This window comes from Paraburkholderia sp. CNPSo 3272, from assembly GCF_024206495.1.
Lineage (GTDB): Bacteria > Pseudomonadota > Gammaproteobacteria > Burkholderiales > Burkholderiaceae > Paraburkholderia.
Map to the genome: position 1 here is coordinate 1 of NZ_JAMBPQ010000005.1, position 57,671 is coordinate 57,671.

Consider the following 57,671-nt stretch of genomic DNA (forward strand, 5'->3'; position numbering starts at 1 on the left):
ACCAGCCGGCGAATCTGCCGGGTCGTCAGCCCGAGCCGCTGCGCTGCGCGCAGCGGCTTGAGCCGTGCGTCCACCACGTCCTGAATGAGCTTCAATCTGTCCAGCTCGCGCATCGTCATTGTTATCCGTTCTGTTGCCGCCATTAAAGCTCCCAAACACTGGATTCCCAGCGATCTGTTAGCTTACGATCGTCCAAAAAGCGGACATCTGAACTTGGCTAAAAGCGGACACTACAACTTAGCCCGTACACCCCAAAAGATTGATAATTTGCATTATGTTAAATAAAGGATAGCCACGTTTCCAGCACCACTCTCCGCGCGATCCGACTCTCTCAGCGCCTTTCATCCATTTGCTGGTCAACGACACCTGCCTGGGCCGGCGCTTGCAGTCGCCAGCACCCACAAGCCCCCGAGGATCACTGCGGCACCTGCGCAACGGGTTCCGGCGTAGCGGGCTGCGCCGGAGGTGTTCCGCTCGCCGGTTGCGGCACGCTCATCTGCTCGGCCTGCACGACCCAGCCGCCGCCCATCGCCATGTAGAGGTTGACGAGGTTCGTCAGCGTCGCGGCCCGGGTCTGCGTTTGCTGCAACTCCGCGCTGAACAGATTGCGCTCGGCGTCGAGCACCTCCAGGTAGCTCGTATAGCCGCCCTCGTAACGCAGCCGCGCGAGCCGCAGGTACTTGCGCAGCGAGTCGACCTGCTGGCTCTGGATCTCGAACTGCTCGCGTGACTTCTGCACCGAGACCAGCGCGTCGTCGACCTGCTGGAACGCCACCTTGATCGCATTTTCGTAGGCGAACAACGCCTCTTGCTGACGCGCCTCGGCCTGCTTGTTCTGACCGTAGATATTGCCGCCCGCGAAGATCGGCATCATGGCCGAGCCAGCAAACGACCACACCCGCGCAGGTCCGGTGAAGAGACTGGAGAACTGCGTGCTGGCCGAGCCGAACAGCCCCGTGAGCGAGATCTGCGGGAAATACAGCGCGCGTGCCGCGCCAATCAGCGCATTTTGCGCAACCAGATTCTGCTCGGCCTGCAGCAGGTCCGGGCGGCGTTCGAGCAGGTCTGACGGCATGCCCTCAGGCACGGCGGGCGTAGAAAGCTCCACCAGCGCGCGGCCGCGCAGGATCGGCTCCGGATTGCTGCCGAGCAGCACCGAGAGCGCGTCTTCCTGCTGTGCGATCTGCTGCTCGAATTGCGGGATGGTCGCCTTCGTCGCCGCATAGTCGGACTGGCTCTGGGCAAGTTCCATATCCGAGGTCTGCCCGAACTGCTGGCGCAGCGTGAACACATGCACGGAATCGGCGCGACTCTCCGTTGTGCTCTTCGCGATTTCGAGCTGCGCGTCGAGGCTGCGCAGCGTGATATAGGACGTCGCGACCGATGCGACGAGCGTCAGGATCGTCGCGCGGCGGCCCTGTTCGGCCACGTTCACGTTGGCACGCGCGGCCTCCGTCTCGCGGCGTACCTGGCCAAACAGGTCGATGGTCCAGAAGGCCGATATGCTCGCCTGGTACTCGTTGAAGACCGGCGAGACGCCGGCCGGTATCGGCGTCGGGCCATTCTGCGATGCGCGCTCGCGCGCCGCGCTGAAACCTGCGCTCGCCTGCGGAAACAGCGCCGAACGCGTGCTCACGAACTGGCCCATGAACTCGCCGACACGCGCGGCCGCCTGTTTCACGTTGAGGTTGTTCTCGAGCGCGGTCTTCACCAGGTCGTTCAGCACCGGGTCGTCGAACTGCTCCCACCACGTGGTGTTGGCGACGTCGGCCACGTCCGGGTACGCAAACCGGTACGTTGCCGGCACGTCCACTTTCGGCCGCTCGTAGTTGGGCCCGAGCAGACAGCCGTTGAGCAAGCCGATGAGCAGGACTGGCGCAGCGACGCGCGTGAAGGCTGCGGCACGCATGTCAGTCGTCCTCATGACGGGCAGACGGCGTGACGGTCGGCGACCCGGGACCGCCCGAAGCCGGTGGCGGCGTTTCGCTATCCGGCTTGGGAGTTTCCTTGCCGCCGCCCTTACGCGAGCCAAGCGACTCGATCCCCCAGTAGAACATTGGAATGAAGAACACAGCGATCGCGGTGGCACCCAGCATCCCGCCGATCACACCGGTACCGATCGAATGACGGCTGTTTTGCGAGGCGCCGAGCGCGATGGCGAGCGGCACACAGCCGAGGATGAACGCAAGCGACGTCATCACGATCGGCCGCAGGCGCTCTTCCGCGGCGACGAGCGCGGCGTCGTACGGCGTCTTGCCCGTCTCCCGGTTCAGGACCGCGAACTCGAAGATCAGGATCGCGTTCTTCGCGGCGAGCGCGATCAGCATGGTCAGCCCGATCTGGAAGTACACGTCGTTGTTCAGGCCTCGCAGCAGGATCGCGAGCAGCGCACCGAACAGCGCGAATGGCACCGCCATGAGCACGCCGAGCGGCAGCGACCACTTCTCGTATTGCGCGGCGAGGATCAGGAACACCATGACGATCCCGAACACGAACACGAGCCCCCCGGCCGAACCCGACTTGATCTCCTCGAACGCCTCCCCGCTCCACCCGACGGCGTAGCCCGGCGGCATCTGCGCCGCGAGTTCCTTCAAGGTGCCGATTACCTGGCCCGAGCTGTAGCCCGGCGCCGCGTTGGCCGTAATCTTCACCGCCGGGAAGTTGTTGAAGCGCGTGATCAGATCGGGGCCCGTGACGTACTTGTAAGTCATCACCGCCTTGATCGGCACCATGTTGTTCGAGCGGCTGCGCACGTAGATCTGGTCGAGGTCGGCGGGCGTGAGCCGGTAGCGCGGATCGGCCTGAATTATCACCTGCCAGAGCCGTGCGTCCTTGTTGAACTGCGAGACGTAGAGCGAGCCGAACATCGTCTGCATCGCGCTGTACACCTCTTCGACCGGCACGCCGAGCGTCTCCGCCTGGTCGCGGTCGACGTTCACGAGCAGCTGCTGCGAACTCGCGTTGAACGTCGACGTCACGCCGGTCAGCTCGGGGCGCGCCCTCGCCTTCGCCATGAAGTCCTGCACGACGCCCGCAAGCTGCTGAATCGAGCCGTCCCCGTGACTTTCGATCCACATCTCGCTGCCGCCCGTCGTACCGAGACCCGGAATGGACGGCGGATTCACCGGGATGACGAGGCCCTCCTGAATTTTCGAGAGCGTTTCGTATGCCTTGATCAGCACCGCACGCGCATTTTGCTCCCTGATGTTCGAGAACTTGTACCGTTCGTCGAAACCCCTTAGGCCTACGAAGAACGTGCCCGCGTTGTTCTTGTTCTGGCTGTCCAGCAAGCTGAAGCCGTTCACGATCGTGATACTGCTGACTGCGGGCTGCTTCATGAAATAGTCGGTGACCTTGTCGCCCACGTCCGCGGTCCGGTCGAGGCTCGCGGCGTCGGGCATGACGATCGCGCCAAGCAGATAGCCCTGGTCCTCGGGCGGCAGGAAAGCGCCTGGAATCGACTTCCCCATCATGACGGCGAGCACGATGACGGCCCCGAAAACAAGAAGGCCCAACACGTAGCGCCGGATCATGAACTGCACGGCGCGCCCGTAGCCGGCCGTCATCCGCTCGAACTGATGGTCGAACCACCGGAAGAAGCCCTTTTTCTCATGGTGCGTGGGCTTGAGCAGGATGGCGGCAAGCGCAGGCGACAGCGTGAGCGCCACGATGCCCGAGAACACCACCGAGATCGCAATCGTGATCGCGAACTGCTTGTACAACTGTCCGGTGATGCCGCCAAGGAACGCTACCGGCACGAACACGGCGCACATGACGAGCACGATGGCGATGACCGGGCCCGACACCTCGTCCATCGCCCGCTTGGCCGCATCTTTCGGGCTGAGCTTGAAGACGGTCATGTTGCGCTCGACGTTTTCGATCACGACGATCGCGTCGTCCACGACGATGCCGATGGCGAGCACCATCCCGAACAACGTCAGCATGTTGATCGAAAAGCCCAGCGCCGCCATCCCCATCGCCGTGCCGACGATCGACACCGGCACGGCCAGCACCGGAATGAGCGTCGCGCGCAGGCTCTGCAGAAACACGTACACGACGATCACCACCAGCACGAGCGCTTCGAAGAACGTATGGACCACGTCGGCGATCGACGCACGCGTGAATTCCGTCGTGTCCATCGCGACCTGATAGTCGAGCCCTTCGGGAAATGAAGTCTTGAGCTCCGCGAGCGTCTCGCGCACCTGCTTCGAGACGTCGAGCGCATTCGCGCCCGGCTGCTGGTAGACCGCGATGATCGTTGCCGGCTTGCCCTGGTAGGTGGTGCGGTTCGAATAGCTCTTCTGTCCCAGCTCGGCCCGGCCGATGTCTTTCAGGCGGACGATCGCCGCGCCGTTGCTCGCTGCGCGGATGATGATGTTGTCGAACTCGGCGGCCGTCGCGAGCCGCCCGGTGGTCGTCACCGCGAACGACTGCTCGACCGGGTCGCCGGTCGGCGCCTGGCCGACGGTGCCGACCGCGAATTGCTGGTTCTGGCCGCGTACGGCGTTCTGCACGTCGCCTGCGGTGATGCCGAGCTGCGCCATGCGATCGGGTTTCAACCAGATCCGCATTGCATAGTCCGGAGTGCCAAAGATCGACGACTGGTTCGCGCCCGGAATCCGCTTGATCGTGTCGAGCACGTAGACGTTCGCGTAATTCGCGATATAAGTTGGATCGAAGCGCTCGTCCGGCGAATAGATCGCGATCACCATCATGAAGGCGTTCGACTTCTTCTGGACCTGCACGCCCTGCGACTGAACCTGCTGGGGCAGCTGCGGCAGCGCGAGGTTCACGCGGTTCTGCACGTCGACCTGGGCGAGCTCCGGATTGGTGCCGATCCCGAAGAACACGTTGAGCGTGTAGTTGCCGGTCGACGAACCGGACGAATACATGTAGATCATGTTGTCCGAACCGTTGACCTGTTGCTCGATCGGCGCGGCCACATTGTTCGCCACGACGTCAGCGCTGGCCCCCGGGTAGGTCGCGGAGACCGTGATTTGCGGCGGTGTGACGTCCGGATACTGCGCGATGGGCAGCGCGAGCATCGTCAACGCGCCGCCGAGCGTGATCACGATCGAGATGACGGAAGCGAAGATCGGCCGGTCGATGCAGAAGTGCGAGATGTTCATCGAGTCGCCCCTTACTGCGACGCGGCACCGGTTTTGGCCGGCGCCGCCGCTCGCTCGCCCCCGCTCACCTGTGGCGCCGATGCGCCGCCCTTCTCCACGACCGTCTTGCCGCCGGTCTGCGTCGAGGGGAGCGTTCCGGCGACCTTGAGCGGCACGTCGGCCACGACGCGGATCGCGCCGTCCACCACGATGCGCTCGCCGGCTTTCAGACCGTCGTTGATGAACCAGTTGTCGCCGCTCCAGTCGCCGACCTCGACGACTCGCTGTTTTGCCTTCGACTCGTTGTCCACGACCCAGACGAAGTGGCTCTTCGCGCCTTGCAGCACCGAGCGTTGCGGCACGAGGATGGCATTCGGCCGCGTGGCGCCCGACACGCGCGCGCGCACGAACTGCCCGGGCCGCAGCGTACCCTTCGGGTTCGCGAGCGAGGCCCGCACGAGGAACGTGCCCGTGTCGGTGCTGAACGCCGGGTTCGCGAAGCTGATGGTGCCGTGCTGCGGAAATTCCGTGCCGTCGGCGAGGATCACGGCCACCACGAATTCGCTATGCGGCGGGAACAGCAGCTTGCCCGCCGCAATCTCGTCCTGAAAGTGCAGCATTTCGTTCTCGGAAATGCTGAAGTTCACCCAGATCGGATCGAGCTGATAGACGAAAGTAAGGAGACCAGATGAATTGGCGATCAGATAGCTGCCGTCCTGCTGTCTTGCATAGCTCGCGAGGCCATCCAGCGGCGATTTGATCGTCGTGTAGCCGAGGTTGAGTTCCGCGGTCTCCACCTGCCCTTGCGCGGAAATCACCGCGGCCTGGGCCTGCTTCTCGTTGCCGACCGCATCGTCGAGATCCTTCTGGCTCAATGCCTGTTGCGCGGCGAGCGGCTTGACGCGGGCAAGATTCTGCTGCGCTACCGTGAGCCGCGCCTGCTGCTGCGCAAGCTCGCCCCGCGCCGTCTGCAGCACGGCCTGAAACGGCTTCGGATCCATCAGGAACATCGTCTGGCCGGCCTTCACCTTGTCGCCTTCGGAGTAGGTCCGCCGGTCGAGAAAGCCGTCCACGCGCGCACGAATTTCGACTTCGCGCGAACTCTGCGTTTGCGCGGTGAACTCGAGCTGGACCGGGGTGTCCTGAGCCGTGACCGTCATCACCGTGACTTCCGGTGCGCCGAGCGCCGGCGGCCCCGATGCCTTCTTGCAGCCGGCGAAGAGCATCAGCGCAATGGCGACGAAGATTAGCGGCAGGCGGTCCCGGCGCGCCGCAAGCGGGAGTAACGGTCGATGCTCGGGAAAAAACGGTCCGCTCATGAATGGCCTCCCGCAACGCGCCGGACCCGCGCATCGCCCCGGTCCGTGCGCGCCATGGTCACCTCTTCGTTGCCCGCTTACTGTTCGCGATCCGGATCATCAAGGATCCACACACTACGCTGGACGCGGCGCCGGTTGAGGCAGGACGGGGCCACCCCGACTTGCCGCTCCCGGACAATTGCCCACGCCGGTTATGACTTCCTCGATACAACGCGTCCCGATGAATTGCGCGAACACCGGAATGATTTTTTATTCTCTGGTTGAGGGCCGCGCGGCGCTTGTAGTCGTCAAGTTTGGTAGCCGTCCAGAGCAAAAACAATGGGACTTTGGTCCGATATCCCGCCAAGCACGCCTTTTGTCTGTTCACGGCGAGGACGCAGCGGTTGTCAGGGCAACCGCCACGCGGCAAGCCCAGCTCAGAAGGCCGGCGCAAACCGGCTAAGGGACTTCGCTCAACCGTTGAAGTTGAAAGCCACGCGGGGAGCGTGGCCCGATGCTGTCAATTGCAACCGTGACTATTCGCTGTGCGATAACAGGTGGTGCCCCCGGGCCCTCGCGCGACGCCCTTTCCGTTCGCCGTTTTCGCTTCGCCACCACGATTGTTTTGGGTCGTCCGGACACCATTCTGATTCGTCTGGGATGTCCAGGCGGTGCCGGTATTCCGGTTATAACCGCCCGCGGAAGACCCATTGCCACACACTGTTCGTCCTCGGTTGTTGGTCGCGCATTCCGCAAATGCGCTTGAACTGATCATTAAGCAAGCCACTAGCAACAGGATCTTCATGGCGGTCTCCCGAAGGTTCTGCCAAAACGCGACTGGCGCATGATCGACGAAGCCTTGATCACCATCCCGTCGCCGTCTCAAAGAGTGTAGGTCGCATGCCAACCTAAGGCCACCGACCCGATACCACTGCCCCTCGTTAGGGGAAACCCCTCTTCCGGAATAACGATATAAAGATCAATTATTTGGAAAACGCATTCTTACAGCGTCAGAATGTGATTTACGAATTCTTGTGCATCCCAATATCGACCGGAAGATGGAACTACGCCAGCTCGAAGCCTTCGCCGCAGTGGTCACGACCGGCAGCGTCACCGCCGCCGGCCGCCTGCTCGGGCGCTCGCAGCCAGCGATCACGCGGTTGATCCAGGAGCTCGAAACCGAGGTCGGCTATGCGCTGTTCACGCGCAACGGCCCGCGCGTCACCCCGACCGAGCAAGGCATCCTGCTCTATGAGGACGTCGAGCACGTGCTGACGGGCGTGCAACAGATACGCAAGCGCGCCGGACAAATCGGCCGCGGAGAAGGCAGGCCGCTGCGCATTGCCGCGACGTCCGCCCTCGCCGCCGGGCTCGTGCCCGTCGCGCTCGCGCGCACCGATCTCGCTGCGACTGCGCAGACGATCCAGCTGCGCAGCATCCCTCCCGAACAGGTCGTGCACGATGTCCTCACCGGCGCGGCCGACATTGGCGTGGCGAGCCTGCCGCTTGAACATCGCGGCGTGGTCGTGCACTGGATCGGGCAATCCGCGTGCGTTGCGGCGCTGCGCGACGACGATCCGCTAGCGCGCTGCGAGCGGCTGCCGATAACGGCCTGCGAGGGCCGGCGCATCGTCACGATGCAGAACCCGTATCGCCTGCGCCGCCGGCTCGATCATGCGTTCGCGCAGGCGGATGTTTCGCCGGCGGGACTGATCGAGACGAATTCGTCGATGAACGCGCTGACCGCGGTTCGCGCCGGTCTCGGCATCTCGGTGCTCGAACCGGTCACGGCGTACGGCATGCCGCTGGCCGGCGTCGCGATCCGCCCGATCGACGCCGACATTCCGTATTTCTTCGGCGTGATCTCGCGCGACGCCATCGCGCTGCCCCCCTCGGCCGTGACGCTCATCGACGCGCTCGCCGAAGCAGCCCGCACCGTGCTGCCCGATTTCGCGCTGCGCGCGAGCGCCGAGCACGCCCAAGTCCTGCAGTCGCTGTACGGCGATCTGCCCGCCACCAAGGAATCGTTGCCGTAATGAATCCGACCACCCCATCGTCCGCAGGTCTCGCCGCGCTCGAAGCCCGTCTGCGCGAGGATCTCGCGTGGCTCGAACTGCCCGCGAAGCGCTGGATCCCCGAACGCACCCTCGACGGCCGGCCCTTGATCGACGTGGCGATCGTGGGAGGCGGCATGGCCGGGCTTGCGCTGGCCGCCGCGCTCGGCCATCTCGGCATCGACGCCGTGATTTTCGATCAGTCGCCGCGCGGCTTCGAAGGCCCATGGGCCACCACCGCGCGCATGGAAACATTACGCTCTCCGAAACAGCTGACCGGCCCCGCGCTCGGCCTGCCCTCGCTCACGTTCCGCGCATGGTTCGAAGCGCAGTTCGGCGGGCAGGCGTGGGACGCGCTCGACAAGATTCCGCGCCTGCAATGGATGGACTATCTGCGCTGGTATCGCGATGTGCTCGACATCGACGTGCGCAACGAACACCGCGTGACCGCCATTACGCCATGCGAGAACGGCAGTGTCGCGCTGTCCGTCACGAGCGCCGCCGGCAGCGAGACCGTCCATGCGCGCCACGTCGTCCTCGCGACGGGCCGCGACGGCCTGGGCGGCCCTGCCGTGCCGGCCTTCGTGCGCGATCTGCCGCGCCGCTTCTACGCCCACTCTTCCGATGTCATGGGCTATGGCACGCTGCGCGGCAAGCGCGTCGGCGTAATCGGCGCGGGTGCATCGGCGATGGACAGCGCGGCCACCGCGCTCGAAGCCGGTGCGGCCTCGGTCGACCTCCTGATCCGCCGCACGGACATCCCGCGCATCAACAAAGGCAAGGGTGCCGGCAATCCGGGCCTCACGCACGGCCATGTCGCGCTGCCCGATGACTGGAAGTGGCGCATCCGCCACTACATCAACGTGCAGCAGGTGCCGCCGCCGCGCGGCAGTACGCTGCGCGTGTCGCGCCACGCCAACGCCCGCTTCAACCTCGGTGCGCCGATCACCGCTATCGAACGGGTGGACGACGAACTGCACGTCAGCACGCCCAAAGGCGACTTCGCACTGGACTTCCTGGTGTTCGCAACGGGCTTTCGTATCGATCTGGCGAGCCGCCCCGAATTCGCACCGTTTGCCCGCCACGTCCGTGCGTGGAAAGACCGCTACGCGGCGCCTGCCGGCGACGACGACGTCGAGCTCGCCGATTCGCCCGACCTCGGACCGGTGTTCGAGTTCCAGGAAAAGACGCCCGGCGCGTGTCCCGGACTCCAACGCATCCACTGCTTTTGCGCGCCCGCGACGCTCTCGCACGGCGCACTGTCGGGCGATATTCCGGCTGTCAGCGATGGTGCGAAGCGGCTCGCACAAGGGCTTGCCGCGACCTTCTATCGAGAGGATGTCGAATTGCATTACGCCAATATGGAGGCCTTCGCCGAGCCGGAAATCGAAGGCGACGAATGGACGCCCGCGCCACCGCCTTCGGCCCTCGCCGAGCGCGAAGCGAAATGAGCGCGTGAATCTGCAGTTTTCCGGAGTTGACCATGACATACGACACTGACGACATCGTCGATCGCGTTGCCGGGCTGGCGCCCGACTCGGGCACGCATGCGTTGCGGCACCAGCGCGCCAAGGTAGTGGAAGCGACGCAGGGCAGCTACGACGCGCTGTTCGACCCCACGCTGGAAGGCCTCACGCTGGTCGAGCGGCTGCTCGTCGCGCTCTACGCGAGCCGCCTCGCGCCCTCACCGGCGCTCGCGGCCCACTACCGCGCGGAACTGGCCGCGCACGAAGTCGATGCAGCGACGCTCGCCGCCGTGGAAACGGGCGCGCCCGAGGATCTCCCTGCGCCGCGCCTCCGCGCGATCCTCACGTTCACGCGCACGCTGATCGAAAATCCGGTCGCCGGCGACAAGGCCGCGCTGCAGACGCTGCCCGCCGCCGGCCTGACGACGCCGGCTGTCGTCGCGCTCGCACAGCTGATCGCCTTTCTGTCGTACCAGACGCGCCTCGTCGCGGGTCTGCAAGCCCTCAAACAGCTGGAGCGCGCATCATGAGCGACGTTATCCGATCGCACGGCTTCACGAACGAATCGCTCGAATGGGAGGCGTGGCTCGACGTTGTCGACCTCGACCAGGCCACCACAGGTCAGATCGCCGTTCTCGAGGAAAGCCATCCCAAGGCCAAAGCCTCGGACTACTACCGGTTTCTCGTCCATCAGCCCGAAATCCTCCGGCAGCGCTCCGCGGCGTTCAACGCAATCATGTACGCGCCCGGCGGCTTGCCCCGCGCGGAACGTGAACTCTCGACCACCGTGGTTTCGCGGCTCAACGGCTGCGTGTATTGCGCGTCGGTGCACGCCCAGCGTTTCGAGCAGCTTGCCAGGCGCAACGACGTGATCAGGCAGGTGTTCGCCGATCCTCACAGCGCCGGCACGACAAAGCGCGAAGAGGCGATCGCCCGCTTCTCGGCCGCGTTGACCGAGCACCCGAACGAGATAGAGGCGCCCCAGTTGCAGGCATTGCGCGAGGCCGGTCTAACGGACGTTGAAATTCTCGACCTGATCCATTCGATTGCCATTTTCGCGTGGGCGAACCGCCTGATGCTCAATCTCGGCGAACCCGTGTTTCCCGAGCCGATACCCGCCTCCTGACCGACCAACGCTGGACCGTCCTTCAACCAATACCCGGGGATCGCCGATGGGCACTCAATCTGGCATCAAGCCTGTCATCGTGGCCGCCGTGCTGGCCAATGCGATGGAGTGGTTCGACTTCACCATCTTCGCCGCGATGACGCCGATCATCAGCAAGCTGTTCTTTCCGGCCTCGCACGGCGCGGCGGGCGGGGATCTGAACGCGATCCTGCTGACCACGGCCCTGTTCGGCGCGGGCTTTTTCATGCGGCCCGTGGGCGGCGTGCTGCTCGGTCTCTACGGGGACACGTATGGCCGCAAGGCGGCCATGACGCTCGGCATGGGCATCATGGCGCTGGCCGCCGCGATCATGACCTTCGCGCCGACGTATGCCACGGCCGGTCTCGCCGCGCCGCTCCTGATGCTCGCGGCCCGGTTGCTGCAAGGGTTTTCGATAGGCGGCGAATTCGGCACGTCGACCGCGTTCCTGATCGAACTGGCGCCGCCGAATCGCACGGGCTTCTACGGCTCGTGGCAGATGAGCGGGCAACTCATGTCGACGATGCTTGGCGCCGCGCTCGGCATGGTGGTCACGCAGGTGTTCACGCCCGAGCAGCAACTCGCCGGCGCGTGGCGCATCCCGTTCGCGGTGGGCCTGCTCATCGCGCCGCTGACCATCTACCTGCGCCGCCACGCAACCGAAACCTATGCGCGCATCCACGCAACGCCGCACACCCGCGCAACCGAAGCGGCCGCCGTCAAGCGCGGACTCTCCGACTATCTGATCGGGATGGGCATGGTGGTCGCGAGCACCGTCACGTTCTACGTCACGTTCGGCTACACGGTCACCTATGCGAAGCAGGTGCTCAAGCTGCCCGTTTCGGAAAGCTTCATGGTGCAAATGATCGCGGCCATCGTCATGCTGATCGTCACGCCGATCGCGGGCGCGCTCTCCGACCGCTACGACCGCAAGACGCTGCTGATCGGCTCGCTGGGCGCCTACCTCCTGGCGATCTATCCGCTCTATGCGTGGATCGTGGCGGCGCCGTCCGTCTCCCGGCTCCTCGTCGCTCAGATCGTGATTGGCGTGTTGAGTGCGACCTTCCTCGGCGTCTACTGCACGACGCTCGCCGAGATGTTCCCCAAGCGCACGCGCGCGACCTCGCTCGCGGTGGTCAATAACGTCGTCGTCCTGATCTTTGGCGGCTTTGCGCAGACCTTCGTGACCTGGCTCATCATGCTGACGGGCTCGCCGCTGGCACCGGTGCTCTACGTGATGATCGGCATCGCGCTCAGCCTCGTGGCCGTTGTGGCGCTGAAGCCCGGTCATTTCAGGCAGGGCAGCGCAAACGCCGCTCAAACCATCGGGTGAGGCAGCGCGCTTTTCCGGGTTGAAGGGGGGCGAGGATGCGGCGACTGGAGCATGCCGTGACGCGGCCCCTCACGTCACCTTCCGGTCGTCAGGATTCCGTCGCCGTCCGAGGCCGTCTGTGCGTTCGACGTGTTCCCTACACGCTCGATCTGCACTTGCATCGACCGTGCGTCGGTGAGTCCCAGCGCCTTCGCCGCGGCATACGACAGATCGATGATCCGGCCTTTGACGTAGGGGCCGCGATCGTTGATGCGCACCACGACCGACTTTCCGGTTGCCACCGATCTGACGCGCACATAGCTGCCGAGCGGCAGGGTTCGATGGGCAGCAGTGAATTCGCCGGTGTTGAAGCGTTCTCCGTTTGCGGTCTCATGGCCCTGGAACTTCTCCGCGTACCAGGATGCCTCGCCGGACTGAATCACCTCGTGCCGCATATGACAGGCCTCATCCCTGCACGCGGCTTGCCGGGACGCCATCTGTCCGCACGCTGTGAATAACGCACAGATTGCGAAAACACTCAAATAGCGCAGTGATGGCGTGATGGACCACATGTCAGTCGAATGAGCGATGGCTCAACGTTCTCGAAGAGGCAGAGCATACCGCATGCCCGGTCGACATAAAATCCTGGCAATTTTGCAGGTTTCATGCAACGGGCTCGTAAGTGCGGCCCTCATTTCGCGGCAGATCCCCGAAAAGAGCCCCTCGATGCTGAGGAAGGGGCTCGTCACCACCGGGACTTATTGGCCGAAGTAAATCGGCTTCATGCCGTCACCGGCGGTGGGCGCACCGGAAGACGAGGCACTGCCTGCCATCCCCCCATAACCGCTCGCGCCGTTCTGCGCGGCCACGCGCGCTTCGGCAGCCTGAATGTCGGCTGGATAGTTGGTGTTGTCGCCGTCGCCTGGGCGGTAGCCCGCCTGTTCGAGCTGGATAAGCTCGGCGCGGACCTGCTCAGGCGTCACGGCGCTGTTCGATTGTGCAAACGAGACAGCCGGAGCAGCCATGATGGTAAGGATAACGAAGGTTTTACCAAGAGATTTCATGATGAGGTTCCTCTAACGATTGCCACGTAGGGTGCGACAAGCTTGAACCGATGCGCAGGTTCAGTACGCTCCCGCTAATTTTCCCGCGCCCCCGCTGGCCTCCATTACTCGATGGAGGCTTGATTCCCCGTTCGTTGTGTCCGCCATGTTCTTGTTTGCGCTGCCCAGCGGCCTGTATCGAATCCCCCCGAAGCGCAGGCCGCTCCGTGGGTCCGCTGCCACCATGCGTGGTGATCGAAATTGCGCAGAAAATCGGCGCGGCGGCGCTCACGGAGGTAGTGCGCCGTCACGCCGGCAACAGCGATCGCAAGCGCCACCGTGCCGGCAGCCATACCCAGCCAGGTTGGGTCCACGTCAGCCTCCCGATTGCATCCGCAGCGCTCGCGCGCTCCATGTGTCCTTGGGCGCTCAGCGTTGGTAGCAACCGTCGCCGACGGGGTTTCCCTGAGCAGGACGGATGCCGGAACGGTCAAGCGCCAAGCCGCCTGCAGCACGTTATGCAGATGTCATGCCATCCGGGAGCGATCCGCGCGGCGCCCTTCCCCACGTGCATCGCGGCGATGCGAGTCTGGGCGCGACCATCACCTGGCCGGTCGATGTTGGGCAATCGCCAACAGGCCCGCCGCGGCGCGCGGCAGTCGGCCAGGTACGGTCATTCTTGGGCAGCCTCGCGCGCGGCGATCCGCGCATCGAGCGCCGTGCGCAATGCGCTCACCACGTCGGCCCATTCGCCGCGGCGCGTTTGGCGGAACAGACGCGCATCGGCGTACCACGGGCTGTCGTCGCGATTCAGCTGCCAGCGCCAGTCCGGTGTGAACGGCAGCGCAATCCATACGGGCTTGCCGAGGGCGCCCGCCAGATGCGCGACCGCCGTATCGACGGCGAGCACGAGATCGAGCTGCGCGACAAGCGACGCCGTCGCCGAAAACGTCGTGAGGCGCGCGCCGACGTCGATCAGCCGGCCGCGCTGCACGAGGTCGTCCATGCACGCGCGGTCGCGCTCGCGCAGTTCTTTTTGCAGGGAAACGAAGCGCACATCGGCGTCGAACAGGGGCAGGAGTTCCGCAAGCGGCATCGAGCGATTGCGATCGTTCACGTGCGTCGTACTGCCCGACCAGACCAGGCCCACGCGCAGCCGGCGATCGTCATTCTGTTCCTCGCCGATCACTTCGGACCACGACGCGCGTGCTGCGGCGTCGGCGCGCGCATCGAGATACGCGCCCGAAGTCGCGAAATCCGCTTCGCGCAGCGCGAGTACGTGGGGCAGGCTCAACATCGGCACGTGATAGTCGAATGCTGGCAGCGCGGACGAATCGCCGATGACGCTGGCCGCGCCCGCCACGTTCTGCAGCAGCGGCAGCAGGGCGTCCTGCACGCGCACGATCACGTTCGCGCCCTTCGCACGCAGGCGGTCGACGAAGCGCACGAACTGCAAGGTGTCGCCGAGACCTTGTTCCGCGTGCACGAGCACAGTCTTGCCCGCAAGCGGCTGGCCCTGCCACTGCGTCGCGCCTGGGAAATCGTGCGTCATCGTGCCGTCGCGCCAGCGCCATTCGTATTCGCGCCAGCCGTGCTCGAATTCGCCGAGCAGCAGATTGGTCTGCGCGCGATTCGTGCGCGCCCCGGCGTCGTTCGTGTCGATCGACAAGGCCTTCTTGAACTGGCGCAGCGCGTCGTCGAAGCGATGCAGGTCGCGCAACGCAACGCCGAGATTCACGTAGGCGGCGACGAAATTCGGCTTGAGTTCGATTGCCCGCCGATACGCGTCGAGTTCCTCGTCGTAACGGCCCAGCTCGCCAAGCAGCGTGCCACGGTTGTAGTGCACTTCCGCCGAACGCGGATACCGGCGCGCCAGGCGCGCGAGATGCACGAGCGCGGCCTCGGCCTCCTCCAGCTGGATAAGCGACATGGCGGCCCCATGCAGCGCTTCGACGTGATCGGGCGCGAGCGCCAGCAGGCGTTCGTAAAGCGCGACGGCCTGGGTGTGACGCCGCGCGAGCTGGCAAATGCGTGCGGCCTGCTGCAACTGATCCGGAAGCGTTGCGGCCGGTTGGGCCGCGCGCCACGCGTATTCGGCGGCGCCCGCGTAATCCTCGCGCGTGGCGTAGACAAAGGACATCGCTTCTAGTGCTCCCGCGTGATCGGGATGCGCTTGCAGGATCGCTTGCAGGTCGTGCTCCGCGGCGTCGATGCGGCCGGCGGTGAAATGCTGCTTCGCCTGGGCGAGCAGCGCGACGATGGTGTCAGTCATGGGAACGCGGGGGCTCGCGCCCGAATGCATGGAAGAGGACTCAAGGCCGCATTTTAACTCAGCCGCGCCCGCGGAGTTCTTCGCACCTCGTCGCCGGGAATCATGATAGCGAACGGCGCAGTCGATTTGAAACGCGGAACAACGTGTATTTCTTCGCGTTATTCATTAACGGTAATAATCAGGAATATGGATCACAAAATGTTTCCAGAAATTACGGTAAAAATGCGATAAATGGCGCGTTTGTACCAGTGCATGGTCGGTGCGGAAAGCCCCTGTTTTACTTGCCATTTCGATCGATCTGGCTGCCGACGTAATAGTCTGGAACAGGTAAGGAAATGTTAGCCAATAATCGTGGCAGCCATGCCACAATTTCTGAAAATCATTCCGGATATCGCGTTATGCTCCGCGCTCGCTCGCTTCCGAGTGAATAACAAAGCAATGGAGTTACGATGAAAAAGTACGCCCTTTCCGCCCTCGCAGTTGCCGCGGTCTCTTTCGCCAGCGCCGCACACGCGCAAAGCTCGGTCACGCTCTACGGTTTGATTGACGCGGGCGTCCTGTACACGAGCAACCAGTCGGGCAGCTCGAACGTGCAACAGTCGAGCGGAGCGCTCAACGGCAGCCGTTGGGGCCTGCGCGGTAGCGAAGACCTGGGCGGCGGCCTCAAGACGATTTTTGTGCTCGAGAACGGCTTCAGCATTTCGACCGGCGCGGCGAAGCAAGGCAGCCGCATGTTTGGCCGCCAGGCCTTTATCGGCCTATCGAGCGACCGCGCCGGCGCGGTCACGCTGGGTCGTCAGTACGACAGCGTGGTGGACAACCTCGGCGGACTGTCGCTCAACGGCACGCAGTACGGCGGCACGCTCGCCGCGCACCCGTACGACAACGACAATCTCAACAACTCGTTTCGCGTGAGCAATTCGCTCAAGTACCAGAGCGTGAACTACGGCGGCCTCAAGTTCAATGCGCTGTACGGCTTCTCGAACGCCGCAGGCGGCTTCGCGAACAACCGCGCATACAGCGTCGGCGCCACGTACTCGTTCGGCGGCCTAAAGGCGGGTGCGGGCTATCTTCAGTTGAACAACTCGGGTTCGACGATCAACAGCAGCGGCGCGGTCAGCGACGACGCGACCTTCACCGCATCGCGTCAGCGCACCTATGGCGCCGGCCTGAACTATGCCTTCGGCGCGGCCAACGCGGGCTTCGTGTTCACGCAAACGCAGTTGAGCAACCTCACGGCCATCAACTCGTCGAACGCGGGTGCGACGACTTCGTTCGCCGGCAACAGCGCGCGCTTCAGCAACTTTGAAATCAATGGCCGTTATGCGTTCACGCCTGCAATCACCGTGTCGGGCGCTTATACGTACACGGACGCGAGCCTGGACGGCGTGAATCCGAAGTTCCATCAGTTCACGCTGCAAGGCGACTACGCGCTTTCGAAGCGCACCGACCTGTACGCCGAAGCCGCGTATCAGCGTGTCGTGGATGGCGAAGGCAAGATTCACGCGGACATCATGGGTGTTTCCGCGTCCGATTCGAACTCGCAAGCCGTGGCGACCGTGGGTATCCGCCATCGCTTCTAATGCGGCGATCGCTCGCAACGTGAGCGCCGCGCCAGCGGCGATCTGAACACGGGCAGGCAGACGCTTCGGTGTCTGCCTGCCCGTCTGCTTTGGCAATTCCCTTTAAAAGCTCAATCTATCGCGGCATCAAGCTGACTCGCAAGCTCGTTGAGATCGTCCACCACGAAATCCCATGCCTGCTCCGCCTTCAGGTCGGTTTTCTGATCGGGACCGTGCTCGGTCGGCCGCACGACGAAAGCGGTCGAAAGGCCCAGCCGGCGCGCAGCGGCCAGGTCGCCGTTATGCGCCGCGACGAGGCACAGTTCGGCGGGCGTGAGACCCAGGATGTCCGCCGTCTCGGTGTACACCTGCGGCGATGGCTTGTAAGCGCGCACCACTTCGGCGCCGAGAATCGCATCCCATGGCAGACCGGCGCGCCTGGCCACATCCACCATGAGCCGGATATTGCCGTTCGACAAGGGGGCGATGATGAAGCGATGTTTCAGGCGATTCAGCGCCTCGACTGCGTCCGGCCACGGATCGAGACGATGCCAGGCCAGGTTGAGTTCGTCGATCTCGGCGTTAGTCGCGCCGGCGATACCGCTGCGCGCCAGCACCTTCACGAGATTCTCGCGATGCAGCACGTCGAGGCGCGCGTAGGGCCGGCGTCCGCTGCGGATTTCCTCCATGGAAGGCGAATACTCGCGCCGCCAGGCGTCGGCGAACTCGAAGGCATCGAGGTTCGGCGCGTGGCGCTGCAGAAAAGCGGTGGCTTCCCTCGCGACGCCGCTTCTCCAGTCCACAACGGTGCCGAAGACGTCGAATACGAGGGCCTTGATTTCGGTGCGATTCGTCATAGGGGCCAGAATCTGTAGTGATCGGAGCACGGCATGGTGAACCGCCTCGGCCAATCGGCAAAGCGGCGCAATACGCATTGAAGCACTCAAACCGGAATCGCGCTGATTGCTGCCCTACTACTCTGCGTGCTTCAGGCCGCTTCGGCCTCCAGCTCGCGCCCCGGAATCGCAGCGAGCAGCGCACGCGTATAAGGGTGGCGCGGTGCGCGCCAGATGTCCTGATGGTCGCCGCTCTCGACGATCTTGCCCTGTCGCATGACGTGCACATGGTCGGCGATGTAGCGCACGACCGAAAGATCGTGCGAGATGAAGAGCATGGAAAGCCCCAGCTCGCACTTGAGTTCGACGAGCAGATTGAGGATCTGCGCCTGGATCGAGACGTCGAGCGCGGATACCGGCTCATCGCAGATCAGCAATGCGGGTTCGAGCACGAGCGCGCGCGCAATACCGATGCGCTGACGCTGGCCGCCCGAGAATTCGTGTGGAAAACGCGCCAGCGCCGCCGCGGGAAGCCCCACTCGCTCGAGCGCCGAGCGCACACGTACACGGCGCGCCGCCGCGTCGCCAACCCCGTTCACGGCCAGCACGGTTTCGAGAATGTCACCCACGGTGCGGCGCGGGTTCAGCGACGCATAGGGGTCCTGAAAGACCATCTGCACCTTGCGCCGCAATGGCCGCAACGCGCGCTCGCGGAGCGGGACGAGTTCCGTGCCGTCAAGCGCGATCGAGCCGCCCGCAACCGGCACGAGGCGCATGATCGCACGCGAAAGCGTGGACTTGCCGCAGCCCGACTCGCCCACGAGCCCGACCGACTCGCCCCGGCCAATGTCGAGCGAGACGCCGTCGACGGCGAAAAGCGCCGGCGCGCCATGGCGCTGCGGGTACGCCACACGCAGGTCGCGCACCGCGAGCAGCGGCGCAGCGTCCGTCGCCTGTAGGCTCGATGCCGTGCGCTCGGGCACCTTGCGCGGCACCACCACGAAGCCCGTCTCTTCGTCGGCGTGATCTGCCCGATCGGCCGTTGCCGTGTGGCGGATTTCCGGCAAGGTCCACGAGCGGTAGTGCAGATCATCGGCGAGATTGAGCGAAGCGCCGAGGAGCCCTCGCGTGTAGGCGTGGCGCGGGCGCGCAAAGAGATCCGCCGTCGGCGCTTCTTCGACCTTGCGCCCGGCCAGCATTACCGCCACGCGGTCCGCATGATCGGCCACGACGCCCAGGTCGTGCGTGATCAGCAGGAGCGACATCGACAGCTCCCGGCGCAGCGCGTCGAGCAGTTCGAGAATGCGCGCCTGGATCGTGACGTCGAGTGCGGTCGTGGGTTCGTCTGCGATCAGCAGACGCGGGCGGCACGCCACGGCCATCGCGATCATCACGCGCTGTCGCTGGCCTCCCGACAGCTCGTGCGGATAGTCGTCGAAGCGGCGCTGCGGCTCGGGAATGCGCACGAGATCGAGCAATTCGACGGCGCGCGCGCGAGCGGCCCGGCGCGACAGCGCCTCGTGCTGGCGCAGCGTCTCCACGACCTGCGCGCCCACGCTGAGCACGGGATTCAGCGAGGTCATCGGCTCCTGAAAGATCATCGAGATCTGTTTGCCGCGCAGTTCGCGCACCGCCCTGGTCGGCAAGCCCAGCAGTTCGCGCCCTTCGAAGCGCACGCTACCCGTGACGCGCCCGGGCTCGGGAACGAGCTGCATGAGCGAAAGTGCCGTGGCGGATTTGCCGCTGCCCGACTCGCCCACCAGCGCGAGCGTCTCGCCAGCCGCGATGTCGAAGCTCACGCCGCGCACCGCTGCGTGCGCCCCGAAATTCACGCGCAGATCGCGCACTTCCAGCAGTTGGCTCACGTGACACCTTTACGGTCGTTGCCGCTGCCGCGGATTGAGGGCTTCGGTCAGGCCGTCGCCGAGCAGATTGAGGCCGAGCACCGCGAGGACGATGGCCGCGCCGGGAATCGCGGTGAGATACCACGCCGTGCGCAGCGAATCGCGTCCGGCACCGATCATCGCCCCCCAGCTCATGACATTGGGGTCGCCCATGCCGAGGAACGACAGCGACGATTCGATCAGGATCGCGCTCGCCACCATCACCGAAGCCGTGACGATCACGGGCGGCAGCGCGTTAGGCAGGATTTCGCCGAAGATGATGCGCGTGTTGCTGAATCCCTGGCTGCGCGCCGCGAGCACGAAATCCGAACGTCGCAGCGAGCGAAATTCCGCGCGCACGATCCGCGCGACCGTAGGCCACGATGCAATGCCAATGGCGAGCGCGATCACGACCACGTTGGGCCGCCCGATGGCCACGAGCACGATCACCAGCAAAAACGACGGCACGGTCTGGAACAGCTCGGTGAGACGCACCAGCGCGTCGTCGACCAGGCCTCCGAAATAGCCGCCGATGGCGCCCACGAGCGTACCGATCACGAGTCCGATGCCTGCCGAGGCCGCGCCGATCAGCAGCGAGACGCGCGCGCCATGCGCGATGCCGGCCGCTACGTCGCGCCCGAGCGAATCGGTGCCGAGCCAGAATTGCGGGTCGCTGCCCGGCCATTCGAACGGACCGCCCACCATGTCGAGCGGGTCGCCCGGATAGAGCCGCGGCGCGAGCACGGCGAGCACGACGAATGCCGCGAGCAGCACAAGGCCGGCGCAGGCCGAAGGATTGCGCAACAGCGCGCGCCAGAAAGCGTGCCCGGCGCGGCGCGTGGTTGCGCTTTCGCAATCGGCGCCGCGGCGGCCAAGCAGCGCGAACGCCAACTGACGCCGCCACGGCGAACCCTGGCTCTCGGCTGCGCGTCGTGCGTCTACCGGCAGCTCCGGCGATTCGAAACTCATTGAGGTTCCTCCGTTAACCAACGCGCGGATCGAGCCACGCCTGCAGCAGATCGACCACGACGTTCGCCACGATGACGAGCAGCGACGACAGCAGCAGCACGCCTAGCAGCACGCTGAAGTCGCGCGCCAGCACCGCGTCTAGTGCCAGGCGGCCCAGTCCTGGCCAGCTGAACACGGTCTCGGTCACCGCCGCGCCGCCAAGCAGCGTGCCGAAATGCAGCCCCACGAGCGTGGTGAGCGGCATCAGCGCGTTACGCAGCACGTGCCGCACCGTCACGCGCCACGGATGCAGACCTTTCGCGTGCGCCGTGCGCACGAAGTCCTGGCGCTGCACCTCGATCATCGCGGCACGCGTAATGCGCGCGTAGATCGCGACGAAGAAGGTGGCGAGCGTCGCCGCGGGCAGCAACACGTGCCTCGCGACATCGGCGACGTAGGCGAAGCCGTGCAGGTCCGCCCCGATCGTGATGTTGCCGCCGCTCGGCAGCCACCCTAGCCGGACCGCGAACAGAATGATGGCGAGCAGGCCGATCCAGAATCCAGGCGTCGAATAGAACAGCAGCGCGAACACCGACAGCACGCGGTCGGGCCACTTGCCGGCCCAGTGCGCCATCACGGCGCCGAGCGCCACGCCGACGACGAGCGCGAGCGAAAGCGCCGCGCCCATCAGCAGCAAAGTGTTGGGCAAGCGCGAAAGAATCAGCTGCATCACGGGCATGTCGTAACGCGGCGAGTAGCCGAGGCTGAAATGCGCGAGATGCTTCAGGTACGTCCCGAGCTGCACGAGCAAGGGCTGGTCGAGCCCGAACTTCGCGCGCAGCATCGTCATCGTTTCCGTCGTCGCGGAGCCGGCTTCGCCGGCGATCACGTCGGCGGCGTCGCCCGGCATCAGCTTGAGCAGGAAGAAGTTGAGGATCACGATGCCCAGCACCGTGGGCAGCGCCTGCCAGGCCGTGCGGCGCAGGATCGTTCGCCAGCGGTCGCTTTGGCTCATCGTTGGGCTCCGTCAAGGGTGCGATGCGCGTTTGGCACGTGCTCAGGCACTTAGCCACACATCGGCGAAGTTGCCTTCCAGGCCCTGCGCGCTCACCGTGTGATCGTGCACGCGCCGGTTGGCGAGCGTGACCATGCGCGGCGCGACGAGGTTGAGAATCGGCAGATCGCGGTAAACGGTTTGCTGGAACTGCTTGTAAAGGCTCACGCGGCGGCTTTCGTCGATTTCGACCGACGCCGCTTCGAGCAGACGGTCCGCTTCCGCGCTGCTGTAATGCGGCGCATTCGAGAACGGCACGCCGGGGCGGATATTCTTCGACCAATAAAGGCGCTGCACGCCCACGGCCGGATCGAACAGCGTGTTGACGCCGATGCTCGTGAAATCGAACTGGCGGTCGGCGTAGACACGCTTGAGGAACGACGGCAGATCCTGCGAGCGCACCGTGACGTCGATACCCACGCGCGCGAGCGCCGATTTCACGTAGCCGGCCTGGCGCTGATACATGTCGCCATACGGCAGGTAATCGTGCGTCAGCCTGAAGCGCACGCCATCCGCGCCGCGTGGCTTGCCCGCCGCATCGAGCAGCGCCTCGGCCGCGTGCGGGTCGAACGCATAGGGCGTGATCTGCGCATCGTGATATGGCGAAGCAGGCGTGATCGGCGTGGGCGAGACGTCCGCATAACCGTAGGCCACGGTTTTTTGCACGACCTGCGGATTGATCGCGTGCGCGATGGCCTGGCGCACGCGCGAATCCTTTAGCACCGGATGATCGAGATTGAAATCGATCTCGGCCAAAGGCTCGAGGAAGCGGTAGCCGCGCGTTTCGGTCACGAGCTGCGGCAGTTGCGTGAGGCGCGGCAAGTCGGTGAGCGGCACGGGGTTCTCGCCGCCCAGATCGAGCGCGCCGGTTTCGAACGCCGCCGAGCGTGCGGCCGGATCGGGAATGACTTTGTAGACGAGCGCATCGATATACGGCTTGCCCGCATCCCAGTAGTCGGGATTGCGCTCGTAGACAATGCTCGCGCCACGCGTCCACGACTTGAAGCGGAACGGCCCGGTGCCAACGGGCGCGTTGTTGTGCGGGTTCGTGAGCGGGTCGGCCGTGGCGTAAAGGTGCTTCGGCACGATCGGCGACTCGCCCGCCGAAAGCGCCTTGAGCAGAAATGGCGCGGGCTTCGACAATTCGATGATGGCCGTGCTGGCGTCGGGCGTCTGCACCCTCGTCACGTTCGCAAAGGTACTGCGTCCGCGCGGGTGGATCGCTCTGAGTAAATCGACCGAAAACGCCACGTCCGCGGAAGTGAACGGCTGGCCGTCGTGCCAGCGCACGTTCTGTCGCAGCTTGAACGTGTAGCGCAGACCGTCTGGGCTCACGCTCCAGGCGGTCGCCAGCTGCGGTTGCGGGCGCAGGTCGAAATCATAAGCAAGGAGTCCTTCCAGCACCTTCGAGCTTGCGGCGAGCGCCGGTCCCGTGGTCTGGAAGATCGACACCAGCACGGGCGGCTCGGGATTGATCAGCACGTTCAACGTGCCACCGCGTTGGCGCGCGATGGCGCCCTGGGCGCGGGCAAGCACGGGCAACCCCGCGGCGGCGGCCGCGCCGCTTGCAATGAGAAATTCACGACGGGTCAAACGTGACATGCTGATGCGTTCCGATATCAATGCGGCTAAGCGAGGCTAAACGTTGCGCTCTGCGCGAGCCGGTAAATTCGCGCCGTGGCGACAGTCCTGCAATCGTAGCAATGGCTTCTTCGCGTGCTAACCAAGCGATGCTGCTATCCATATGACGCGCCGCGCCGAACTGCAAACGCAGCAGCACGACAACTCAATTGGAAAGCAGAAAAGCTTCTTTGTTATTCGCGTGCGGCGCGTGTTTAATCAAAGGATCGACCAATCGACTAGCACGGCGCCGGCGCCGCAACGAACCTCCAGGGTGTCTGTCTTGAGCGAAATTCCCGTGGCCGAGCCGCGCACTTCCTCCGTGGCGTCGACGCCCTTCGTGCCTGTAGCCTCCCCCGCCGCCTTCTCCGATAGTCCCGTGGCGCGTGCATTCGCGCAGCCGCTCATGCTGGGGCTGTTCCTGCCGATCCAGGCTGGCGGCTGGAGCGCATCGACGCTGCCGCGCGGTACGGACTGGTCGTTCGACTACAACGCCGCGCTCGTGCAGAAGTGCGAAGCGCTCGGATTCGATCTCGTTTTCGCCCTGTCGCAATGGCTGCCGAAAGGCGGCTATGGCGGCGTGTTCGACGGCCATGCGCTCGACTCGTTCATGACGCTGGCGGCGCTGACCGCGCGCACCGAACGCATCATCCTGGCCGCCACGACCCATGTGCTCTACGGGCCGTGGCACCCGCTGCATTTCGCGAAGTTCACGGCTACACTCGACCACATCTCGCGCGGACGCTGGGGCGTCAACGTGGTGACGGGGCACCGCGCCGTCGAACACGAAATGTTTGGCTGGAACCGCATCGAGCACGACCGGCGCTATGAGATGGCGGCCGAATTTCTCGACGCCGTGCAGCAGTTGTGGGCGCAACCGGACAACTTCAGTTTCGAGCCGGAACTTTCGGACTGGCGCCTGCAAGGCGCGTACGTTACGCCCAAGCCGCGGTACGGACGCCCGCTGCTCATCAACGCGACCGGCTCCGACGCAGGGATAGACTTCGCCGCGCGCTACTCCGACGTAGTGTTCATCACGAGCCCGGCAGGACCGCGGATCGATCGCGCGCTGGAAGCGCTGCCCGCGCACACCGCGCGTGTGAAGGCCGCGGCGCGCGCCTATGGGCGCGAGGTGCGCACGCTGATCAATCCGATGGTGATCTGCCGCGAGACTTCCGCCGAGGCGCGCGCCTATCACGACGCCATCGTCGCACACGCAGATGAAGGAAGCTTTCACCGCTTCGACAGCGACGCGCATGCCTGGCGCGGCGGTCTCGAAGACCGCGCGAAGGCCGCCTCACGCGCCGTGGGCGGCAACATCGCGATCGTGGGCTCGCCTGAAGAGGTGGCCGACAAGATCATCGAGCTTCACGCGGCAGGCGTCGACGGCGTGCAACTGAGCTTTTACGATTTTCAGCCCGATCTCGACTTTTTTGGCGAGCGCGTCCTGCCTTTGCTGCACGAGGCCGGCCTGCGCCGCTAAATGCCATACTCGCGGCGCCCGAAGCGCGCCGCGCGAGCCCCACGTCAGACGCGCTGAAGCTCCTCGCCAATCGCCGCCACGCCAACGGCAGGCCGCTCGAGCCCGAGATGCGAGCGCAAGGTATTGCCTTCGTATTCGGTTCGAAAGAGCCCACGCCGTTGCAGGATCGGCACTACGCCGTCAACGAACGCCTCCAGCCCGTCCGGCAGCGCGTCCGGCATGAGGTTGAAGCCGTCGGCGGCCTCGCCCTTGAACCAGTGCTCGATATCGTCTGCAATCTGCTCAGGTGTACCGACGATCACGCGATGCCCGCCGCCGCCTGCAAGCGCGCGGATCAACTCGCGCACCGTGTGGCCGCCTCGCCGCGCCTCGGCGATGGTGGCATGAAAGAACGTGTGATTGCCGTTGCCGCCGTTGGGTAGCGCGAGATTCTCCGGCAGGCGCGCGTCGAGGTCGAGCTGATCGGGCGATAGCCCCAGTGTGCCCGCGAGGCGCGTCAGACTGTAGCGCCACGGAATCTGCTCGACGAGTTCGTCGCGCCGCCGCAGCGCCTCAGCCTCGGTCGCGCCAATAATGGTCGTGAGGCCGGCGAGCACCTGCACGGCCTGCGTGCGCCCGTACGCTGCAGCGCGCGCATTGAGGTCGCGCCGGTAAGCCACCGATTCCTCGAACGATTGCGAAGCGGAAAACACGGCCTCGGCGTGGCGCGCCGCGAGATCGCGGCCATCCCCCGACCCACCGGCCTGCACGAGCACAGGATGACCTTGCGGCGTACGCGGAAGATTAAGCGGCCCCTGCACCCTGAAAAAGCGCCCTTCGTGCGCAACGGGCCTCACCTTCGTCACGTCGATGAAACGGCCGCTCGCCTTGTCGCCGATGAAGGCGTCGTCGTCCCAGCTGTCCCAGAGGGACTTGACGAGTTCCGTGAACTCCACGGCCCGCGCATAGCGCTGTGCGTGATCAGGCACAGCGTCGTGGCCGAAATTGCGCGCCGACGGCAAATCGGCTGTCGTCACGACGTTCCAGCCGGCACGGCCACGACTGACATGATCGAGCGTGGCGAAGCGGCGCGCGATGTTGTAGGGCTCGTTGTAGCTCGTCGAAGCCGTACCGATCACGCCGATATGCGTGGTCGCCGCCGCAATGCTGGCCAGCAGCACCGTGGGCTCGAGCGCCGTGATCGGCCGGAAGTCGATCTGGTCGATGATCGCCGCATTGTCGGCGAGAAAGACCGCATCGAATTTCGCGCGTTCGGCGAGTTGCGCGATGCGCACGTAATGCGCCACGTCGACGAATGCGCGAGGATCGGCATCGACGAGACGCCACGCCGATGGCACGAAGCCCGAATGCAGGATATTGACGTTCAAATGCAGGCGGCGCGACGAAGCTCGGCTCATCTTTTGGACACTCCCTGGATCATCGGTTTCAGAACACGCGGCCTTCGGTGAGGTGGGTCGTCACGCCGTTCAGGGCGTAGTCGCCCACGACGCGCGCTTTGTGCAGCAGCGGGTTGTGACTGAAGATCGTGCGCAGGTTGCGCCAGTGCCGGTCGAAATTGTGCGCGCGCGAAGTGGCCGAAGCTCCCCCGGCTTCGAACAGGCGCTCTGCGGCTTCGAGCGCCAGCTTGCTCACCACGAGCTGCGTTCGCGCCGTCGCGAGCGCGCCTTCCAGCACGAGCTGATCCGCGTCCGGCGCACCCGCGCGGATCGCATGCGCCGACCGATCGAGCGTGCGGGCGTTCTCGCGCACCAGCGCGTCAATCGCATGGCTGTGCGCGGTCAGCGTGCCGACGACCTGCTGAATGAAGGCATCCTCGCGTGCGGAGGGCGCCGTGCTGTGCAGTACGGGGCGCCCATGCTCCACCACGTAGCGCTTCGCATCCGCGACCACGTTGCGAACGATGCCAGCGGCCACCGCTACCAGGTGGAGCTGCCGCAGCGCGCCGCCATGACGGCCGGCGAGCGTGGCCAAGCCGCGTTCGGTAATCTCGTCCGCACGCACCAGCAAGTTCTCGAACACGAGACTGCCGCTCGCCGTCATGCGCTGCCCCATGCCGTCCCAGTCATCGAGGACCGTGAGTCCTTCGCGCCGCACCGGCACGATCGCCACCACCGGTTGCCCCTCGTCGTTCAGCACGCTCAGGCGCGCGTAGTCGGAAAAGGCCGTGCCCGTCGAATAGTATTTGCGGCCGTCGAGCCGGTAATGCTCGCCGTCGCGCCGGAGCGCCGTGGTGTATTCGCCCGGACGCGACGTCCCGAGTTCGGTCGAGGCGCCGCCGAAAATGGCGCCGTCGATCACGCGCTGAATCTGCAAGTCGTTGAACGGCGTGCGCGCCGAGAGCAGCAGCGCTTCGGTCTGGTCGTAGTGAATCCGAAGTGCGTGCGCGAGATTGCTGTCGGCCGCGGCCAGCGTGGCGACTACGTCGAATTCGTCCACGAGCGAGCCGCCCAGGCCGCCCCACTCGACCGGCAGCCTGAGGCGTCCCAGCCCCGAGCGCCGGAACGCGTCGAAGCCCTCGAACGGCAATTCGCGGCGCCCTTCGCGCGCAGCCGCGTCCTTGCCGATCTCGTTGGCGAGCGATGGCAAGTCGGCGAGCGCATCCTGCAACGACAAACTGGCCGCGCGAGCGCGCACCGGAAGTTGAGTGGGAAGAGCGGACATTGAGTTTTCCTTTTTGTCAGGCCCGCGAATTGTGTCGATTCCCGGGCGGCCACGGGGCGTCTTGCCAGAAGGAAAAGTATAGGGAGCGCATTGCCCGCGACTAACCACGGAATTCGCATTTTGTTATTCGCATCTCTGCGTTGGCCTGCAGTCTGCGCAATCGGACAGCACGAGATTGCGGCCAAAGTAAATCACTTGCGCACGCGAACCTATTTCACGATTCGTTCTTTGACCTCGCCGCAAGCGCTTGCCGATAATCGATTGTTCCATGCCGCCCGCGACCGAGGAATTTTTATGACGCTGCTCTGGTACACCCGTTGCCCTGCGCCGACGCCATTCGGCATCGCCGCGCAGCAAGGATTGCTGCAGGAGGAATTCGCCGCCGACGGCATCGAAGTGAAGGCATTGCAGGACGCCGACGACCCGGCCATTCGCCGCTCGCACTTCACGCATACGCAGCCGCGGTCGTTTCGCCAGGGCGGCAACATACCGGCGCTATGGGCGCGGGCGCAAGGCAGCGATACGCGGCTCGTCGGTTTGAGCTGGGTCGATGAGTTCCAGGCGCTCATCACGCTCGATTCGCACCTCACGCCCACGCGCGCTTCGCTCGCAGGGCGCCGCTTCGGATTACCGATCAATGCCGCCGCTGGCGTCGTCGATTTCCATCGTGCCACGGCTTTGCGTGGCTTTCATACGCTGCTCGAAGCCATCGGCGTCTCGTCAGCCGAGGTCGAATTCGTCGATCTGCCGCATGCGCCCCGTGGCCTCGCCCACGCAAAGCCGGACGAATCCGCACCGCTCGGCGAATGGCTCGATGCGCAGCGCGCTCACGAGTTTTCCCGCGAGGCGGCGGCGCTTCTGCGTGGCGAGGCCGACGTAGTGTTCGTCAAAGGCGCGACCGGCCTCGATATTGCCAACGTGCTCGGCGCGCGCGTGCTGGTCGACATCAGCGCGCATCCCGACCGGCGGGCGCACGCGAACAACGGTACGCCGCGCCCGCTCACGGTCGATGCGCAACTCCTGCGCGAACGCCCCGATCTCGTCGAACGCGTGCTGGTTCGCACGCTCGACGTGGCCGCGTGGGCTGGCGCGCATCCCGGCGAAGTCACGCGCTATGTCGCCCGCGAAGTGCGCAGCGCCGAGCACTGGGTGACACGCGCGTATCGCGCGGGCCTGCACCGGCAACTCGCGATCGGACTCGATGCCGCAGCGCTCGACGCGCTCGCGCACTTCAAGCGCTTTCTCTTTGAGCAGGGCTTTATCGCGGACGATTTCGACTTCGCGCAATGGGTCGAGCCGGCGCCGCTCGAGGCGGCGATGGCCCGCCGCGCGGAGCGTACCGGCGTGCTCGCAGGCTAACCAAAGCGGCGCTGCCTGCCAGCGTCCAATTCCTCTTATCGTCTGTCGCCGAACCGATGATCGCTCTTCTACTACGCACGGCGCCGCGCCGTGCCGTTCTGATGCTCCTCGTCATGGTGAGCGTGGCCGCTCACGTTGCCGCGCACGCGCAAACGCGCGGCGGCACGCTCAATTTCGTGGTGACCCCGGAGCCGACGGCGCTCGTAGATGTCGCCACAACGGCCGTGAATGTCCTCAAGGTCAGCCCGAAAGTGATTGAAGGGTTGCTCGACTACGACTTCGATCTGAAGCCCAAGCCGCTGCTCGCCACTTCATGGGAGATCGAGGATGGCGGCCGCCGCTACGTGTTTCATCTGCGGCACGGCGTGAAATGGCACGACGGTGCGCCGTTTACGTCGGCCGACGTTGCATGGTCGATCGAAACGCTGCGCCGGGTGCATCCGCGAGCGCGCACCACCTTCGCGAACGTCACCGCGATCGCCACGCCGGACCCCTATACTGTAGTGCTGACGCTCAGCGAGCCCACGCCATGGCTGATACGTGCGTTCTCGGCTTCGGAAACGCCGATCCTGCCGAAGCACCTCTACGAAGACAAGGACGTGCTCGCGAATCCGGCCAACAACGCGCCCATCGGCACCGGCCCGTTTCGCTTCGTCAAGTGGGTACGCGGCAGCTACATCGAATATGCGCGCAACGACGACTACTGGACCGCCGGCAAGCCGTATCTGGACCGCATCATTGTGAAGATCATCGCCGACCCTGCCGCGCGCGCGGTGGCGTTCGAGGACGGCTCGGTCGATCTCAGCGGCGATACGCCCGTGCCGCTCGTGGACCTCGACCGGCTCAAGGCCAATACAAAGCTCGGCATCGAAACCCGCGGCTATGAGTTTCAGGCGGGCGTCGCACGGATCGAGTTCAATCTCGACAATCCGGTGCTCAAGACGTTGAAGGTGCGACAGGCGATTGCCTCGGCGATCGATCGCGAAGTCATCCGCAGGGTGATCTACTACGGCTACGCGACGCCCACCGCGAGCCCGCTGATGCCCTCGAACCCCTACTACGACCCGGCACCCGCGCCCTACCCGTTCGACATCGCGCGCGCCAACCGTCTGCTCGACGAGGCCGGTTATCCGCGCAAGGCGGACGGCACGCGCTTCGCGCTCACGCTCGACCCGCTGCCCATCGGCGACCTGCCGGCGCGTACGGGCGAGTACATCAAGTCGGCGCTCGCCCGCGTGGGCATCGCCGTGACGATCCGCAATCAGGATCTGGCGGCCTACTTGAAGCGCGTCTATACCGACCGGCAATTCGATTTCACTGTGAATGGCATGAGCAATCTGTTCGATCCGGTGGTGGGCGTGGCGCGTTTGTACACGACCGACAACTTTCGCCCCGGCGTGCCCTTCACCAACGGCTCGCACTACAGCAACCCGCAAGTCGACGGCCTGTTTGCGCAGGCTGCGCGGGAAAGCGATGAAACGAAGCGCAAGCAGCAGTTCGTGCAGATCCAGCGCATTCTGGAGCACGATCTGCCGGACCTGAATCTCGTGTCGCCGCAGTGGGTGACGCTCGCGTCGAAGCGTGTGCACAACCACGCCATTTCACCCGACGGCACGGCCGCGAGTTTCGCCGATGTCTGGCTGTCGCGGTGAGCGCGCTCACGTCGCACTGTTTGAATGACTCAAGGAACATCCATGGACTATCGGCAACTGGGCCATAGCGGCCTGAAAATCTCCACGCTGACGCTCGGCACGATGATGTTCGGCGGACCAACCGACGACGCCACGGCCGAACGCATCATCGAAGCCGCGCAGGAGCAAGGCGTGAATTCGATCGATACCGCCGACGTCTACCACCAGGGCGAGTCGGAGCGCGTGGTGGGCCGGCATATCGCGCGACAACGCGACCGCTGGGTGCTCGCCACGAAGTTCGGCAACCCCGTTGGCAACCCGCGCGAGATCAATGCGGCCGGCGCGTCGCGCAAGCACGTGATCCGCGCGGTCGAAGCGAGTCTCGGGCGGCTCGATACCGATTATCTGGACCTCGTGTATCTGCATCGCGAGGACCACCACACACCGGTCGAGGAAACCGTGCGTGCGCTGGGCGATCTGATCGCGGCAGGCAAACTGAGACACTACGGGCTGTCGAATCATCGCGCCTGGCGCATTGCCGAGTTCAGCCGCGTGGCCGATCTGCTGGGTGTTTCGCGGCCCGTTGCGAGCCAGCCGCTCTACAACCTGGCCAATCGCCAGGTCGAGGCGGAGCAGTTGAGCGCCGCCTGGCACTACGGACTTGGCGTGATCTCGTACAGCCCGCTCGCGCGCGGCGTGCTGACCGGCAAGTACGAGCCCGGCGCCCAGCCCGGCGCCGACACGCGCGCGGGACGGCAGGACCGTCGCCTGAGCGAGACCGAATGGCGCGCGGAAACAATCGAGCTCGCGCGGCGCGTGCAAGCGCATGCTCAGAGGCGAAATCTCACCCCTGCGCAGTTCGCGCTGGCGTGGGTGCTCAATAGCCGCTATATCACATCGGCGATCGCGGGGCCGCGCACAGAAGCGCAATGGCGCGACTATCTGCCCGCGCTGCAGTATCGACTCGATGAGGATGACGAAGCATTTGTCGACTCGCTCGTGGCAAGCGGACATCCTTCGACACCGGGATTCAACGACCCCGGTCACCCGTTCTTCGGACGCCTCGTGCGCCACGGCGCTCCGCAAGACCCGCGTGCGCCGGGCGGCGAACGCTAATTAGCCAGGGAGTGCACCTTGAACGCATTCACTCCTGACGCCGCGCTCGCGCGCGACGAGGATCACGCCACCGCGCTGATCGAGCGCGCGGCGCTGCACGGCCGCGCGTTTGCCGCCCTGGCAGACGAGCATGACCGCAATGCCACCGCGCCGCTCGAGCAATTCCGCGCATTGCGCGAAGCGGGCCTGCTGCGCGCGAATATTGCCCGCAGCGACGGTGGCTTCGGCGCGGGGCTCGCGGTGGCGCGTGCGATCGTCGCCGAAATCGCCTATGGCGATCCATCGGTCGCGCTCATTCTCTCGATGCATTACAGCCAGCACGCCATGATCGTGCACGACGCGCGCGAGCAAACGGGAAACTGGCCCGCGGCGCTCGCGCAGCGCCTCACGCGGGCGAGCGTGGAAGGCCGCGCGCTCGTCAACGCGGCCCAGGTCGAACCCGCGCTCGGTTCGCCCTCGCACGGCGGGCTGCCGGAAACGCTCGCGCGCCGCGAAGGCGCCGCGTGGCGCATTTCGGGACATAAGCTCTATGTGACGGGCGCGCCCTTGCTTACGTGGATCAACGTGCTCGCCCGCACCGACGAACCGGAGCCGCGCCTCGGCCATTTTCTCGTGCCCCGAGAGGCGGCCGGCGTGCGCATCGTGGAGACCTGGGACCCGCTCGGCATGCGGGCGAGCACGAGCCACGATGTGGTGTTCACGGACGTGGCGATTTCCATCGACGATGTCGTCGGCTTGAGGCCGGCCCATCTCGGCGTGCAGCGCGATCCGCACGCTACGGCGTGGTACTTCAGCCTGGTCGGCACGGTCTACGACGGCGCAGCGCGGGCGGCGCGGGACTGGCTGCTCGCCTTCCTCGCCGAGCGCAAGCCCGCTGCGCTAGGCGGTGCGGCGCTCGCCACCGTTCCCATCGTGCAGGAAAGCGTGGGGCGCATCGAGATGCTGCTGGCAAGCAACGACTGGCTGCTGCGCACCCATGCCGACGCGATCGACGCAGGAACCGCGCCTGCCGAGCTGTCTGCCGTCGTCAAGCACAACGTCGTGGACAATGCCATTCGGGCCGTGGATATCGCGCTCGAACTCGCGGGCAACCACGGAATTGCGCGGCACAATCCGCTCGAGCGCCATCACCGCAATGTGCAGTGCGCGCGCATTCACGCGCCGTCCAACAGCTTGCTGCGTACCATGGCGGCGCGTCGCGCGCTGGGCTTGTGAGTTGTGAGAAAGCCCCGGCGCACGCGGGCGGCCGGGGCTGATGAGAAAATCGTCGCGCTAAACGATTCCCGGCGCTGCCGCTTCGAGCACGTTCACGCGCTTCGGAATCAGCTTGAGGTCGAAGAAGGTATTGGCGATTTGCTGCTGCTCGGCGAGGATGGCCTTCGTGATCGGCCCGGTGCCGAATTGCACGCGTCCGATCGCCTCGCCCACCACGTCGTTCGGCAAGCCCCACACCTGGGCGAGCTGAGCGGCTAGCGCGGCGCGGTTAGCTTGCCCCCACTGATCGATCTGGCTCAACTCTTCGATGAGGATCTTGATGACATCCGGGTTTTGTTTCGCGTAACTGAGCGACGAAAAATAGTAGCCGCGGTTGCCGACCACGCCGCTCGCATCGGCGAGAATGCGGGCGTCGAGGGTCTTTTGCGCGGCGGCGAGAAACGGATCCCAGATCACCCACGCGTCGATAGCGCCGCGCTCGAACGCCGCGCGCGCATCGGCGGGCGCGAGGAACACGACTTTCACGTCGCCATACTGAATATTGTGCGCCTGCAGCAGCTTCACGAGGAAATAGTGGACGTTGCTGCCGCGATTGAGCGCGATGGCCTTGCCCTTGAGATCCGCCACGCTGCGAATGGCCGAGGCGTGCGGCACGAGCACCGCTTCCGCTTGTGGCCGCGGCACCGTGGCCGCGACGTAGGCGAGCGGCGCGCCGGCCGCCTGCGCGAAGATGGGCGGCGCCTCGCCCACGTCGCCAAAGTCGATCGAGCCTACGTTGAGGGCTTCGAGTTGCACCGGGCCTGCATCGAACTCTGTCCATGTGACCGCGACGCCGAGGGGAGCAAGCCGTTTCTCCAGCGTTCCGCGTCCTTTCAGCAGACTCAGATAACCTTTCTGATTGCCTACGCGCAACGTACGCGATGCGCTGGCCGCGCGCGCGGGAAGCGCGCCGAGCACTGGCAACGCGGCGAGCGCAGCGGCTCCGGCTGAGATTCGAATGAAGTTGCGGCGTGCGTTCATGCGTGGCTGCCTCGGCGATAGATAAGAAAGAAGTCGATGTTATAAGCCGCCCGGCAGCCAGAAAACCATCAAATCCTGCGCTTCTAATTCCCGCTAGAGATAACAGCGTTGCTTCGAATTCAATGCGGGCAGCCGATATGTAAATCTCGATTAAATATTGGCCGCTCGCGAAAGGCGCAACCATAATCGGCCTTTCCAACCCACGAAGCCATTCACCATGCGATATCGATTAGTTGTCCAAATATTATTCTCCACTATCGCGCTGATTGCGCTGCAGTCGCCGGTTGTCAATGCCGCAGATAAGTCCGCGCACGTTTTGCGAGTCGGCTTTGTGCCCGGACCGTACGCCGACGAGTTCCGCGAAGGCGTCGAGCCGCAGCTCAAGCGCAAGGGCTACACCATCCAGTACGTGAACTTCAGCACCGGACTCGAGGCGAACCAGGCGGTGTGGCACGGCGAAATTGCCGCCGACGTAATGCAGCACAGCGTCTATCTGAAGGCGTACAACGACCGGAACAGCACCGACCTCGTCGGCGTCGTGCAAGTGCCGACGCCACCCATGGGCCTCTACTCGATACGCCATCATTCACTCTCCGGGGTGAAGGCCGGCGCAACGGTCGCCGTGCCGAACGACCCCGTCAACCTCGAACGCGCGCTCAAGATTCTTCAAGCGATTGGCTGGATCCGCATTCGCGAGAATCCGAATCCCGTCGATGTCTCCGAGCGCGACGTGGTTGCCAATCCCGCCGGCATTCGCATCGTCCCGCTCGAAACCGCACAGGCGCCGCGCGCACTCGAGGACGTCGATTTCGCGGCCATCCAGGGCAACTTCGCCATTTCCAGCGGGCACCGTCTGACCGAGGCACTGGCGCTCGAACAAATGCGCTCGCCTTACGTGAATCAGGTGGTCGTCAAATCGGCAAACCGCAATTCACAGGAAACCGCCGATATCGTCGCGGCCTATCGTTCGGATGAATTCCGAGCGGCGATCCTGCGCAACCCGACCTACCGGGGCTATCGCCTGCCCGATTATTTTCCGCACTAACGCGTTCGATGTTTCGGGCGCCAGTCGCGCGCCGCGGTGGATTATGTGTCGCCACTGCTCTATGCCTGGCACTTCGGCAACCTCGCGATCCATCCGGCCGACTTCAGGTAGCGGTGTCGGCCGATATCAAGCATCTGTTCTAACCCGCAATACGAGCCGCAGCCCGGCCGGTTTGACCGGGCTGCGCGATCGTCCAGCCCGTTGGACAAAGAGGCGTTCCTTTGGACGCGCACGCGCATCCGCCCTACGATGCGTGTCGCCCCGCTCATTCCGGAATGCCCGCCATGTCCTCAACATCCGCTTATCTCCCGCACGATCTCGATAGCGCGCTGCTCGTCGGCCGTGTCTGGCGGCCCACCCCGGAGGGCGACGGACCCTGCGTGGTCGTCGTGCGCGGCGGCATGGTCTTCGATATTTCGGAGGTGGCGCCCACTACGGCCGACTTGTTCGACTACGACGATCTACTCGATGTCGTGCGGCATACACCCGGCGAGCCGCTCGGCACGGCCGAGGCGCTGCTCGAACACAGCTTCGCGGGCGATCGCCCCGCGGATCGCCCCTGGCTGCTCGCGCCCTGTGACCTGCAGGCCATCAAGGCCTGCGGCGTGACGTTCGCCGTGAGTCTTCTGGAGCGCGTGATCGAAGAACAGGCCGGCGGCGATCGCGCCAAAGCGCAGGACGTGCGCACCGAAATCACGAAGCTGATCGGCGCCGATCTTTCGAAAATCAAACCGGGGTCCGAGGCCGCGATCAAACTGAAGGAAGAACTTCAGCGCCGTGGCGCGTGGTCGCAATACATGGAAGTCGGCATCGGTCCGGATGCCGAGGTGTTCTCGAAGTCCCAGCCGATGTCCGCGGTGGGCTTCGGCGCCGATATCGGCCTGCATCCCGCCTCGGCGTGGAACAACCCCGAGCCCGAAGTCGTGCTCGCGGTCAACAGCCGCGGCGAAGTTGTCGGAGCGACGCTCGGCAACGACGTCAATCTGCGCGATATCGAAGGCCGCTCGGCCCTGCTGCTCGGCAAATGCAAGGACAACAACGGCTCGTGCGCGATCGGTCCGTTCATTCGGCTGTTCGATAAAGGCTTCACGCTCGACACGGTTCGTGCCACCAGCGTCTCGCTGCGCGTGGAAGGCGCCGACGACAACTTCCTGCTAGAAGGCGTGAGCCATATGCAGGAGATCAGCCGCGACCCGCTCGATCTCGTTTCGCAGGCATGGGGCCGCCATCATCAGTATCCGGACGGTTTCATGCTGTTCCTCGGCACGATGTTCTCGCCGATCAAGGACCGCGACGCGCCCGGCGGCGGCTTCACGCATCACCTCGGCGACCGGGTCACGATCAGCGCGCCGCCGCTTGGCGCCATCGTCAATACCGTGCGCCTTTGCACAGAAATCGAACCGTGGACGTTCGGCGTGCGCGCCCTTTATACCAATCTCGCCGAGCGCGGTCTTTTTTAATCTGGAGTGAATTCGTAATGCAGACAGAAAACAACGCGTCTTTCGCGCGTATCGACGAAGCCGCCGCGCTCGCACATGAAGCACAGGCCGTCTACGGCGCGGCTTCGCGTGCCGTGCGCAGCGCCCTGCTGCGCGGCCTCGCCGACGCGCTCGAGCGCGACGCCGCCCAGCTCGTCGCTATCGCCGACGAAGAAACGTCGCTTGGCGCCGCGCGTTTGAATGGCGAACTCGCGCGCACCGCGTTTCAACTGCGCGGCTTTGCCGAGCGCGTGGAAGCAGGCATCGCCAATCGCCACGTCGACGACGCGGCCGTACCCGGCGCGCCGCCCGCGGGCCGCCCGCACCTCACGCGCGTGCAACTGCCGCTCGGGCCGGTGGCCATGTTCTCGGCGAGCAACTTCCCGTTCGCGTTCTCGGTGCTCGGCGGCGATACGGCCTCGGCACTCGCTGCGGGTTGCACGGTGATCGTCAAGCCGCACTCGGGCCATCCCGAACTGTCGCGCCGCGTGCATGCGCTCGCCGCGCGTGTGCTGCGCGAGCAGGGCCTGCCCGAAGGCGTGATCGCGTTCGTCGATCAGGCGTCGCGCGAAGCGGCCGTGCATCTCGTCGGTCACGCCGATGTCGCGGCGGTGGCGTTCACAGGTTCGTATCAGGGCGGCGTGGCACTGTGGCGCGCGGCCAATGCGCGTCGCCGGCCGATTCCGTTTTATGGCGAACTCGGCTCGATCAATCCGCTCGTCGTGCTGCCGCAAGCCCTTGCGGAAGGCGTCGATACGCCTGCCGCAACCCTCGCCGCCTCGATCACGATGGGCTGCGGGCAGTTCTGCACGAGCCCGGGGTTGATCGTCGTGCGCGACGATGCCGACGGCGAGCGCTTCGCACAGGCACTGGCGCAAGCGTTGTCCGCGCAAAAGCCGCATGCCATGCTCACGTCCGCCATGCGCCACGGTTTCGAAGGCGCCGCGGCGCATATCGCGAGCCACGCGGGCGTGCGCGTGCGTCTCGCCGCACCGGCAGACGACGAGCAATCCGCAGCGCCCGCGCCGCGTCTGTTCGAAACCGACGCGCAGACGTTTATCGCCAACGCGGCGCTGCACGAAGAGATGTTCGGCCCGGCCGCGCTGATCGTAAAGGTGCGTGACGAAGCGCAGACGCTCGACGTGCTCGCCGCGGTCGAAGGTTCGCTCACGGTCACGCTGTGGGGCGCGCAAGCCGATACGCCGCAAAATCGCGCGCTCGCAGTCGCTGCGCAACGTATCGCGGGTCGCGTGCTGTTCGGTGGCGTGCCGACGGGCGTCGCTGTCTGCGATGCGCAGCAGCACGGCGGCCCTTGGCCCGCTTCGACGCAGCCGCAAACCACCTCGGTAGGTTATGCGGCGATCGAGCGCTTCCTGCGCCCCGTTGCGTTGCAGGATGCGCCGCAGTGGGCGATTGCCGCGACGAGCGGAATGGCAGTGGCATAGGGCAAGGCGCAACACGCACGATTGAAGCGGTAGAAAAAGCGGAGACTGGATATTGCATCCGGTCTCCGCTTTTAGCATCGAGTTACTCACTATCTGCAACCTGCCTCGGAACGGCGAGCACGGCAAGCGCCGCTGCGAGGCCCGCGCCCGCGAATGCATAGAAGTTCCACGGCAGCGGCGCGCCCGCCTGTGCCAGCGCGCCGCCGATCAGGGGCCCGGCGATTGCGCCGAAACGCCCTATTCCCAGCGCCCAGCCAATGCCCGTCGCCCGGTTGCGGGGCGGATAGTAGCGTGTGATATACGCGCCAAGCAGCATCGTGTTGCCGATCGTGCCCGCGCCGGCAATGCCCACGAGCACATAGGTTTGCAGCGTGCCATGGGCGAACGGCAGCGCGCACAGGCTGGCTGCGGCGAGCAGGTAGAGCACGCTGACCACGCACTTCGAACCCAGGCGGTCGGCCACCGCGCCACCAAGCAGCGAGCCCAAAGCCGCGGTTGAATTGAGCATCACCAGCAATGCAAGGCTCGATCCGAGCGGGAAGCCGGCCTTGCGCATGAGTTGCGGCAGCCAGGTGCTCAGACCGTAGAGCAAAAGCAAGCCCATGAACATCGCGATCCAGAACGCCAGAGTGGCGCGCACGGTGGACGCGTCGAAGAGCGCGCGAATCGGCGCGGCTTTTTCAGCATTCATAGCGTGCACGGCCCGCGCTCCGGTTTCGTTCTCTAGCGCCGAATGTCGAATGCCGAGCGCTTGCGCAACGCTGCGTGCCTCCGCCATGCGCTTTCTCGCCAGCAGGAACTCCAGCGACTCCGGCAAATGGCGCGCCGTGAGCGCCACGAGGATGAGCGGCGCGGCGCCCACGCCGAACAGCAACCGCCAGCCGTGCGTGGGCAACCAGTTCATCGCGAGCAGCGCGACCAGAATGCCGCCCAGCGAATATCCCGTGTAAATCAATGCATAGTTGAAAGAACGGCGCCCGGGCGGCGAGTATTCGACGGTGAGCGCCGCCGCGGTCGGCACGACGCCGCCAAGCCCGAGTCCGCCCACGATCCGTGCGACGACGAACCAGGCTGGCGTGGGCGCGAGCGCGGCGGCCGCCATCATCGCGGAAAAGAGCGCCGCACTGCCGAGCAGCATGCGGCGCCGGCCGATCATGTCGCTGAGCGTGCCCGCGCCCATGGCGCCGATCATCATGCCCGCCAGCGAGCAACTTGCGATCGCGCCCAGCTGCAGCGCCGACAAGGACCAGTCCGTGCCATGCGTGAGCATGGGCAACACCGCCCCGTAAATCGCGACGTCATAGCCTTCGGCAAGGATCATCGCAAGGCAGATCGCGACGACCCGCACCGTCACGCGAGTGGGTATCGCAACGGAAGCGGGATCGAGCCGGTGACCCGCTTCACTTTGCGAGCGTTGCAGCGTGACCTCGGCGCGGCTCGATGACGACATATTCATGGCGGTGTGCCCCTTCTTCTTTTTAAGTGAATCCGGCGATCAAACCGCCATGCACAGGTACTTGATGACGAGATAGTCATCGATGCCGTAGTGCGACCCCTCCCGGCCCAGACCCGATTGCTTCACGCCGCCGAACGGCGCGACTTCGTTCGAGATCAAGCCGGTATTGATGCCCACCATGCCGTATTCGAGCTGCTCGGCCACGCGCCAGATGCGGCCGATATCGCGGCTGTAGAAGTAGGCGGCAAGGCCGAACTCCGTGTCGTTGGCGAGCTTCACGACTTCTTCGTCGCTCGAGAAACGGAACAGCGGCGCGAGCGGGCCGAACGTCTCCTCTCTCGCTACATCCATTTGCGCGGTTACGCCGGTCAGCACCGTGGGCTCGAAAAAGCCATGGCCGAGCGTGTGGCGCTTTCCGCCCGTGGCGAGCGTTGCGCCTTTACCCATTGCATCGGCGATATGCGCTTCGACCTTCCTGACCGCTGCCTCGTTGATGAGCGGTCCGAGCGTGACGCCGCCCTCCGTGCCGTGCCCGACCTTCAGTCCCTTCACGGCCGTCGCGAGCTTCGACGCGAACGCGTCGTAGACGCGCTCATGCACGTAGAAGCGATTCGTGCAGACGCATGTTTGCCCGTTGTTGCGGTACTTCGAGGCGATAGCGCCTTCTACCGCGGCGTCGAGATCGGCGTCGTCGAACACGATGAACGGCGCGTTGCCGCCGAGTTCGAGCGTCACCTTTTTCACCGTGGGCGCGCTTTGCGCCATCAGCAATCGCCCCACCCCCGTCGAACCGGTGAACGAGAGCTTGCGAACCACAGGACTGCTGGTCATTGCGCCGCCAATTGCCTTGGGGTCGCCGGTGACGATGTTGAGCACGCCCTTGGGCACGCCGGCCCGCTCCGCCAGCACCGCCAATGCGAGTGCGGAAAACGGCGTGGCTTCCGCGGGCTTCACGACGATCGGGCAGCCTGCCGCGAGCGCCGGGCCCACCTTGCGGGTGATCATGGCCGTGGGGAAATTCCAGGGCGTGATTGCGGCGCAAACGCCGATCGGCTCCTTGATGACCACGAGCCGCTTGTCCGAAGCGGGTGTGGCGAGCGTGTCGCCCGCCACGCGCTTGCCTTCCTCGGCGAACCATTCGATGAACGACGCGCCATACGTGATCTCGCCTTTCGCTTCCGCGAGCGGCTTGCCCTGTTCCGCGGTCAGGATCAGCGCGAGGTCGTCGGCGTGCTCGATCATCAGTTCGTACCAGCGGCGCATGACTGCCGCACGCTCCTTGGCCGTGCGCGCCCGCCATGCTGGCCACGCGGCATTGGCCGCCTCGATGGCCCGCGCCGTTTCCGCTTCTCCCATCAAAGGAACGCTGCCGAGCGTCGCGCCCGTCGCCGGGTCGAATACGTCGAAGCTCGCGCCCGAGTCGGCGGGGCACCATTGCCCATCGATATAAGCCTGATGGCGCAACAGCGCCGCGTCCTTCAACAGGGTCTTCAATTCCACGTGACTTTCCTTCAATGCATAAAAAGTTGATAGCGCACTCAGGCAGAGCGCACCAATAATCAGTACAGCCAGGCTCCGTTATCCCGCCTGACGCCACGACGCGTGCTCGTGCCCTTCCGCCAGCAGCTTGCGCGCGATCTCGGCCACTCTATCCACGTGCGCAATCGCGGCCTCGCGTGCGCCGGCCGCGTTGCCGGCTTGAATGGCGCTCAGGATGCGGTGCATTTCATCGACGGCCTGGCGGCCGCGGTCATCGGAAGCGATTGTCAGGGCTCGCAAGCGGTTGATGCGCGCCGTCAACGACTGCACGATCTCCCAGGCCACGCGCTTTTGCCCGGCAATGAACATGCGCTCGTAGAAGGCCGTGGTGAGCGCCCTAACCGCCGGATGATCCTGCGCTTCGAAGGCCGCCTGAATCCGGTCGATGAAGCCGGCGAGATCCGCGACGGTGCGCTCGTCCGCAAGCTGTGCGCACGCCATAGCGGCTTCGCCTTCGAGCAGCGCGCGTATTTCGTAGATCTCCGCCGCCGTCTCGAAGTCAAGCACGGCGACGATCGGCCCCTGGTTCGGAATCGAGTCGACCAGACCCTCCGTTTCCAGATGCCGCAAAACTTCCCGCACGACGGTGCGGCTCACGCCGAGAATCTCGCACAGCGAGCGCTCGACCAGCCGCTCGCCTGGATGAAAGTGCGCCTCCAGAATGGCCGTGCGCATTTTTTCGAGGGCGAGCTCCCGCAAGGTGGCCGTGGGGCGTTCGACCCGCAGCGATGGCAGTGCGTCACTCATGACAGCCGCCGTCAAGCTTGCGCGAACAGGCGCACGTCGCGCGCGTCCCAGTCGACGAGCGCCTGGGCGCCGATCATGATGCCGCCGTCGTGGCGATGCGCCGCCGGCATGCGAATCGAGATCTCCTGCTGCCAGGGCGTGGCCACCGCGTAGTGCATAGCGTCGCCGAGATAGGTGACGTCGCGCACGGTCACGGGCAAGCCTGTCGTGCCGTTTGCGCCTTGCAGCGCGCTGAGGCGCATCTGCTCCGGGCGGATCATCAGCGTGCCGTCGTCGCCGGCGGCGAGTGACGGATTGAACGCGCCCGATGCGATTTCAAGGCCATTCGGGAACACGCCGTTCATGCGGCCTTCGCTGGTCTTCGTCACCTTCACGGGCAGGAAATTCGAATTGCCGATGAAGCTCGCAACAAAGCGCGAAGCCGGGTTCGCGTAGAGCTCCTCGCCCGTGCCGACCTGCTCGATGCGGCCTTTGTTGAACACGGCGATGCGGTCGGAGAGACGCAGCGCTTCTTCCTGGTCGTGCGTGACGTAGAGAATCGTCACGCCCGTCTCCTGGTGGATGCGGCGCAATTCGAGCTGGATTTCCTCGCGCAGCTTCTTGTCGAGTGCCGAGAGCGGTTCGTCCATCAGCAGCACGGGCGGATCGTAGGCCAGTGCGCGCGCAATGGCCACGCGTTGTTGTTGGCCGCCCGAGAGCTGCGCGGGCATGCGGTCGCGGCACTCGGACAGATGCACGAGCCTGAGCATCTTTTCCACTTTCGCCTTGACTTCGGCTTCGGGGCGGCGGCGCACGCGCAGCGGAAACGCCACGTTCTCGCCCACCGTGAGATGCGGAAAGAGCGTATAGCGCTGAAACACCATGCCGATGTTGCGCTTGTTGGGCGCCACCGCCAGCAGCGGCTTGCCGTCGAGCAGCACGCGCCCTTCCGTGGGCTCCTGGAAGCCCGCGACGATATAGAGCGTCGTGCTCTTGCCCGACCCCGACGGTCCGAGGAAGGTCATGAATTCGCCCTTGCGCACATCGAGCGACACCTGGTCGATGGCGACGACGTCGTCGTAGGTCTTGCGCAGGCGCTGGATTTGCAGGAAAGCAGTCATGGCTTGTTTACCTCGATTAGCGGCCGCGGCGCACGAGAGCGCCCGCCAGCATCAATAGCGTTGTCAACGCGACGAGCAGCGAAGACGCCGCTGCAACGACAGGCGTGAGGTCCTGGCGCAGCGTGGACCAGATCCGCACGGGCAGCGTCTGCAGCGTCGGGCTCGACATGAAGATGGACACGACCACCTCGTCCCACGAAGCGAGGAACGAGAAGATCGCCGCGGCGTAGAGCCCGAGCCGGATGGCCGGCAGCGTGACCTTCAGCTTCACCATCAGCGGCGAGGCGCCGCAAATGAGCGCTGCGTCTTCCAGCGACGTGTCGAAGCTCACGAGCGAATTGCTGATCGAGATGATCGAGAACGGCAAGGCGATGATCAGGTGGCCGATCACGAAGCCCGACATCGTGCCGTTCATGCCTATGCGCAGAACGAACGCATAGAGCGCGACGGCGAGCACCACGACCGGCAGTACCATCGGCGTGATGAAGAAGGCCTGCACCGCGCTGCGCCCGCGAAACTTGCCGCGTACGAGCGCAAGCGAAGCGAGAAAGCCGATGGCGACGGAGAGCACCGTGACGATCACGGCGAGCTTCGCGCTCGTGAGCAGCGAGTCGATCCAGCCCGGATCGGTGAAGAGCTGCCGGTACCACTCGAGCGTCCAGCCCGGCGCTGGAAAGATGAGCCACTGCGAGTCGCCGAAAGAAAGCGCGACGATAAAGACAATGGGCAGCAGGAGAAAGAGCGCGACGGCCCCGCCCACGGCCAGCAACATCCAGCGCAGCGCGCCCAGGCGATCGAAATCGAGCAACATGTCAGCGCCCTCCGAGACTTGCGCGCGCGTTGCGCGTAAAGCGCAGTTGCAGCGCATAGAGCGAGAGCGTCACGGCGAGCAGCACGAATGCGGCGGCGCCGGCGAGGCCCCAGTTCAGGAGTTCCTGCACGAGCTGTGCAATGAGTTCCGCGAGCATCATGTACGAGGGGCCGCCAAGCAGCGCGGGCGTGACGAAGTAGCCCAGCGCCATCACGAACACCATGAGCGCGCCCGAGGCGACGCCCGGCATGGCGAGCGGCACGAGAATGCGCCAGAACGCCTGCCAGCGGCTCGCACCGCACACGGCGGCAGCGCGCAGCGTCGACGGGTCGATGCTGCGCAGCGTGGCGTGCAGCGGCATCACGAGAAACGGCAGCATGATGTAGGTCATGCCGATCGTGACTCCCGTCAAGTTGTTGACGAGCGAGAGCGGCTCATGGATCACGCCGATCCCCATCAGCATGCGGTTGATCGGTCCCGTTTCCTGCAGCAGCACCATCCAGGCGAAGGTCCGTGCGAGCAGGTTGGTCCACATCGACAGCAGCAGGATCGCGAAGAACACGGCGCTGATCTTGCGCGGCGCGATGGCGAGCAGCCACGCCATCGGAAAGCCCACGAGCAGCGTGACGAGCGTCACGACCGTCGCCACGAGAAACGTATTGCCGAACACGCGCAAATACGTGGTCGAGCCGAGCAATTGCTGGTAGTTGTGCAAGCCCGGCGTCGGCTCGAGCACGCTGCGCAACAGCAGCGAGAGCACCGGCAGCAGGAAGAAGATCACGAGCAGCAGCATGGCGGGCGCCAGCAGCCGCATGCTGCGCCAGTCGCGCCGTTTGCGCGTGGCCGTCGCGGCCGGGTGCGCGACGGTACTCAATACGTTGGGCATGATGTTTCCTTTTGAACCGGTTCGCGACGTCGGGACTCGCTTACTTCGATTGCCACGCGTACCAGCGCTTCGCAATCGCATCGCGGTTCTCGGCCCAGTACTTCATGTCGAGATTGATCTGCGAGGCCTTGTATTGATCGGGCAGCGTCTTCGCCATGGCCGGCGACATCAGCGCGGCCGACTTCACGTTGATCGGCGCGTAACCCGTATCGGCCGCGAATTTGGCCTGCGCCTGCGGGCTCGTCGCTGCGGCGAGATACTTCATCGCCGCGTCGCGGTGTTTGGCGCCCTTCGGGATCACGAGCATGTCGGCGGCGGTGAGGTTCTCATTCCACGAAATGCCGACGGGCACGCCGGTTTGCGCGAGCGCGTGCAGGCGGCCGTTCCAGAACATGCCGATCGGCGCCTCGCCCGAAGCGAGCAACTGCTGCGACTGGGCGCCGCCGCTCCACCACACGATGTCGCTCTTGATCGTGTCGAGTTTCTTGAACGCGCGGTCGAGGTCGAGCGGATAGAGATTGTTGGGCGGCACGCCGTCGGCGAGCAGCGCGATTTCGAGCACGCCCGGCGCCGACCACTTGTAGAACGTGCGCTTGCCCGGGAAGCGCTTGGTGTCGAAGAGATCCGCCCAGGCTTGCGGCTGCGCGCCCGTGTATTTCGCCTTGTTGTAGCCGAGCACGAACGAGTAATAGAAGCTGCCCACAGCGGCCTGCGACGCGAAGCGGGGGTCCAGCTCGTCCTTTTTCACCACCGAATAGTCGATCGGCTCGATCAGCCCGGCCTTCTGCGCGGCATAGGCGAAGTCGCCCTCCACGTCCACGACGTCCCAGCTCACGTTGCCGCTGTCGACCATCGCCTTGAGCTTGCCGTAGTCGGTCGGGCCGTCCATCAGCACGGTGATGCCGCTCGCCTGCGTGAACGGCTGCGCCCAATCCTTCTGTTGCGACGATTGCGTGGTGCCGCCCCAGCTCGTGAAGACGATGGGGTCCGCGGCCAGTGCCGGTGCTGCGGCGAGTGTCGCTGCGCACGCAATGAACATCGGCGCGATAAACGAGGTGCTTCTGCTGCTCATGGCTATCTCCGGGGATACGGTTGGTTGTCGCTTCGTCAGGCCGGCTGCGGGAAGACCCGTCGGCTTCTTCATGGTTGTGTTCGGTGCCGTGCCATCAATGCGCGAGGGCGAGCGGCTGCACGGTGCCGGCTTCGCTGTCGCCCACGTAAATGCCGAATGCGTCCTGCTTGCGTTCGCGCACATACCGTTCGAGCATCGAGCGCACGGCGTCGTCGCTCAATTCGTCCCAGGGGATCTGCGAGAGCGGCACGATGCGGATGCTGCTGTCGAGCCAGGGCGAGCCGCTGTGAATCACGCGGCCGCGGTAATAGATGTGCTCGCCCGGCCCTTTGCCGCTGCCGTCTTCGAACACGGCGAACAGAAAGTCGAGATGCGCGCGCAGGCCGAGCTTCGCGAGCACGCCGCGCAGGCTCGCCGCGTCGCTGGCCGGTTCGAGCTTGATGCCCGTCGGCAACGCCACGCCATCGGGCGTGTCGATCAGCACGAGGCCGTCGCGATGCTCGAGAATCGCGCCCACTTTCGCGCGCACACCGGCTGCGGCCAGCGCATCCTGCGAGAGGCTGAAGTTCACGTATGCGCCGCGGCAGTAGCCAAGCGGCGTCGAACTCGTTTGCACGAAGTCCACCACGCGGCCGATCAGGATGATGTGGTCGCCCGCGTCCACGACTTCATGCGTCGTGCAGTCGAAGCTCGCCGCCGCGCCGTCCATCACCGGCGCGCCCGTTTTGCGCGTGCTCCAGGGCACTTGCGCGAACTTGTCGGCGGCCTTCGAGGCGAACACGCCCGAAACTTGCTGCTGGTCTTCGGCGAGCACGCTCACCGCGAAGCGGCGCGTTTGCGAGAACACCGCATAGCTCGACGCCGTCTTCGCGATGCACACCAGGATGAGCGGCGGGTCGAGCGAAACCGAGGTGAACGAGTTGGCCGTGAAGCCGCGCGGCGAGCCGTCGGGCTGGATCGTCGTGACGACGGTCACGCCCGTCACGAACGCGCCCAGCGCGCGGCGAAATTCGGCGCTATCGAAAGCCGGTTGCGCGGGTTGGGCAGTCATCGGCTCAGCCATGGCGTTCTCCTGTGTTTGCTGCGGTATTGGCTGCATGCGTCGCCGACGCAACGGCCAGGAACGCGAGCAGGCTTGCGTTGACGCGTTCAGGGTCGGTGACGTTCATCATGTGGCGTGCGTTCGCAATGACTTCGGCGCGGGCGCGTGGCGCGACAGCCGCCATCGCGTGCGACATCTGTCCGCTCGAATTCGGATCGCACTCGCCGGTGAGGAAGAGCGCCGGCACCGCAAGACTCGCGAGACGCCCCACGTGCGCGTCGTCGGAAGACGCGAAAAGACGGTACGTGCGCGCGTAGCCCACAGGATCGACAGCGAGGAGCAGCGCACGCACCGCCTGCGCCGCCTGGGTCAGATGCCCCGGAATCGGGTCGCCGAACCAGCGCGAGAGCGTCGCGTCGACGCCGCTTGCGGCAGGCGCTTCGCCGAGACTCGCCGCGCGCGTCATCACCGCTTCGCGCTGCGCCGGCGTGCGGTCGTAGACCGCGTTCAGCGCGACCACGCTCAACGTGCGCGGCGCGTTGAGCAGCGCGAATTCGAGCGCGACGAGCGCGCCCATCGAATGCCCCACCACGTGCGCGCGCTCGACCTGGATGGCATCGAGCAGCGACTCGAGCTGCGCGGCGTATTCGTCGAGCGTGGGCTGTGCGCTCGGCAGCGCGCTCTCGCCGTGACCCAGCATGTCGTAGGCGACGACGCGAAACGATTCGGACAACGCATCGATCTGCGGCGCCCACACGCTCTGGTTCATGCCTACGCCATGGATCAGCACCACGGTTTCGCACGCTGCTGCCGATTGCGGCGCGTACACGCTGTAACACGTGCCCGCGGTTCGACCGCGCTGGACGCGCGGGTCGGCATGTTCTGGGGCGAAAGCAGGCTTCATGGAATTCAGGCTCCATCCGACGATTCGGGCGATGCGGAAAGTCGCCGGAGATCGTGTTCGATGAGATTATGGTATGCCATCTTATGGCCCACAACAATGCACTGCGTATTATGGAATACCATGAGATCGCCGATGGGGGCGCTGGCACGCTATGGGCCGCGTCCGATCTAACTGAATTAAGCAGACAAAAGAAAAGGCCGCCGGCGAGTGCCGACGGCCCTTTTAGATCCTAAGTGGGTGAAGGCCTCAGGCGTCGCCGAGACCTTCGTTCTGCTGGGCGAGCGCCGAGAGCGCCAGTTCGGAGACCCGCTTGATATGCGCGAACGACGCCGCGGAGGCCGCTTCGCCGTCGCGCCGCTCGATGGCGTCGAGCAGCAGGTTCATTTCGCGGTTGGAGTCGCCGCCGCGCCCCGGCATCGCAATGGTCAACGCGCGCAAGCGGTTGATGCGCGCGTTTAGCGTCTTGACGACCGTGAGCGACACCTGCTTGTTGGCGGCTTCGAACAGCGTTTCATAGAAGCGCTCGGTGTGCTCCACCACGCGCGGCAGGTCGCGCTTCTCGAAGGCATCCTCGATGACCGCGCGGATCGCGCGCAGCCGCTGCACGACTTCGGGCGTGGCGTTCTCGGCGCAGGCCCGGGCAGCGTTGGCTTCGAGCAGGCCGCGCAACTCGTAGATCTCGCCCACTTGCGTGGGGTCGAGCCGCGCCACGATCGGCCCCTGCCGCGCGACGATCTCGACCAGCCCTTCGGTCTCGAGATGGCGGAGCACCTCGCGCACCACTGTGCGGCTCACGCCAAGCTCGTCGCACAACGTGCGTTCGACGAGCCGCGTGCCTGGCCGGAAATACCCCTGGACTATCGCGCCGCGCAGTTTGTCGAGCGTGAGTTCACGCAGGGTCTTGGCATTGCGGTCGATTTTGAGGTCTTGCATAGGCGGCAACAGGAGAAGGACGAAAGCCCGCGCACAAGGGCGCGGACATGGAATGCCATATTATGACGCAACTGACGTTCAGCTTTCCTTCTGCCTGCGCCTTCGCGCCCGCTTTTACGACCAGCCCCAACTGCCTGTTCAGCCCTCCAGCCCCTCGACGATCGTGATCTGCGCCACGCAATGCCCATCGCGCTTCGCCTTGGCCGTCTGATATTCCGGCGAGCGGTAGCAGTCGAGCGCCGTTTGCATGTCAGGGAACTGGATCACGACGTGCCGCGCGAACGACTCGCCTTCCAGCACCTGCGCAGCGCCGCCACGCGCGAGAAATACGGCGCCGAACTTTTTGAACGCCAGGGGCGCGATGTCCGTGTAGTCCTTGTACTTCGCGGCATCCAGCACGGTGACATGTGCAATCCAGTATGCAGTCATCTCTCCTCCTCGTTTTTCATCGTCGGATTCATCTAGAAAAAGCGGCAATCCCCTGGCAGACGGGGTTCACAGTGAGCTATCGGGTTAACACTCATGGCATGCCGTAACATGGTATACCAAAATGCTTCACACAATCAACGTACGAAGGAAGTTGCCATGAGCCTGATTCGCAAATCCATCCTCCATGTCGAGAACGTCTTCGTAGACGGCGACAAGGCCGCTGCGAAGCCGCTGAAAATGATCGGCGCGGTCGCGGTGATCAAGAACCCGTGGGCGGGCCGCGGTTACGTGGAAGACCTCTCGCCCGAGATTCGCGCAATCGCGCCGCAACTGAGCGAGCACCTCACGAAGCTCATCATCGACGAAGCCGGTTCGGGCGAAGCGGTCGAAGCGTTCGGCAAGAGCGCCATCGTGGGTCTTGCGGGCGAACTGGAGCATGCGTCCGCGCTCATCCACACCCTGCACTTCGGCAATATCTATCGCTCGGCGGTGGGCGCGAAGTCGTATCTCGCGTTCAACAACACGCGTGGCCCGGCCAATGCGCCGCTGCTCATCCCGATGATGGACAAGAACGACGAAGGCCGCCGCTCGCACTATCTCACGCTCCAGTTCTCGATTGCCGATGCACCGGCCGCCGACGAACTCGTGGTCGCTATTGGCGCCGCAACGGGTGGCCGCCCGCATCACCGCATTGGCGATCGCTACAAAGACCTCGCAGAGCTCGGAAATGACGTCAAGAACCCTGCAGCTGTCAAATAAGCGCGTCGCGCACTATCTGGAGCAAGGCGCGGGCGAACCGCTCGTGCTGATTCACGGCGTGGGCATGCAGGCGAGCGCGTGGTATCCGCAGATCGAAGACCTCTCGGCCGAATTCCGCGTGATCTCGGTCGACATGCCGGGCCACGGTCGAAGCGATGCGCTCGAAGCGGGCGCCGGCTTGCCGCAGTTCGTTGAGTGGGCAACCAGTTTCGTCGAGGCGCTGCACGTGGGTCCCGTCAATCTGGCGGGGCACTCGATGGGTTCGTTGATCGCGGCTGGCGTCGCGGTCACGCGTCCCGATCTGGTCAAGCGTGTGGCAGTCCTGAACGGTGTGTACCGGCGTACCGAAGCGGCGCGCGAAGCCGTGCTGCAGCGCGCCGCCGAGTTGCGCTCGGGCACCATCGACGTGGATACGCCGCTGCGGCGCTGGTTCAACGCAGACGAAGCGCAGCAAGTGGCGGCGCAAAAGGTCGAGTCGTGGCTGAAGTCGGTGAAGCTCGCGGGCTATGCCACGGCCTATACGGCGTTTGCGGGCGGCGACGATGTGTACGCCGACGGCTGGCACACGATTCGCTGCCCTGCTCTCGTCCTGACCGGCGCCGACGATCCGAACTCGACGCCGGAGATGGCAAGACAGATGGCGCAGGCCGCGCACAACGGCACGGCCGTGGTGATCGAAAACGAGCGCCACATGGTGAACCTCACCGCGCCCGACGAAGTCAATCGCGCGCTGCGTGCCTGGTTGCAGACGGAGCCGCATGCGGAAAACCACGAAGTGGAAGTGTGAAATGAGCCAAGACACGAGCCAGGTAGTTAACCCGCAAGCCGCGAAGATCAACACGCGCGAGCTGCGCGACGCGTTCGGCGCGTTCATGACGGGCGTGACGATCGTGACGACCGCGACGGACGAGGGCAAGCCGCTCGGCTTCACCGCCAATTCGTTTTCGTCCGTTTCGCTCGACCCCGCTCTGCTGCTGGTGAGCATCGCGAAAACGTCGAACAATTACCAGACGTTTGCGACTGCGGGCCACTTCGCCATCAACATCCTCGCGGAAGGACAAAAGGATTTGTCCAACACGTTCGCGCGGCCGAGCGACGACCGCTTCGCCAGTGTGAACTGGCAATTGAGCGCCAACCGCAACCCGCTCATTGGCGACGTCAGCGCCTGGTTCGACTGCACGACGCACGCCGTGATCGACGCGGGCGACCACGCGCTGATCGTCGGCCGGGTCGAGGCGTTTCATTCCGCGGGGTTCGCTGGCCTCGGCTACTATCGCGGCGGTTATTTCACGCCGGCCAGGGTATCGGCGGAAGTCATCGCGGGTCCGAAAGTCATCGTGAGCGCGATCATCGCGCGCGAGGACAAGGTGCTGCTCGTGAAAAACGCAGACGGCAAATGGGGCCTGCCTTCGAAAGAGATCGGCAAGGAAGGCGCCGACAAGGCGCTCGCCGAGATCTTCACGAAGTACCAGCCCGATGCATCGGCAAGCTTCATCTATTCGGTCTACAACAATACCGAAACCCATTACCAGTACATCTCGTTCCTGTGCAGCGCGCCGGATGAACTCGCCGCAGCGGGCGACGCCTCGGCACAATTCGTTAGTCTGGAAGACGTGCAAACGCAAGCGTTCCAGGACAGCGCACTTGCCAGCATGCTCCAGCGCTACCGCAAGGAAAGCGAACTGAAGAGCTACGGGATGTACTTCGGCGACCATAGCAACGGCACAGTCCGCCCGCTTCATTCCTGAAAGGTTCCATCATGCGATTCTCACTTTTCGTTCACATGGAGCGCGTCTCCGATCAGACCAGTCAGAAGCAGTTGTATGACGAAATGATCGAGCTGTGCCAGATCGCCGATCGCGGCGGCATGCATGCGATCTGGACCGGCGAGCACCACGCCATGGACTTCACAATCGCGCCCAATCCGTTCCTCAACATCGCGGACCTCGCAAACAAGACGAAGAACGTGAGGCTCGGCACGGGCACGGTCATTGCGCCCTTCTGGCACCCGATCAAGCTCGCCGGCGAAGCCGCGATGACCGACATCATCTCGAACGGCCGTCTGGATCTGGGCATTGCACGAGGCGCATACTCGTTCGAGTACGAACGCCTGATGCCGGGGCTCGACGCGTGGGGCGCGGGCCAACGCATGCGCGAACTCATTCCGGCCGTGAAAAAGCTGTGGGAAGGCGATTACGCGCACGAAGGCGAGTTCTGGAAATTCCCCGCGACCACGTCGTCGCCGTTGCCTTTGCAGCGCCCGCATCCGCCGATCTGGGTGGCCGCGCGCGACCCGAACAGCCACGAATTCGCCGTGTCCAACGGTTGCAACGTGCAGGTCACGCCGCTGCATTTCGGCGACGAAGAAGTCGAGAAGCTCGTCGGCCACTTCAACGCCGCGTGCGAGAAGTTCAGCAACGTGCCGCGCCCGCAAATCATGTTGCTGCGCCATACGTACGTGGCGAGCAGCGAGGACGACGCGCAGGTCGCAGCCGACGAAGTGAACACGTTCTACAACTACTTCGGCGCGTGGTTCAAGAACGAGCGCCCCGTGAGCCGCGGCATGATCAAGCCGCTCACGAAGGAAGAGATCGCGGCTCACCCGTTCTACACGCCCGAGGCGATGCGAAAGAACAATGTCATCGGCACGCCCGAGGAAGTGATCGGGCGTCTGCGGGCCTACGAGAAACTCGGCTTCGACGAGTACTCGTTCTGGATCGATACCGGCATGAGCTTCGAGCGCAAGAAGGCGTCACTCGAGCGCATGATCAACGACGTCATGCCTGCATTCAGGTAAGGGGCGGATTCCATGGATTTTCATTTTCAGCTGTATATCGACGGCCAGTTCGAACCGGGCGCCGCGACCTTCGACAGCGTGAACCCGGCCACGGGCAAAGTGTGGGCGCAAATGCCCGAAGCGCGCACGGAGCAGGTCAACCGCGCCGTCGAGGCGGCCAACCGCGCGCTGACCGATTCCGCGTGGGCCGGCCTCACCGCCTCGGCTCGCGGAAAGCTGCTGCACAAGCTGGCCGGGCTCGTCGAGAAGGCTGCGCCGCGACTCGCTGAAATTGAAACGAACGACACCGGCAAGATCATTCGCGAGACGTCGAGCCAGATCGCCTATGTGGCCGAGTACTACCGCTACTACGCGGGGATCGCCGACAAGATCGAGGGTAGCCACATCCCGGTCGACAAGCCGGACATGCAGGTCTGGCTCGAACGGCAGCCCGTCGGCGTGGTCGCCGCCATCGTTCCATGGAACAGCCAGTTGTTCCTTTCCGCCGTGAAGCTCGGGCCGGCGCTAGCCGCCGGGTGCACGGTCGTGCTGAAGGCTTCCGAGGAAGCGCCCGGCCCGCTGCTCGAATTTGCGAGGCTCGTGCACGAGGCAGGATTTCCGCCGGGCGTCGTCAACGTGATCACCGGCTTTGGGCCGGAATGCGGCGCGGTGCTCAGCGGCCATCCCACGGTGGACAAGATCGCCTTCACGGGCGGCCCCGAAACCGCCCGGCATATCGTCAGGAACTCCTCGAACAATCTGGCCAAGGTCTCGCTTGAACTGGGCGGCAAGTCGCCGTTCATCGTGTTCGCCGACACCGATATTCAGAGCGCGGTGAATGCGCAAGTCGCGGCGATTTTCGCGGCAAGCGGCCAAAGCTGCGTGGCGGGCTCGCGTCTCTTGATCGAGGCGTCCGTCAAGGACGCGTTCCTCACGTTGCTTGTTGAACGCGTCTCGCGCATCCGCGTCGGTTCGCCCAACGAGATGACGACGGAATACGGGCCGCTCTGCACCGAACGGCAACTGCGCAACATCGAGAAGATCGTCGCGAGTTCTGTGGACCAGGGGGCCAAGGTGCTCGCCGGCGGCAAGGCGCTGGAGCGCGACGGCTACTACTACGCGCCCACGATCCTCGACTGCTCGGGCGTGAGCAACGCCGACAGCATCACGACGGAGTTGTTCGGCCCCGTGCTTTCGGTGGATACGTTCACTTCCGAACAGGACGCCATCGAGAAGGCGAACAGCACCGCTTACGGACTCGCCGCGGGCATCTTCACCACCAACCTCACGCGCGCGCATCGCGTTTCGCGGCGCGTGCGCTCGGGCATCGTCTGGATCAACACCTATCGGGCGGTGTCGCCGCTCGTGCCGTTTGGCGGCTTCGGGCTCTCCGGGCACGGCCGCGAGGGCGGCATGGCTGCCGCGCTCGAATACACGACAACGAAGTCCGTGTGGCTGCGCACCTCGGACGAGCCGATCAGCGACCCCTTCGTGATGCGCTGATCCGTTCCCCACTGCACCGCTTCAAAGCCGTTCCAAAGCCGCTTCAAAGCCGTTCAAGGCCATGCCGCGCCACCTTCGTGGCGTGGCTCGGCCTGTGCAATAAAGATGGAGACACTATGAAAAACCCGGCGAACGACAACAGCGTTCTGACCATTGAAAGCAACTCGATCGAGTATGTCGCTCCCGAGCATCGGCATGGCAAGCCAGTCGATCTCTTCACGTTGTGGTTCTGCACGAATGTCGCGCCGCTTGCCGTGATATCCGGCGCGACTTCGGTGCTGGTCTTTCACCTCGACGTGATGAGCGCGATTCTCGCCATCGTCGCCGGGCAATTCTTCGGCGCGATTTTCCACGCCCTCACCTCTGCGCAAGGCCCGCTCGTCGGCGTGCCGCAGATGATTCAAAGCCGCGCGCAATTCGGCCGCTATGGCTCGCTGCTCGTGGTCAGCTTCACCACGCTGATCTATCTCGGCTTCTTCGTCTCGAACATCATCCTCGCGGGCAAAACGCTTCACACCGCCGCGCCTGCAGTGCCCGTTCCGGTTGGCACCGTGCTCGGCGCGATCCTGGCGACGCTCGTCGGCGTGATCGGTTACCACTTCATCCACCGCTTCAACAAGGTAGGCGCGTGGTTCATGGGCGGCGCGCTCCTGATCGGCATGATCATAATGGCGCCCGGCCTCAACGCGCAAATCCTGCAGCAGGGCCATTTCGACGTGTCGAACTGGTTCGCGATGTTCGGGCTTTGCGCGGTTTGGCAAATCAGCTTCGCACCCTACACGTCCGATTATTCGCGCTACTTGCCGACCTCAGCGGGCTTTGCGAAGACCTTCGCGTTCACGTATTTCGGCACCTCGCTCGGCACGATCTTCGCGTTTCTCTTTGGCGTGCTCGCGGTCAGCACCGGTCATTCCACCGACGCCATGCAAGCCATCCGCACGCAAACGGGCCTGTTCGGCTATGCGCTGATCTTCCTCTTCCTGGTCAACATTATTGGCCACAACGGCATGAATCTGTATGGCGGAGTGCTGTCGTTCATTACCGCCGCGCAGACCTTCCGCCCCGACTGGGTGCCGGGCCGCACCGTGCGCATCGTCTTTTCGAGCGCGCTGCTGGTCGCCCCTACCGTCACGGCGTTGTGGGCCTCGAGCAATTTCATCGCGATCTTCCTGACTGCGATCTTTGCCATGCGCATCGTGCTCGCGCCGTGGGTCGCGATCAATCTGGTCGACTTCTATCTGATCAACAACCGGCGCTATCGCGTCGCGGAAATCGTGAGCAGCCACGGCGGCGTGTATGGCTCCTTCAACTTCAAGGCCATCGCCATTTACCTCTTCGGCATTGCGGTGCAGGTGCCGTTCATGGCGGAGAGCTTTTTCCACGGCCCGCTGGCGTCGATCGTCGGCGACGCCGATATCTCGTGGATGGTTGGCCTCGTCGCGACTGCGCTGACCTACTACCTGTTCGCCTCGAAAGGCGCTGCGCGCTCGTCCCGGCGGTCGCCGGCAGGGGCTGCGGTTTCTGAGTGAAGTGCGCCGCAAACGCGCAAAACAAAAAGGAAGAGCCTCGGCTCTTCCTTTCTCCCAGCGCATGACTCGCACCAATATCAATCAGTTGTAAAGCACCGCCGCGATCTTCGGGTCGTTCATATTGGTCTTGTCGTACCAGTAAAAGCCCGTGTCGATTTTCTTGGGCAGTGTTTCGCCCTTCAACGCCTTCGCCGCGGAATCGACGACACACTTGCCGATACCGACCGGGTTCTGCGTAATCGCGCCCGCCATCAGGCCGGACATGATGGCCTCCTTCTGCTCCTTGCCCGAGTCGAAGCCAATCAGCACCAGCTTCTTGCCCGACTCCTTCACGCCGATCGCCGCGCCTTCCGCCGAGCCTTCATTCGCGCCGAAAATGCCCTTGAGGTTCGGGTTCGCCTGAATCATGGCCTTGGCGATTTCCGCCGACTTCAGGTGGTCGCCCGCGCCGTACTGCACGGAAACGATCTTGATGCCCGTGTGCTTCGTCTTCATCTCGTTGAGGAAGCCGTCGCGCCGGTCGATACCCGTGCGGCTCGTCTGGTCATGCACGATCACGCCGACTTCGCCGGAATTGCCGATCATCTCCGCCATCTTGTCGGCGGCGAGCGCGGCGGCGGCGAGGTTGTCCGTGGCGCAGGTCGTGAGCGGAATATCGCTGTCGACGCCCGAGTCGAACGCGATCACAGGGATCTTGCTGGATTGCGCGCGTTTGAGCAGCGGAACGGCGGCCTTGCTGTCGAGCGCGGCGATGCCGAGCGCCTGCGGTTTCTTGGCGAGCGCGGCCGAAAGCATGTCGATCTGCTTGTCGACCATGGCCTCGGTTTCAGGGCCTTCGAATGTGATCCTGACGTTGTTCGCCGTCGCCGACTGTTCCGCGCCGGACTTCACGGCCTGCCAGAACTGATGCTGAAAGCCCTTCGAAATGATCGGAATGTAGGGTTCCTCAGCGTAGGCCAAGCTGGATGCGCCCACGAGCGCGCCCACTCCGATTACGGCACTGATCAGTTTTCTTTTCAACATGACATTTCTCCTCCTAAGGTGGGCCATAGACCTCCAGCCGTTGAGGGAGCCTTGTTTTACTCCCCGTTCTTCCGTGCTTCTTTCGTCTCCTGATTTAACGCTTCTTGCGGCGCAGGATATCCGCGTAAACCGCGAGGATGATGATGAGACCGGTCACCACGATCTGCCATTCCTGCGCCACCGACATGATGCGCAAGCCGTTGGTCAGCACGCTCATGATGAACGCGCCAATGATGGTGCCGAGTATCGTGCCCGAGCCGCCGCTCAGCGACGTGCCGCCGATCACCACCGCCGCGATGGCTTCCAGCTCGTAGCCCTGGCCAAGCGCCGGTTGCGCCGAGTTCAGACGCGAAGCGATCAAGAGCCCTGCGATGCCGCAAATCGCGCCGCCAAGACCATAAATCGCAATCTTCCAGCGATCGACGTTCACGCCGGAAAGCCGCACGGCCTCTTCGTTGCTGCCGAGCGCGAACGTATAGCGCCCGAGCGCCGTGCGGTTCAGCGTGATCGAACTCACAATGGCGAGCACGAACAGGATCAGCACGGCGTTCGGTACGGGCACGCTGGGCAAAAAATAGCCGATCAGCGAGTCCTGCGAAATCATGTAGAAGTTTTCGGTGTCGGTGAAATAGATCGGCTTGTCGGAAGAAACGACGAGCGAGAGCCCCTTGAGCAGCAGCATCATGCCGAGCGTGGCGATGAACGGGGGGATCTTCATCTTCGCCGTGAGTGTGCCCGAAATGGTTCCGCACACCGCCCCCGTGCCGATTGCGGCGAGCACGCCGATCCACATGGGCAAATGCCAGTAGGTCAAAAACACGCCGCAAATCACCGCCGTAAAGGTCATCAGCGTGCCGACCGACAAATCGATGCCGCCCGTAATGATGACGAACGTGCTGGCAATGGCGAGCACGCCGTTCACGGCGGTTGCCTGCAAAATGCCGAGGATGTTGTCCATCTGCATGAAGGCAGGCGAAGCGAAGCTGAAAAAGATCAGCAGCAGGATCAGGCTGGCGAACGCGAGCATTTTCTGCAGCGCAGTGGGCGAGAAAATCCGCGCCTTCAGGCCGGACGACCGTTTCTGGTCGGCCAGCGCCGCAGTATCCGAT

48 protein-coding genes (1 of these 48 running past the window's edge) are annotated in these 57,671 nt (G+C 64.6%); 20 read left to right on the plus strand and 28 right to left on the minus strand.

What is annotated here, in order from left to right:
- Positions 1-415 precede the first annotated feature (415 nt).
- From M3I53_RS07925 to M3I53_RS07935, 3 genes are read right to left on the minus strand one after another with little or no spacing between them, the layout of a single operon-like run.
- Positions 416-1,909, minus strand: coding sequence for an efflux transporter outer membrane subunit (locus M3I53_RS07925; RefSeq protein ID WP_254315408.1), 1,494 nt, complete (start codon positions 1,907-1,909; stop codon positions 416-418).
- A gap of 1 nt (position 1,910) precedes the next feature.
- On the minus strand, positions 1,911-5,129 hold the full coding sequence (locus M3I53_RS07930; RefSeq protein ID WP_254315409.1) for an efflux RND transporter permease subunit: 3,219 nt from the start codon (positions 5,127-5,129) through the stop codon (positions 1,911-1,913).
- Positions 5,130-5,140: 11 nt separating this feature from the next.
- Positions 5,141-6,427 (minus strand): efflux RND transporter periplasmic adaptor subunit, encoded by a 1,287-nt coding sequence (locus M3I53_RS07935; protein ID WP_375542479.1) that lies wholly within the window; start codon positions 6,425-6,427, stop codon positions 5,141-5,143.
- A 1,037-nt stretch (positions 6,428-7,464) separates the two neighbouring features.
- Here M3I53_RS07935 and M3I53_RS07940 point away from each other — a divergent pair.
- From M3I53_RS07940 to M3I53_RS07960, 5 genes are read left to right on the plus strand one after another with little or no spacing between them, the layout of a single operon-like run.
- Entirely contained in the window at positions 7,465-8,442 is a 978-nt protein-coding gene (locus M3I53_RS07940) for a LysR family transcriptional regulator (RefSeq protein ID WP_254315410.1), read from the plus strand.
- Entirely contained in the window at positions 8,442-9,911 is a 1,470-nt protein-coding gene (locus tag M3I53_RS07945) for an NAD(P)/FAD-dependent oxidoreductase (RefSeq protein WP_254315411.1), read from the plus strand. Before M3I53_RS07940 ends, M3I53_RS07945 begins: the two co-directional genes overlap by 1 nt.
- Before the next feature lie 32 nt (positions 9,912-9,943).
- Complete coding sequence (locus M3I53_RS07950) at positions 9,944-10,456, plus strand: CMD domain-containing protein (RefSeq protein WP_254315412.1); 513 nt, start codon at positions 9,944-9,946, stop codon at positions 10,454-10,456.
- A complete protein-coding gene (locus M3I53_RS07955) occupies positions 10,453-11,052 on the plus strand; it encodes a peroxidase-related enzyme (RefSeq protein ID WP_254315413.1) in 600 nt (199 codons plus the stop codon). The genes M3I53_RS07950 and M3I53_RS07955 overlap by 4 nt, the downstream gene beginning before the upstream one ends.
- A gap of 46 nt (positions 11,053-11,098) precedes the next feature.
- Positions 11,099-12,403, plus strand: a complete 1,305-nt coding sequence (locus M3I53_RS07960; RefSeq protein ID WP_254315414.1) for an MFS transporter — start codon at positions 11,099-11,101, stop codon at positions 12,401-12,403.
- Between the two features lie 74 nt (positions 12,404-12,477).
- Here M3I53_RS07960 and M3I53_RS07965 read toward each other — a convergent pair whose 3' ends face one another.
- The 3 genes from M3I53_RS07965 to M3I53_RS07975 all read right to left on the minus strand — a co-directional run bounded on the left by M3I53_RS07965 (position 12,478) and on the right by M3I53_RS07975 (position 15,697).
- Positions 12,478-12,837 carry a septal ring lytic transglycosylase RlpA family protein gene (locus M3I53_RS07965; RefSeq protein ID WP_254315415.1) on the minus strand — a complete coding sequence of 120 codons (360 nt, stop codon included), beginning with the start codon at positions 12,835-12,837 and terminating at the stop codon, positions 12,478-12,480.
- Between the two features lie 303 nt (positions 12,838-13,140).
- On the minus strand, positions 13,141-13,446 hold the full coding sequence (locus tag M3I53_RS07970; protein WP_254315416.1) for a DUF4148 domain-containing protein: 306 nt from the start codon (positions 13,444-13,446) through the stop codon (positions 13,141-13,143).
- 652 nt (positions 13,447-14,098) lie between these two features.
- On the minus strand, positions 14,099-15,697 hold the full coding sequence (locus M3I53_RS07975; protein WP_254315417.1) for a tetratricopeptide repeat protein: 1,599 nt from the start codon (positions 15,695-15,697) through the stop codon (positions 14,099-14,101).
- A 449-nt stretch (positions 15,698-16,146) separates the two neighbouring features.
- Between M3I53_RS07975 and M3I53_RS07980 the strand changes: the two genes are divergently transcribed.
- Positions 16,147-17,280, plus strand: coding sequence for a porin (locus M3I53_RS07980; protein WP_254315418.1), 1,134 nt, complete (start codon positions 16,147-16,149; stop codon positions 17,278-17,280).
- Positions 17,281-17,390: 110 nt separating this feature from the next.
- Here the strand turns inward: M3I53_RS07980 and M3I53_RS07985 are convergent, their stop codons facing one another.
- From M3I53_RS07985 to M3I53_RS08010, 6 genes are all read right to left on the minus strand, one after another.
- On the minus strand, positions 17,391-18,116 hold the full coding sequence (locus M3I53_RS07985; protein ID WP_254315419.1) for a haloacid dehalogenase type II: 726 nt from the start codon (positions 18,114-18,116) through the stop codon (positions 17,391-17,393).
- A 131-nt stretch (positions 18,117-18,247) separates the two neighbouring features.
- Complete coding sequence (locus tag M3I53_RS07990; protein ID WP_254315420.1) at positions 18,248-19,960, minus strand: ABC transporter ATP-binding protein; 1,713 nt, start codon at positions 19,958-19,960, stop codon at positions 18,248-18,250.
- A gap of 9 nt (positions 19,961-19,969) precedes the next feature.
- Positions 19,970-20,947 (minus strand): ABC transporter permease, encoded by a 978-nt coding sequence (locus tag M3I53_RS07995; RefSeq protein ID WP_254315421.1) that lies wholly within the window; start codon positions 20,945-20,947, stop codon positions 19,970-19,972.
- Between the two features lie 13 nt (positions 20,948-20,960).
- The gene (locus M3I53_RS08000; RefSeq protein WP_254315422.1) at positions 20,961-21,941 is read right to left on the minus strand and encodes an ABC transporter permease; all 981 of its coding nucleotides are present in this window, start codon (positions 21,939-21,941) and stop codon (positions 20,961-20,963) included.
- 42 nt (positions 21,942-21,983) lie between these two features.
- Positions 21,984-23,582 (minus strand): ABC transporter substrate-binding protein, encoded by a 1,599-nt coding sequence (locus tag M3I53_RS08005; protein WP_254315423.1) that lies wholly within the window; start codon positions 23,580-23,582, stop codon positions 21,984-21,986.
- Positions 23,560-23,760 carry a hypothetical protein gene (locus M3I53_RS08010; RefSeq protein ID WP_254315424.1) on the minus strand — a complete coding sequence of 67 codons (201 nt, stop codon included), beginning with the start codon at positions 23,758-23,760 and terminating at the stop codon, positions 23,560-23,562. The genes M3I53_RS08005 and M3I53_RS08010 overlap by 23 nt, the downstream gene beginning before the upstream one ends.
- A gap of 123 nt (positions 23,761-23,883) precedes the next feature.
- Here M3I53_RS08010 and M3I53_RS08015 point away from each other — a divergent pair, with 123 nt between their 5' ends.
- A complete protein-coding gene (locus M3I53_RS08015; protein ID WP_302057608.1) occupies positions 23,884-25,083 on the plus strand; it encodes an LLM class flavin-dependent oxidoreductase in 1,200 nt (399 codons plus the stop codon).
- A gap of 44 nt (positions 25,084-25,127) precedes the next feature.
- On the opposite strand, the gene M3I53_RS08020 is transcribed toward M3I53_RS08015, so the two are convergent.
- A complete protein-coding gene (locus tag M3I53_RS08020; RefSeq protein ID WP_254315425.1) occupies positions 25,128-26,480 on the minus strand; it encodes an LLM class flavin-dependent oxidoreductase in 1,353 nt (450 codons plus the stop codon).
- Between the two features lie 28 nt (positions 26,481-26,508).
- Complete coding sequence (locus M3I53_RS08025; protein WP_254315426.1) at positions 26,509-27,744, minus strand: acyl-CoA dehydrogenase family protein; 1,236 nt, start codon at positions 27,742-27,744, stop codon at positions 26,509-26,511.
- A 294-nt stretch (positions 27,745-28,038) separates the two neighbouring features.
- On the opposite strand from M3I53_RS08025, the gene M3I53_RS08030 reads away from it, so the two are divergent.
- Genes M3I53_RS08030 through M3I53_RS08045 form a run of 4 tightly spaced genes read left to right on the plus strand, consistent with a single transcriptional unit; the run spans position 28,039 to position 33,065 of the window.
- The gene (locus M3I53_RS08030) at positions 28,039-29,103 is read left to right on the plus strand and encodes an ABC transporter substrate-binding protein (RefSeq protein ID WP_254315427.1); all 1,065 of its coding nucleotides are present in this window, start codon (positions 28,039-28,041) and stop codon (positions 29,101-29,103) included.
- 56 nt (positions 29,104-29,159) lie between these two features.
- Positions 29,160-30,755: an ABC transporter substrate-binding protein gene (locus M3I53_RS08035; RefSeq protein WP_254315428.1), complete on the plus strand. Its 1,596-nt coding sequence runs from the start codon at positions 29,160-29,162 to the stop codon at positions 30,753-30,755.
- A gap of 42 nt (positions 30,756-30,797) precedes the next feature.
- Positions 30,798-31,850, plus strand: coding sequence for an aldo/keto reductase (locus M3I53_RS08040; protein ID WP_254315429.1), 1,053 nt, complete (start codon positions 30,798-30,800; stop codon positions 31,848-31,850).
- Positions 31,851-31,868: 18 nt separating this feature from the next.
- Positions 31,869-33,065 (plus strand): acyl-CoA dehydrogenase family protein, encoded by a 1,197-nt coding sequence (locus M3I53_RS08045; protein WP_254315430.1) that lies wholly within the window; start codon positions 31,869-31,871, stop codon positions 33,063-33,065.
- A 57-nt stretch (positions 33,066-33,122) separates the two neighbouring features.
- On the opposite strand, the gene M3I53_RS08050 is transcribed toward M3I53_RS08045, so the two are convergent.
- Positions 33,123-34,085 (minus strand): sulfonate ABC transporter substrate-binding protein, encoded by a 963-nt coding sequence (locus tag M3I53_RS08050; RefSeq protein WP_254315431.1) that lies wholly within the window; start codon positions 34,083-34,085, stop codon positions 33,123-33,125.
- A gap of 217 nt (positions 34,086-34,302) precedes the next feature.
- Here M3I53_RS08050 and M3I53_RS08055 point away from each other — a divergent pair, with 217 nt between their 5' ends.
- The 3 genes from M3I53_RS08055 to M3I53_RS08065 all read left to right on the plus strand — a co-directional run bounded on the left by M3I53_RS08055 (position 34,303) and on the right by M3I53_RS08065 (position 38,053).
- Positions 34,303-35,130 (plus strand): MetQ/NlpA family ABC transporter substrate-binding protein, encoded by an 828-nt coding sequence (locus M3I53_RS08055; protein WP_254315432.1) that lies wholly within the window; start codon positions 34,303-34,305, stop codon positions 35,128-35,130.
- Positions 35,131-35,414: 284 nt separating this feature from the next.
- Complete coding sequence (locus tag M3I53_RS08060) at positions 35,415-36,590, plus strand: fumarylacetoacetate hydrolase family protein (RefSeq protein ID WP_254315433.1); 1,176 nt, start codon at positions 35,415-35,417, stop codon at positions 36,588-36,590.
- Between the two features lie 17 nt (positions 36,591-36,607).
- Entirely contained in the window at positions 36,608-38,053 is a 1,446-nt protein-coding gene (locus M3I53_RS08065) for an aldehyde dehydrogenase (NADP(+)) (protein ID WP_254315434.1), read from the plus strand.
- A gap of 82 nt (positions 38,054-38,135) precedes the next feature.
- Here the strand turns inward: M3I53_RS08065 and M3I53_RS08070 are convergent, their stop codons facing one another.
- The 11 genes from M3I53_RS08070 to M3I53_RS08120 all read right to left on the minus strand — a co-directional run bounded on the left by M3I53_RS08070 (position 38,136) and on the right by M3I53_RS08120 (position 48,972).
- Positions 38,136-39,509, minus strand: a complete 1,374-nt coding sequence (locus tag M3I53_RS08070) for an MFS transporter (protein ID WP_254315435.1) — start codon at positions 39,507-39,509, stop codon at positions 38,136-38,138.
- Positions 39,510-39,548: 39 nt separating this feature from the next.
- Positions 39,549-41,009, minus strand: coding sequence for an NAD-dependent succinate-semialdehyde dehydrogenase (locus M3I53_RS08075; RefSeq protein WP_254315436.1), 1,461 nt, complete (start codon positions 41,007-41,009; stop codon positions 39,549-39,551).
- A gap of 78 nt (positions 41,010-41,087) precedes the next feature.
- A complete protein-coding gene (locus M3I53_RS08080; protein WP_254315437.1) occupies positions 41,088-41,795 on the minus strand; it encodes a GntR family transcriptional regulator in 708 nt (235 codons plus the stop codon).
- Positions 41,796-41,806: 11 nt separating this feature from the next.
- On the minus strand, positions 41,807-42,895 hold the full coding sequence (locus M3I53_RS08085) for an ABC transporter ATP-binding protein (protein WP_254315438.1): 1,089 nt from the start codon (positions 42,893-42,895) through the stop codon (positions 41,807-41,809).
- Positions 42,896-42,911: 16 nt separating this feature from the next.
- Entirely contained in the window at positions 42,912-43,706 is a 795-nt protein-coding gene (locus M3I53_RS08090) for an ABC transporter permease (RefSeq protein WP_254315439.1), read from the minus strand.
- Between the two features lies 1 nt (position 43,707).
- Positions 43,708-44,592 (minus strand): ABC transporter permease, encoded by an 885-nt coding sequence (locus M3I53_RS08095; RefSeq protein ID WP_254315440.1) that lies wholly within the window; start codon positions 44,590-44,592, stop codon positions 43,708-43,710.
- Positions 44,593-44,632: 40 nt separating this feature from the next.
- Entirely contained in the window at positions 44,633-45,664 is a 1,032-nt protein-coding gene (locus M3I53_RS08100; RefSeq protein WP_254315441.1) for a polyamine ABC transporter substrate-binding protein, read from the minus strand.
- Positions 45,665-45,758: 94 nt separating this feature from the next.
- Positions 45,759-46,727: a flavin reductase gene (locus M3I53_RS08105; RefSeq protein WP_254315442.1), complete on the minus strand. Its 969-nt coding sequence runs from the start codon at positions 46,725-46,727 to the stop codon at positions 45,759-45,761.
- Entirely contained in the window at positions 46,720-47,610 is an 891-nt protein-coding gene (locus M3I53_RS08110; protein WP_254315443.1) for an alpha/beta fold hydrolase, read from the minus strand. Before M3I53_RS08110 ends, M3I53_RS08105 begins: the two co-directional genes overlap by 8 nt.
- Positions 47,611-47,856: 246 nt before the next feature.
- The gene (locus tag M3I53_RS08115; RefSeq protein ID WP_254315444.1) at positions 47,857-48,543 is read right to left on the minus strand and encodes a GntR family transcriptional regulator; all 687 of its coding nucleotides are present in this window, start codon (positions 48,541-48,543) and stop codon (positions 47,857-47,859) included.
- 138 nt (positions 48,544-48,681) lie between these two features.
- Positions 48,682-48,972: a DUF1330 domain-containing protein gene (locus M3I53_RS08120; RefSeq protein WP_254315445.1), complete on the minus strand. Its 291-nt coding sequence runs from the start codon at positions 48,970-48,972 to the stop codon at positions 48,682-48,684.
- A gap of 156 nt (positions 48,973-49,128) precedes the next feature.
- Here M3I53_RS08120 and M3I53_RS08125 point away from each other — a divergent pair, with 156 nt between their 5' ends.
- The 6 genes from M3I53_RS08125 to M3I53_RS08150 all read left to right on the plus strand — a co-directional run bounded on the left by M3I53_RS08125 (position 49,129) and on the right by M3I53_RS08150 (position 55,539).
- Entirely contained in the window at positions 49,129-49,731 is a 603-nt protein-coding gene (locus tag M3I53_RS08125) for an amino acid synthesis family protein (protein ID WP_254315446.1), read from the plus strand.
- Positions 49,700-50,518: an alpha/beta fold hydrolase gene (locus M3I53_RS08130; protein WP_254315447.1), complete on the plus strand. Its 819-nt coding sequence runs from the start codon at positions 49,700-49,702 to the stop codon at positions 50,516-50,518. Before M3I53_RS08125 ends, M3I53_RS08130 begins: the two co-directional genes overlap by 32 nt.
- Before the next feature lies 1 nt (position 50,519).
- Complete coding sequence (locus tag M3I53_RS08135; protein WP_254315448.1) at positions 50,520-51,479, plus strand: flavin reductase; 960 nt, start codon at positions 50,520-50,522, stop codon at positions 51,477-51,479.
- Between the two features lie 11 nt (positions 51,480-51,490).
- A complete protein-coding gene (locus tag M3I53_RS08140; RefSeq protein WP_254315449.1) occupies positions 51,491-52,528 on the plus strand; it encodes an LLM class flavin-dependent oxidoreductase in 1,038 nt (345 codons plus the stop codon).
- A gap of 12 nt (positions 52,529-52,540) precedes the next feature.
- The gene (locus tag M3I53_RS08145) at positions 52,541-54,010 is read left to right on the plus strand and encodes an aldehyde dehydrogenase (protein ID WP_254315450.1); all 1,470 of its coding nucleotides are present in this window, start codon (positions 52,541-52,543) and stop codon (positions 54,008-54,010) included.
- 116 nt (positions 54,011-54,126) lie between these two features.
- Entirely contained in the window at positions 54,127-55,539 is a 1,413-nt protein-coding gene (locus M3I53_RS08150; protein ID WP_254315451.1) for a cytosine permease, read from the plus strand.
- An 81-nt stretch (positions 55,540-55,620) separates the two neighbouring features.
- Here the strand turns inward: M3I53_RS08150 and M3I53_RS08155 are convergent, their stop codons facing one another.
- Positions 55,621-56,562 (minus strand): ABC transporter substrate-binding protein, encoded by a 942-nt coding sequence (locus tag M3I53_RS08155; RefSeq protein ID WP_254315452.1) that lies wholly within the window; start codon positions 56,560-56,562, stop codon positions 55,621-55,623.
- A 94-nt stretch (positions 56,563-56,656) separates the two neighbouring features.
- Positions 56,657-57,671, minus strand: the 3' portion of a protein-coding gene (locus M3I53_RS08160) for an ABC transporter permease (RefSeq protein WP_254315453.1). 11 nt of this gene lie beyond the right edge of the window; 1,015 of the gene's 1,026 nt are visible here — the last part of the coding sequence; its start codon lies beyond the right edge, outside the window; the stop codon is at positions 56,657-56,659.

Excerpts from the sequence above, each read along its gene's own strand:
- M3I53_RS07925 (WP_254315408.1), bottom strand. The coding sequence starts at position 1,909 with ATGCGTGCCGCAGCCTTCACGCGCGTCGCTGCGCCAGTCCTGCTCATC.
- M3I53_RS07930 (WP_254315409.1), bottom strand. The coding sequence starts at position 5,129 with ATGAACATCTCGCACTTCTGCATCGACCGGCCGATCTTCGCTTCCGTC.
- M3I53_RS07935 (WP_375542479.1), bottom strand. The coding sequence starts at position 6,427 with ATGAGCGGACCGTTTTTTCCCGAGCATCGACCGTTACTCCCGCTTGCG.
- M3I53_RS07940 (WP_254315410.1), top strand. The coding sequence starts at position 7,465 with ATGGAACTACGCCAGCTCGAAGCCTTCGCCGCAGTGGTCACGACCGGC.
- M3I53_RS07945 (WP_254315411.1), top strand. The coding sequence starts at position 8,442 with ATGAATCCGACCACCCCATCGTCCGCAGGTCTCGCCGCGCTCGAAGCC.
- M3I53_RS07950 (WP_254315412.1), top strand. The coding sequence starts at position 9,944 with ATGACATACGACACTGACGACATCGTCGATCGCGTTGCCGGGCTGGCG.
- M3I53_RS07955 (WP_254315413.1), top strand. The coding sequence starts at position 10,453 with ATGAGCGACGTTATCCGATCGCACGGCTTCACGAACGAATCGCTCGAA.
- M3I53_RS07960 (WP_254315414.1), top strand. The coding sequence starts at position 11,099 with ATGGGCACTCAATCTGGCATCAAGCCTGTCATCGTGGCCGCCGTGCTG.
- M3I53_RS07965 (WP_254315415.1), bottom strand. The coding sequence starts at position 12,837 with ATGCGGCACGAGGTGATTCAGTCCGGCGAGGCATCCTGGTACGCGGAG.
- M3I53_RS07970 (WP_254315416.1), bottom strand. The coding sequence starts at position 13,446 with ATGAAATCTCTTGGTAAAACCTTCGTTATCCTTACCATCATGGCTGCT.
- M3I53_RS07975 (WP_254315417.1), bottom strand. The coding sequence starts at position 15,697 with ATGACTGACACCATCGTCGCGCTGCTCGCCCAGGCGAAGCAGCATTTC.
- M3I53_RS07980 (WP_254315418.1), top strand. The coding sequence starts at position 16,147 with ATGAAAAAGTACGCCCTTTCCGCCCTCGCAGTTGCCGCGGTCTCTTTC.
- M3I53_RS07985 (WP_254315419.1), bottom strand. The coding sequence starts at position 18,116 with ATGACGAATCGCACCGAAATCAAGGCCCTCGTATTCGACGTCTTCGGC.
- M3I53_RS07995 (WP_254315421.1), bottom strand. The coding sequence starts at position 20,947 with ATGAGTTTCGAATCGCCGGAGCTGCCGGTAGACGCACGACGCGCAGCC.
- M3I53_RS08000 (WP_254315422.1), bottom strand. The coding sequence starts at position 21,941 with ATGAGCCAAAGCGACCGCTGGCGAACGATCCTGCGCCGCACGGCCTGG.
- M3I53_RS08005 (WP_254315423.1), bottom strand. The coding sequence starts at position 23,582 with ATGTCACGTTTGACCCGTCGTGAATTTCTCATTGCAAGCGGCGCGGCC.
- M3I53_RS08020 (WP_254315425.1), bottom strand. The coding sequence starts at position 26,480 with ATGAGCCGAGCTTCGTCGCGCCGCCTGCATTTGAACGTCAATATCCTG.
- M3I53_RS08025 (WP_254315426.1), bottom strand. The coding sequence starts at position 27,744 with ATGTCCGCTCTTCCCACTCAACTTCCGGTGCGCGCTCGCGCGGCCAGT.
- M3I53_RS08030 (WP_254315427.1), top strand. The coding sequence starts at position 28,039 with ATGACGCTGCTCTGGTACACCCGTTGCCCTGCGCCGACGCCATTCGGC.
- M3I53_RS08035 (WP_254315428.1), top strand. The coding sequence starts at position 29,160 with ATGATCGCTCTTCTACTACGCACGGCGCCGCGCCGTGCCGTTCTGATG.
- M3I53_RS08040 (WP_254315429.1), top strand. The coding sequence starts at position 30,798 with ATGGACTATCGGCAACTGGGCCATAGCGGCCTGAAAATCTCCACGCTG.
- M3I53_RS08050 (WP_254315431.1), bottom strand. The coding sequence starts at position 34,085 with ATGAACGCACGCCGCAACTTCATTCGAATCTCAGCCGGAGCCGCTGCG.
- M3I53_RS08055 (WP_254315432.1), top strand. The coding sequence starts at position 34,303 with ATGCGATATCGATTAGTTGTCCAAATATTATTCTCCACTATCGCGCTG.
- M3I53_RS08060 (WP_254315433.1), top strand. The coding sequence starts at position 35,415 with ATGTCCTCAACATCCGCTTATCTCCCGCACGATCTCGATAGCGCGCTG.
- M3I53_RS08065 (WP_254315434.1), top strand. The coding sequence starts at position 36,608 with ATGCAGACAGAAAACAACGCGTCTTTCGCGCGTATCGACGAAGCCGCC.
- M3I53_RS08070 (WP_254315435.1), bottom strand. The coding sequence starts at position 39,509 with ATGAATATGTCGTCATCGAGCCGCGCCGAGGTCACGCTGCAACGCTCG.
- M3I53_RS08080 (WP_254315437.1), bottom strand. The coding sequence starts at position 41,795 with ATGAGTGACGCACTGCCATCGCTGCGGGTCGAACGCCCCACGGCCACC.
- M3I53_RS08085 (WP_254315438.1), bottom strand. The coding sequence starts at position 42,895 with ATGACTGCTTTCCTGCAAATCCAGCGCCTGCGCAAGACCTACGACGAC.
- M3I53_RS08090 (WP_254315439.1), bottom strand. The coding sequence starts at position 43,706 with ATGTTGCTCGATTTCGATCGCCTGGGCGCGCTGCGCTGGATGTTGCTG.
- M3I53_RS08095 (WP_254315440.1), bottom strand. The coding sequence starts at position 44,592 with ATGCCCAACGTATTGAGTACCGTCGCGCACCCGGCCGCGACGGCCACG.
- M3I53_RS08100 (WP_254315441.1), bottom strand. The coding sequence starts at position 45,664 with ATGAGCAGCAGAAGCACCTCGTTTATCGCGCCGATGTTCATTGCGTGC.
- M3I53_RS08105 (WP_254315442.1), bottom strand. The coding sequence starts at position 46,727 with ATGGCTGAGCCGATGACTGCCCAACCCGCGCAACCGGCTTTCGATAGC.
- M3I53_RS08110 (WP_254315443.1), bottom strand. The coding sequence starts at position 47,610 with ATGAAGCCTGCTTTCGCCCCAGAACATGCCGACCCGCGCGTCCAGCGC.
- M3I53_RS08115 (WP_254315444.1), bottom strand. The coding sequence starts at position 48,543 with ATGCAAGACCTCAAAATCGACCGCAATGCCAAGACCCTGCGTGAACTC.
- M3I53_RS08120 (WP_254315445.1), bottom strand. The coding sequence starts at position 48,972 with ATGACTGCATACTGGATTGCACATGTCACCGTGCTGGATGCCGCGAAG.
- M3I53_RS08125 (WP_254315446.1), top strand. The coding sequence starts at position 49,129 with ATGAGCCTGATTCGCAAATCCATCCTCCATGTCGAGAACGTCTTCGTA.
- M3I53_RS08130 (WP_254315447.1), top strand. The coding sequence starts at position 49,700 with ATGACGTCAAGAACCCTGCAGCTGTCAAATAAGCGCGTCGCGCACTAT.
- M3I53_RS08135 (WP_254315448.1), top strand. The coding sequence starts at position 50,520 with ATGAGCCAAGACACGAGCCAGGTAGTTAACCCGCAAGCCGCGAAGATC.
- M3I53_RS08140 (WP_254315449.1), top strand. The coding sequence starts at position 51,491 with ATGCGATTCTCACTTTTCGTTCACATGGAGCGCGTCTCCGATCAGACC.
- M3I53_RS08145 (WP_254315450.1), top strand. The coding sequence starts at position 52,541 with ATGGATTTTCATTTTCAGCTGTATATCGACGGCCAGTTCGAACCGGGC.
- M3I53_RS08150 (WP_254315451.1), top strand. The coding sequence starts at position 54,127 with ATGAAAAACCCGGCGAACGACAACAGCGTTCTGACCATTGAAAGCAAC.
- M3I53_RS08155 (WP_254315452.1), bottom strand. The coding sequence starts at position 56,562 with ATGTTGAAAAGAAAACTGATCAGTGCCGTAATCGGAGTGGGCGCGCTC.